Source organism: Klebsiella sp. JB_Kp004, from assembly GCF_040065795.1.
GTDB lineage: Bacteria > Pseudomonadota > Gammaproteobacteria > Enterobacterales > Enterobacteriaceae > Klebsiella > Klebsiella quasipneumoniae.
The window spans coordinates 1-56569 of record NZ_JBEAKW010000033.1 but is presented as its reverse complement, the minus strand read 5'-3'; the positions used below and the strand labels follow the sequence as shown (position 1 = coordinate 56569).

Annotated in this window: 53 protein-coding genes, 1 tRNA gene and 1 pseudogene (1 of these 55 cut by a window edge); 24 read left to right on the top strand and 31 right to left on the bottom strand. The window is 55.5% G+C overall.

Annotated features, from left to right (window positions below; translation table 11 throughout):
- Nucleotides 1-74: the final stretch of a sugar phosphate isomerase/epimerase gene (locus ABLX76_RS14615; protein WP_004152193.1), read on the top strand. 811 nt of this gene lie to the left of the window's left edge; 74 of the gene's 885 nt are visible here — the last part of the coding sequence; its start codon lies beyond the left edge, outside the window; the stop codon is at nt 72-74.
- 23 nt (nt 75-97) lie between these two features.
- A complete protein-coding gene (iolE, locus tag ABLX76_RS14610; RefSeq protein ID WP_002886970.1) occupies nt 98-997 on the top strand; it encodes a myo-inosose-2 dehydratase in 900 nt (299 codons plus the stop codon).
- A 165-nt stretch (nt 998-1162) separates the two neighbouring features.
- Here the strand turns inward: iolE and ABLX76_RS14605 are convergent, their stop codons facing one another.
- From ABLX76_RS14605 to ABLX76_RS14570, 8 genes are all read right to left on the bottom strand, one after another.
- Complete coding sequence (locus ABLX76_RS14605; protein WP_348874741.1) at nt 1163-2473, bottom strand: ABC transporter substrate-binding protein; 1311 nt, start codon at nt 2471-2473, stop codon at nt 1163-1165.
- Nucleotides 2466-3539, bottom strand: coding sequence for an ABC transporter ATP-binding protein (locus ABLX76_RS14600; RefSeq protein WP_255989757.1), 1074 nt, complete (start codon nt 3537-3539; stop codon nt 2466-2468). Before ABLX76_RS14600 ends, ABLX76_RS14605 begins: the two co-directional genes overlap by 8 nt.
- Nucleotides 3540-3544: 5 nt before the next feature.
- Nucleotides 3545-4369 (bottom strand): phosphodiesterase, encoded by an 825-nt coding sequence (locus ABLX76_RS14595; RefSeq protein WP_023291782.1) that lies wholly within the window; start codon nt 4367-4369, stop codon nt 3545-3547.
- A 10-nt stretch (nt 4370-4379) separates the two neighbouring features.
- Nucleotides 4380-5267: a carbohydrate ABC transporter permease gene (locus ABLX76_RS14590; protein WP_218810421.1), complete on the bottom strand. Its 888-nt coding sequence runs from the start codon at nt 5265-5267 to the stop codon at nt 4380-4382.
- Nucleotides 5257-6141, bottom strand: a complete 885-nt coding sequence (locus tag ABLX76_RS14585) for a sugar ABC transporter permease (protein WP_004146807.1) — start codon at nt 6139-6141, stop codon at nt 5257-5259. Before ABLX76_RS14585 ends, ABLX76_RS14590 begins: the two co-directional genes overlap by 11 nt.
- A gap of 130 nt (nt 6142-6271) precedes the next feature.
- Nucleotides 6272-7291, bottom strand: coding sequence for an NAD(P)-dependent alcohol dehydrogenase (locus tag ABLX76_RS14580; RefSeq protein WP_032454679.1), 1020 nt, complete (start codon nt 7289-7291; stop codon nt 6272-6274).
- 111 nt (nt 7292-7402) lie between these two features.
- On the bottom strand, nt 7403-8872 hold the full coding sequence (locus ABLX76_RS14575; protein ID WP_348874739.1) for a SulP family inorganic anion transporter: 1470 nt from the start codon (nt 8870-8872) through the stop codon (nt 7403-7405).
- Nucleotides 8869-9543, bottom strand: coding sequence for a carbonic anhydrase (locus tag ABLX76_RS14570; RefSeq protein ID WP_094916980.1), 675 nt, complete (start codon nt 9541-9543; stop codon nt 8869-8871). Before ABLX76_RS14570 ends, ABLX76_RS14575 begins: the two co-directional genes overlap by 4 nt.
- 612 nt (nt 9544-10155) lie before the next feature.
- On the opposite strand from ABLX76_RS14570, the gene ABLX76_RS14565 reads away from it, so the two are divergent.
- The 5 genes from ABLX76_RS14565 (at nt 10156) to ABLX76_RS14545 (ending at nt 12855) form a co-directional block, all read left to right on the top strand.
- Nucleotides 10156-10237: transfer RNA gene (locus tag ABLX76_RS14565), tRNA-Leu, on the top strand.
- A gap of 694 nt (nt 10238-10931) precedes the next feature.
- On the top strand, nt 10932-11084 hold the full coding sequence (locus ABLX76_RS14560) for a hypothetical protein (RefSeq protein WP_019704398.1): 153 nt from the start codon (nt 10932-10934) through the stop codon (nt 11082-11084).
- A gap of 199 nt (nt 11085-11283) precedes the next feature.
- Complete coding sequence (locus ABLX76_RS14555; protein ID WP_126065799.1) at nt 11284-11751, top strand: hypothetical protein; 468 nt, start codon at nt 11284-11286, stop codon at nt 11749-11751.
- 27 nt (nt 11752-11778) lie between these two features.
- Nucleotides 11779-12255, top strand: a complete 477-nt coding sequence (locus tag ABLX76_RS14550) for a DUF1643 domain-containing protein (protein ID WP_026005899.1) — start codon at nt 11779-11781, stop codon at nt 12253-12255.
- A gap of 27 nt (nt 12256-12282) precedes the next feature.
- Nucleotides 12283-12855, top strand: a complete 573-nt coding sequence (locus ABLX76_RS14545) for a hypothetical protein (RefSeq protein WP_110219690.1) — start codon at nt 12283-12285, stop codon at nt 12853-12855.
- Nucleotides 12856-12891: 36 nt separating this feature from the next.
- Here ABLX76_RS14545 and ABLX76_RS14540 read toward each other — a convergent pair whose 3' ends face one another.
- Nucleotides 12892-13677 (bottom strand): hypothetical protein, encoded by a 786-nt coding sequence (locus ABLX76_RS14540; RefSeq protein WP_023343343.1) that lies wholly within the window; start codon nt 13675-13677, stop codon nt 12892-12894.
- Between the two features lie 153 nt (nt 13678-13830).
- Nucleotides 13831-14418, bottom strand: coding sequence for a tyrosine-type recombinase/integrase (locus tag ABLX76_RS14535; protein ID WP_019704393.1), 588 nt, complete (start codon nt 14416-14418; stop codon nt 13831-13833).
- Nucleotides 14419-14671: 253 nt separating this feature from the next.
- Between ABLX76_RS14535 and ABLX76_RS14530 the strand changes: the two genes are divergently transcribed.
- The 8 genes from ABLX76_RS14530 to ABLX76_RS14495 all read left to right on the top strand — a co-directional run bounded on the left by ABLX76_RS14530 (nt 14672) and on the right by ABLX76_RS14495 (nt 21813).
- Nucleotides 14672-15010 carry a hypothetical protein gene (locus ABLX76_RS14530; RefSeq protein ID WP_050543448.1) on the top strand — a complete coding sequence of 113 codons (339 nt, stop codon included), beginning with the start codon at nt 14672-14674 and terminating at the stop codon, nt 15008-15010.
- Between the two features lie 1663 nt (nt 15011-16673).
- Nucleotides 16674-17120, top strand: coding sequence for a hypothetical protein (locus ABLX76_RS14525; protein WP_348874736.1), 447 nt, complete (start codon nt 16674-16676; stop codon nt 17118-17120).
- Between the two features lie 255 nt (nt 17121-17375).
- The gene (locus ABLX76_RS14520) at nt 17376-18317 is read left to right on the top strand and encodes a hypothetical protein (RefSeq protein WP_053090369.1); all 942 of its coding nucleotides are present in this window, start codon (nt 17376-17378) and stop codon (nt 18315-18317) included.
- Complete coding sequence (locus tag ABLX76_RS14515; protein WP_348874734.1) at nt 18314-18943, top strand: hypothetical protein; 630 nt, start codon at nt 18314-18316, stop codon at nt 18941-18943. Before ABLX76_RS14520 ends, ABLX76_RS14515 begins: the two co-directional genes overlap by 4 nt.
- Nucleotides 18944-19039: 96 nt before the next feature.
- Nucleotides 19040-19432 carry a hypothetical protein gene (locus ABLX76_RS14510; RefSeq protein ID WP_348874732.1) on the top strand — a complete coding sequence of 131 codons (393 nt, stop codon included), beginning with the start codon at nt 19040-19042 and terminating at the stop codon, nt 19430-19432.
- A 666-nt stretch (nt 19433-20098) separates the two neighbouring features.
- Nucleotides 20099-20443, top strand: a complete 345-nt coding sequence (locus ABLX76_RS14505) for a hypothetical protein (RefSeq protein ID WP_047665924.1) — start codon at nt 20099-20101, stop codon at nt 20441-20443.
- Nucleotides 20444-20467: 24 nt separating this feature from the next.
- Nucleotides 20468-21508 carry a major capsid protein gene (locus tag ABLX76_RS14500; protein WP_048979908.1) on the top strand — a complete coding sequence of 347 codons (1041 nt, stop codon included), beginning with the start codon at nt 20468-20470 and terminating at the stop codon, nt 21506-21508.
- A gap of 95 nt (nt 21509-21603) precedes the next feature.
- Nucleotides 21604-21813: a hypothetical protein gene (locus ABLX76_RS14495; RefSeq protein ID WP_348874729.1), complete on the top strand. Its 210-nt coding sequence runs from the start codon at nt 21604-21606 to the stop codon at nt 21811-21813.
- Between the two features lie 28 nt (nt 21814-21841).
- Here the strand turns inward: ABLX76_RS14495 and ABLX76_RS14490 are convergent, their stop codons facing one another.
- Together ABLX76_RS14490 and ABLX76_RS14485 are read right to left on the bottom strand one after the other, a co-directional pair.
- Nucleotides 21842-22243, bottom strand: a complete 402-nt coding sequence (locus ABLX76_RS14490) for a hypothetical protein (protein WP_348874727.1) — start codon at nt 22241-22243, stop codon at nt 21842-21844.
- Between the two features lie 88 nt (nt 22244-22331).
- Nucleotides 22332-23579 (bottom strand): site-specific integrase, encoded by a 1248-nt coding sequence (locus ABLX76_RS14485; protein WP_348874724.1) that lies wholly within the window; start codon nt 23577-23579, stop codon nt 22332-22334.
- A 351-nt stretch (nt 23580-23930) separates the two neighbouring features.
- Between ABLX76_RS14485 and ABLX76_RS14480 the strand changes: the two genes are divergently transcribed.
- The 3 genes from ABLX76_RS14480 (at nt 23931) to ABLX76_RS14470 (ending at nt 28622) form a co-directional block, all read left to right on the top strand.
- Nucleotides 23931-25181 carry an integrase arm-type DNA-binding domain-containing protein gene (locus ABLX76_RS14480; protein WP_348874723.1) on the top strand — a complete coding sequence of 417 codons (1251 nt, stop codon included), beginning with the start codon at nt 23931-23933 and terminating at the stop codon, nt 25179-25181.
- A gap of 510 nt (nt 25182-25691) precedes the next feature.
- Nucleotides 25692-26477: a hypothetical protein gene (locus ABLX76_RS14475; RefSeq protein ID WP_080070954.1), complete on the top strand. Its 786-nt coding sequence runs from the start codon at nt 25692-25694 to the stop codon at nt 26475-26477.
- Between the two features lie 21 nt (nt 26478-26498).
- Nucleotides 26499-28622, top strand: a complete 2124-nt coding sequence (locus ABLX76_RS14470; protein WP_180250112.1) for a DNA methyltransferase — start codon at nt 26499-26501, stop codon at nt 28620-28622.
- A gap of 635 nt (nt 28623-29257) precedes the next feature.
- Here the strand turns inward: ABLX76_RS14470 and ABLX76_RS14465 are convergent.
- Nucleotides 29258-30356 (bottom strand): IS3 family transposase gene (locus ABLX76_RS14465; protein WP_348874720.1). Its coding sequence is split into 2 segments (ribosomal slippage): nt 29258-30104 and nt 30103-30356, totalling 1101 coding nucleotides; the frame shifts between segments, so codons are not numbered across the junction.
- Nucleotides 30357-30430: 74 nt separating this feature from the next.
- Between ABLX76_RS14465 and ABLX76_RS14460 the strand changes: the two are divergent.
- Nucleotides 30431-30532 (top strand): annotated as a pseudogene (locus tag ABLX76_RS14460) (HNH endonuclease); the annotation flags it as partial.
- 82 nt (nt 30533-30614) lie between these two features.
- Here ABLX76_RS14460 and ABLX76_RS14455 read toward each other — a convergent pair.
- Together ABLX76_RS14455 and ABLX76_RS14450 are read right to left on the bottom strand one after the other, a co-directional pair.
- Nucleotides 30615-32294, bottom strand: a complete 1680-nt coding sequence (locus tag ABLX76_RS14455; protein ID WP_348874719.1) for a glycoside hydrolase family 43 protein — start codon at nt 32292-32294, stop codon at nt 30615-30617.
- A gap of 58 nt (nt 32295-32352) precedes the next feature.
- Entirely contained in the window at nt 32353-33792 is a 1440-nt protein-coding gene (locus ABLX76_RS14450) for an MFS transporter (RefSeq protein WP_072199169.1), read from the bottom strand.
- A 428-nt stretch (nt 33793-34220) separates the two neighbouring features.
- Here ABLX76_RS14450 and xylA point away from each other — a divergent pair, with 428 nt between their 5' ends.
- Both xylA and ABLX76_RS14440 read left to right on the top strand, forming a co-directional pair.
- On the top strand, nt 34221-35540 hold the full coding sequence (gene xylA / locus ABLX76_RS14445) for a xylose isomerase (protein WP_348874718.1): 1320 nt from the start codon (nt 34221-34223) through the stop codon (nt 35538-35540).
- Nucleotides 35541-35870: 330 nt separating this feature from the next.
- Complete coding sequence (locus ABLX76_RS14440; RefSeq protein WP_048296553.1) at nt 35871-37253, top strand: carbohydrate porin; 1383 nt, start codon at nt 35871-35873, stop codon at nt 37251-37253.
- A gap of 372 nt (nt 37254-37625) precedes the next feature.
- Here ABLX76_RS14440 and ABLX76_RS14435 read toward each other — a convergent pair whose 3' ends face one another.
- From ABLX76_RS14435 to ABLX76_RS14390, 10 genes are all read right to left on the bottom strand, one after another.
- A complete protein-coding gene (locus ABLX76_RS14435; RefSeq protein ID WP_101978658.1) occupies nt 37626-38585 on the bottom strand; it encodes a DUF523 and DUF1722 domain-containing protein in 960 nt (319 codons plus the stop codon).
- Nucleotides 38582-39133 carry a DUF3833 domain-containing protein gene (locus ABLX76_RS14430; protein WP_065884082.1) on the bottom strand — a complete coding sequence of 184 codons (552 nt, stop codon included), beginning with the start codon at nt 39131-39133 and terminating at the stop codon, nt 38582-38584. Before ABLX76_RS14430 ends, ABLX76_RS14435 begins: the two co-directional genes overlap by 4 nt.
- Nucleotides 39130-39654 carry a hypothetical protein gene (locus ABLX76_RS14425; RefSeq protein WP_101993193.1) on the bottom strand — a complete coding sequence of 175 codons (525 nt, stop codon included), beginning with the start codon at nt 39652-39654 and terminating at the stop codon, nt 39130-39132. Before ABLX76_RS14425 ends, ABLX76_RS14430 begins: the two co-directional genes overlap by 4 nt.
- Nucleotides 39651-40136, bottom strand: a complete 486-nt coding sequence (locus ABLX76_RS14420; protein WP_023291806.1) for a DUF2878 domain-containing protein — start codon at nt 40134-40136, stop codon at nt 39651-39653. Before ABLX76_RS14420 ends, ABLX76_RS14425 begins: the two co-directional genes overlap by 4 nt.
- Nucleotides 40133-41353: a cyclopropane-fatty-acyl-phospholipid synthase family protein gene (locus tag ABLX76_RS14415; protein WP_032454723.1), complete on the bottom strand. Its 1221-nt coding sequence runs from the start codon at nt 41351-41353 to the stop codon at nt 40133-40135. Before ABLX76_RS14415 ends, ABLX76_RS14420 begins: the two co-directional genes overlap by 4 nt.
- A complete protein-coding gene (locus tag ABLX76_RS14410; protein WP_004888758.1) occupies nt 41350-42072 on the bottom strand; it encodes a DUF1365 domain-containing protein in 723 nt (240 codons plus the stop codon). Before ABLX76_RS14410 ends, ABLX76_RS14415 begins: the two co-directional genes overlap by 4 nt.
- 1 nt (nt 42073) lies before the next feature.
- Entirely contained in the window at nt 42074-43333 is a 1260-nt protein-coding gene (locus ABLX76_RS14405; RefSeq protein ID WP_072422565.1) for an FAD-dependent oxidoreductase, read from the bottom strand.
- Entirely contained in the window at nt 43330-44049 is a 720-nt protein-coding gene (locus ABLX76_RS14400; RefSeq protein ID WP_049015237.1) for an SDR family NAD(P)-dependent oxidoreductase, read from the bottom strand. The genes ABLX76_RS14405 and ABLX76_RS14400 overlap by 4 nt, the downstream gene beginning before the upstream one ends.
- Entirely contained in the window at nt 44046-44480 is a 435-nt protein-coding gene (locus ABLX76_RS14395; protein ID WP_348874717.1) for a nuclear transport factor 2 family protein, read from the bottom strand. Before ABLX76_RS14395 ends, ABLX76_RS14400 begins: the two co-directional genes overlap by 4 nt.
- Before the next feature lie 230 nt (nt 44481-44710).
- Nucleotides 44711-45439 (bottom strand): MerR family transcriptional regulator, encoded by a 729-nt coding sequence (locus ABLX76_RS14390; RefSeq protein WP_002887258.1) that lies wholly within the window; start codon nt 45437-45439, stop codon nt 44711-44713.
- Nucleotides 45440-45555: 116 nt separating this feature from the next.
- Here ABLX76_RS14390 and ABLX76_RS14385 point away from each other — a divergent pair, with 116 nt between their 5' ends.
- Nucleotides 45556-46089: a lipocalin family protein gene (locus ABLX76_RS14385; RefSeq protein ID WP_348874714.1), complete on the top strand. Its 534-nt coding sequence runs from the start codon at nt 45556-45558 to the stop codon at nt 46087-46089.
- A gap of 9 nt (nt 46090-46098) precedes the next feature.
- On the opposite strand, the gene ABLX76_RS14380 is transcribed toward ABLX76_RS14385, so the two are convergent.
- From ABLX76_RS14380 to ABLX76_RS14360, 5 genes are all read right to left on the bottom strand, one after another.
- On the bottom strand, nt 46099-46446 hold the full coding sequence (locus tag ABLX76_RS14380) for a DUF1294 domain-containing protein (protein WP_243806852.1): 348 nt from the start codon (nt 46444-46446) through the stop codon (nt 46099-46101).
- 72 nt (nt 46447-46518) lie between these two features.
- Entirely contained in the window at nt 46519-49668 is a 3150-nt protein-coding gene (locus ABLX76_RS14375) for a CusA/CzcA family heavy metal efflux RND transporter (protein WP_348874711.1), read from the bottom strand.
- A gap of 11 nt (nt 49669-49679) precedes the next feature.
- Nucleotides 49680-50948, bottom strand: coding sequence for an efflux RND transporter periplasmic adaptor subunit (locus ABLX76_RS14370; protein ID WP_348874709.1), 1269 nt, complete (start codon nt 50946-50948; stop codon nt 49680-49682).
- A 44-nt stretch (nt 50949-50992) separates the two neighbouring features.
- Entirely contained in the window at nt 50993-51337 is a 345-nt protein-coding gene (gene cusF, locus ABLX76_RS14365; RefSeq protein WP_023291814.1) for a cation efflux system protein CusF, read from the bottom strand.
- Between the two features lie 17 nt (nt 51338-51354).
- Entirely contained in the window at nt 51355-52740 is a 1386-nt protein-coding gene (locus ABLX76_RS14360; RefSeq protein WP_060592628.1) for an efflux transporter outer membrane subunit, read from the bottom strand.
- 172 nt (nt 52741-52912) lie between these two features.
- Between ABLX76_RS14360 and cusR the strand changes: the two genes are divergently transcribed.
- Both cusR and ABLX76_RS14350 read left to right on the top strand, forming a co-directional pair.
- Nucleotides 52913-53596 (top strand): copper response regulator transcription factor CusR, encoded by a 684-nt coding sequence (gene cusR, locus ABLX76_RS14355; protein ID WP_004206716.1) that lies wholly within the window; start codon nt 52913-52915, stop codon nt 53594-53596.
- The gene (locus tag ABLX76_RS14350; protein ID WP_348874707.1) at nt 53586-55028 is read left to right on the top strand and encodes a Cu(+)/Ag(+) sensor histidine kinase; all 1443 of its coding nucleotides are present in this window, start codon (nt 53586-53588) and stop codon (nt 55026-55028) included. The genes cusR and ABLX76_RS14350 overlap by 11 nt, the downstream gene beginning before the upstream one ends.
- A 53-nt stretch (nt 55029-55081) precedes the next feature.
- On the opposite strand, the gene ABLX76_RS14345 is transcribed toward ABLX76_RS14350, so the two are convergent.
- Nucleotides 55082-56203, bottom strand: coding sequence for a cupin domain-containing protein (locus ABLX76_RS14345; protein ID WP_023291817.1), 1122 nt, complete (start codon nt 56201-56203; stop codon nt 55082-55084).
- Nucleotides 56204-56569 lie beyond the last annotated feature (366 nt).

Genomic DNA, 56569 nt, shown 5'->3' with positions numbered 1-56569 from the left:
GCTACCCGGAAAAAATGAAATACCAGGCAGTGGAAACCCGTGAACTTATTGAACGTGAATTGCTGCGCCGGTAAGGCGCAGCGGCAGGAGCCCTACTATGAACAAAGATAACGTCAAACTGGCTATCGCCCCGATCGGCTGGACTAACGATGATATGCCGGAGCTCGGCAGCGAAAACACTTTCCAGCAGATCGTCAGCGAAATGGCGCTGGCCGGCTTTACCGGCAGCGAAGTCGGCAGCAAATATCCGCGCGATCCGGCGGTTCTCAAGCCGATGCTGGACATCCGCGGCATTCAGATCTGCAACGCCTGGTTCAGCACCTTTTTCGCTAACGGCCAGCGGGAAAAAACCATTGATGAATTCGTCAATCACATGAACTTCCTCCATGCGATGGGCGCGAAGGTCATTGGCTGCTCCGAGCAGAGCGGCAGCATCCAGGGGCTGGATAAACCGATCCTCGGCGATGCGAAGCCGTGCTTCAGCGACGAAGAGTGGCAGCGGGTGGCGGAAGGCTACAACACCCTTGGTCGCCTGGCGGCGGAGAAGGGGATGCAGGTCTGTCTGCACCACCACATGGGCACCGGCATCCAGACCACTGCGGAAATCGACAAGTTTATGTCGCTGGTGGACGAGCGCGTCTTCCTGCTGTTCGACACCGGCCACGCCTGGTACTCCGAAGGCGGCGAAGCGCCGATGCTGGCGATCCTCAAAAAGTATCTGCCGCGCATCAACCACGTCCACCTGAAGGACGTCCGTCCGCCGGTGATCGACCAGGTGCGCCGCGACGGCCTGTCGTTCCTCGACGGCGTGAAAAAAGGCACCTTCACCGTCCCGGGCGACGGGGTGATCGATTTCCGTCCGGTGTTCAAGCTGCTGGACGACTTTGGCTATAAAGGCTGGATGGTGGTGGAAGCCGAGCAGGATCCTGCCCTGGCCAATCCTTTCGAATACGCCGTCAAAGCGCGCAAATATATCCGCGAAACGGCAGGGATCTAATCGTTGTGACATTTTCCGGCCATACCGGGTATGGCCTGCTTTTTTCCTTTCTCAATCCCTGTTCCCGCTTGCAAACCGCCTGACTGGATCTTAACCCCGGCGCCGGACTGTCCCCTTTCTCTCAGGGAGAGGGCCGGGGTGAGGGTGGCGATGACGGGTAAAGCGTCACTTCACTTCCGCCAGCGCGGTTTTATCCACATAAGGTTTCATCAGCGCGTCGGCTTCCTTCTGCGCCGCCTGAACCGCCGCTTCCGGCGTCACTTTGGCATCGTTAACCACCGCCGCCAGCTGGTTCTCCATCGCCTTACGCACCGCCACGGTCTCCCAGTTGGAGTACCACGGATGGGCGTACTTCAGCTGCTCAAGCGCGATCGCCGCCCGCGGATCCTGCTGCAGATAGGCCTTCATCTCCGGCGTATCGTATGACGCCTTGCGCGGCGAGAAGTAGCCGGTAAAGCGGCTCCACGCGCCGTTCACGTCGGGGCTCACCAGATAGGTCAGGAACTGATACGCCGCTTTCTTCTGCGCCTCGTTGATGCCTTTAAAGCTCACCAGGCTGGCGCCGCCGATCGGCACCGCGCGCTGCTCTTTGGCCGGCAGCATCGCCACCCCAAGCTCAAAGTCTTTGCTGTTCTCGCGCATAAAGCCCAGCGCGCCGGTGCTGAGCATCGCCATCCCGAGCTTGCCGGAGAAGAACGCAGCGCTGATCTGCTTCGAGTTCAGCACTCCGGACGGCATCACCTTGTCCTTGTAGATCAGATCCTGCCAGAAGCGCAGGGCGCCGATGGCGGTCGGCGAGTTGTAATAAACTTCGCCCGGATAGTCTTCGTTAAAGTATTTCCCGCCGTTGGCGCGCACCAGCGCCGAGAAGATCCAGCCGCCGTAGTCGTCGTTGGTCGACGGCAGCATGATCCCCCACTGGCCGTTGCTCTCGTCGGTCAGCTTTTTGGCATCGGCCAGCAGCTCGGCCCAGGTCTGCGGCGGCTGTTTGATCCCGGCCCGATCGAACATCGTCTTGTTGTAGTAGAGGATCGGCGTCGAGTTATGGAACGGGATCGCATAAGTGGTGCCCATCACCTGGGCGTTCTTATGCATCGCGGGCCAGAATTCCTTTTGCAGAAAATCGCCGGCCTGTTGATCGCCATATTTAAACAGCTCATCCATCGGCAGGATCTCATCCTTCAGCGCCAGATCGGTGGTGAAGTTGGCGGACATAATCACCAGCGCCGGCGGCTGGCCGGCCTTCTGCGCCGATTCGGCTTTGATCTTGGTGGTGTCGTAGTTGCCGGTGAAGATGCCGCGCACTTCCACATCCTGCTGCGAGTCGTTGAATTGCTTAATGACGCGGGTCATCTCCATGGTCAGCTTGCCGTCAACCGGCGCCGGGAACATGAAGTCTATTTTCTCTTTTGCCAGCGCCACGCCGCTCAGGGCAAGACTGAGGCCAACCGCGACTACCGTAAGAGGTTTAAACATGATCTGTCTCCATCAGTAAATTATGCTGGGTCTCAGCATGAAAAAGATGCACATCGGCAGGCGAAAAGCCGATCGGTAGCGACTCGCCTTTCTCCGGCACCGTGCCGCGGTGGCGGCGGCTAAAGCGCAGGGTGCCGATCGGGGTGCTGACGTGGAGCAGGTAGTCGGCCCCCATCAGTTCTCGTTGCAGAACGGTGGCCGGCAGGCGCAGATGGCCCTCCTCCACGCGGTCGGTAATATGTTCCGGGCGAATGCCCAGCCAGACGCGGGTCTGATCCCGGTGGCGCGGCGGCAGCGGATGGCGCTGTTCTCCCAACAGTACTTCACCGTTGGCGCAGGGCAGCGACAGCAGGTTCATCGCCGGCGAACCGATAAATCCGGCGACGAACAGGTTGGCCGGGTTGGCGTACAGATACTCCGGGCGCCCGACCTGCTGCACGTGGCCGCCGTTCATCACCACGATGCGGTCGGCCATCGACATCGCCTCGGTCTGGTCGTGGGTCACATAGATGGTGCTGGTTTTCAGCTGCTGATGGAGCGCCATAATGCTGTCGCGCACTTCGCTGCGCAGACGGGCGTCGAGGTTGGAGAGCGGCTCGTCCATCAGGAACAGCCGCGGATTACGCACAATCGCCCGGGCCATCGCCACCCGCTGGCGCTGGCCGCCGGAGAGCTTCGCCGGTTTGCGGTCGAGCAGCGCCTCCAGCTGCAGCATCTGCGCTACGTTGTCCACCCGCGGCTGCCAGCTGCTTTTCTCTTCCTTGCGCACCTTCATGCCGAAGGTGATGTTGTCGCGCACCGACAGATGCGGAAACAGGGCATAGTTCTGGAAGATCATCGCGAAGTTGCGCTCGCGCGGCGTGGTGGCGGTGATGTTCTCATCATGCAGCCAGATTTGGCCTTCGCTGACCGGCTCCAGGCCGGCGAGCAGGCGCAGCAGGGTGCTTTTCCCGCAGCCCGACGGGCCGACCAGCACCACGAATTCGCCTTCGTGAATATCCAGCGACAGGGCGCTGAGCGCCGGCTTGCCGTCGAAACGTTTACTGATGTTTTGCAGACTGAGCATGGCGGTTAGCGCTCTTCCGTTGGGCAACTGATGTTTTCGTCGTACAGCCACGGCCCGGCGTAGTGGGCCAGCGAGTGCTGGTAGCTCACCCACTGCTCGCCGACCTGGCGGTGCATCAGACACGAGGCCGGAGAGAGGTCGTAATAGGGCCGGGTGTCTTCGTGGCAGTACGGCACCTGATGGACGGTGCCGGGGATAGTGGAGATCAGCGCCTGGCGATACTGGGTCATGGTCAGGCTGTGATTATGGCCGCAGAAGATGCGCGTCAGCGACGGGAAACGCTCCACCAGCGCCAGCAGACGGTGGCCGTTTTCGCAGGCGATCGGGTCCATCTGCGCATTGCCCAGCGGCAGCGGCGGGTGGTGCATAAACACCGTTGCCGGTTTGTCGCCGCCCTCGAACAGCTGGGCTTCCAGCCAGCCGATGGTCTCGTCGGTCAGCCAGCCCTTCGAGGTGCCGGCGCGGCTGGAATCGATAAACAGCAGGCGGGTGGCGAAGTCATCCACCGCATAGCGCATATTTTGCGCATCGTTGCCCAGCTGCGGGCACAGCGGGTGGAGATGCTCCAGAAAATGGGCTTTGTCGTCGTGGTTGCCGGGGATCAGATACAGCGGATAGTTCAGGCTGCCGAGGATCTGGCGGGCCACCTGATACTCCGCCGGGCGGCCGCAGTTGACGATATCCCCGCTCACCACCACCGCGTCCGGGCGCTCGCGCAGCGCGTTAAGCTGGGAGACCACGTCGGCGTTGGCGGCATTGACGTCGATAAAGCCGTACAGCTTTTCGCCGCGGCTGCGGAAATGGGTATCGGAAATGTGCGCTAACAGCATGAATCACTCCTTATTTGATCCCGGAGAAGCCGAAGCTCCGCAGGAACTGTTTCTGAAAAAGGATGAACGCCAGCATCAGCGGCAGACAGACCATCAGCGTGCCGGCGCCGATGGTGCCCCACTGGCCGCCGGATTCGGCGCCCATGGCGAAGGAGACCAGCCCGACGGTCAGCACCTGCTTATCGGGATCGTTGAGCATCATCAGCGGCCACAGGTACTCGTTCCAGTGGTAGGTAATGCTGACGGTGGCGAAGGCCAGCACCGACGGCCAGGACATCGGCAGCAGCACGCGGAACAGCACCTGCCACCAGCGGCAGCCCTCCATCAGCGCCGCCTCCTCCAGCTCTTTCGGAATGGCGAGGAACGCCTGACGCATCAGGAACACGCCGAACGCCGAGGTGAAGTAGGGCATCATCACCCCGGTGAGGGTGTTGAGCAGGCCGAAGGTTTTCAGGGTCAGCATGTTCGGCACCATCATCACTACCGGCATGATCATCAGCTGCACCAGGAACAGAAGAAACAGCGTCTGCTTGCCGCGAAACTCGTGGCAGGCGAAGACGTACCCGGCGGTGGTGATGGTCAACAGCTGCACGCAGAAGGTGCCGAAGGTGAAGATAATGGTGTTGGCGTACAGGCTCAGCCAGTCGGCGCTGTTCCAGGCGTCGCGGAAGTTATCGAGGGTCAGCGGCAGGCGCGGCAGCAGCGAGGCCATATCTTCCCCGAAGGTGGTGGCGCTGAACGAGGTGGCCAGCATCCAGATAAACGGGCTGACCCACAGCAGCGCCAGGCAGCACATTAATACCGTCAGGGTAAAGGGCGACGAGCGGCGCAGGCGCAGCCACAGCGGACGGGCGGCGGCGGGCGTGCGGACCAGCAGCGGCGAGATGTCAGCGCTCATAGTGGGCTCCTTTCTCCAGCAGTTTCAGGTTAATCAGCGAGAAGGCGAACAGCCCGGCCAGGGTCAGGAAGGTGGCGGCGGAGGCTTTACCGAGGTCATGGGTATCCCAGGCGAGATTCTGGATGTAATAGAGCAGCACGGTGGTGGCGTTGTCCGGCCCGCCGCGGGTCATCACCGCCACGTGGTCGATCTGGGTGATGGAGTAGATCAGCGCGGTGGTGATCACAAAGCTCAGGGTCGGGCGCAGCAGCGGTAGCGTGACCTTAAAAAAGACCTGCGTGCGGGTAGCCCCTTCCATCAGCGCCGCTTCCCGCGTCGAGGCCGGAATGCTCTGCAGCCCGGCGAGGAAAAACAGCATGTAGTAGCCGGCGAACTTCCACACGCCGATCAGCGCCAGGGCCAGCAGCGCGCTGTTGCTGCGTCCCAGCCAGTTGTTGTTCATCGGCCCGAACAGCTTCGCCAGATAGTGGTCGAGCAGGCCGAGGCCGGGCATAAAGATAAACAGCCACAGCGCGGCGGCGCTGACCATCGGGATAATCATCGGGAAGAAAAAGGCGGTGCGCAGCCAGCGGTTGACGCGATGGTTCTCGCTCAGGGCGACTGCCAGCAGCAGGGCGAGGGTCACCCCGGGCACCACCGTCAGCAGGATATAGAGCAGGTTATTGCCCAGCGACTGCCAGAAGACGTTATCGGCAAACAGGCGGGCGAAATTATCCAGCCCGACGTACTGCGCGCCGTCGCTGGCCATGCGGGTATCAAACAGGCTGTCATACACCGAACGCCCCAGCGGGAACCAGGTAAACAGCAGTAAAAACAGCAAGGAAGGCGACAGGATCAGCCAGGGAAGCCAGGTCTTTCTCATGGTGACGCGCATCTCGTTCAGCCATTTATCGAAGCCCGGATTGTGGGAAGCAATGACTACAGAGGCATGGCGGGGAGATGACGGTTTGATGAAGCGACGGGAAAAACGCCGGGCGAGCGGGCCGCCCGGCGGGAGAGAACCATCAGAAGTCGGCTTTCAGCACCGCGCGGTAGCGGGCTTTGCCTTCGCGAACGTGTTTCAGCGCTTCGTTAATCTGCGACATCGGGAACAGCTCGGTGGTCGGGGCCACCTTGCTGCGGCCGGCGAACTTCATCAGCGTGCGCAGTTCGGACGGGTTACCGGTCGCCGAGCCGGAGATGCTGCGGTCGCCGCCGATAAGGGTAAAGGCCGGCACCGGGAACGGCTTCATTACCGCGCCGACGGTGTGGAAGTTGCCGCCGTACGCCAGGGCTTCAAAGTACGGCTGCCAGTCGAGGTCGACGGCGACGGTGTTGATAATCAGGTCGAACTGGCCGGCCAGCGCTTTTAAGGCTTCAGGATCGCGGCTGTTGACCACGCGATCGGCGCCCATCGCCCGCACTTCCTGCTCTTTGGCCGGGTTGGAGCTGAAGGCGGTTACTTCCGCGCCCATCGCCCGCAGCAGCTTAATGGCGATATGGCCGAGACCGCCGATGCCGATCACCCCGACGCGGCTGGTGGCGGTGACGTGGTGGGTCAGCAGCGGTTTAAAGACGGTGATGCCGCCGCACAGCATCGGGCCGGCGGACGCCAGATCGATGCTCTCCGGCAGGGGGATCACCCACTGCCAGTCGGCGCGCAGCTTATTGGCGAAGCCGCCGCGGTTGAGAATGGTCGGCACCGAGCCTTCCAGGCAGTTGATCTGGTTGCCGCTGATGCAGGCGTCGCAATGGCCGCAGCTGCGCGCCGTCCAGCCGATGCCGACCTTCTGGCCAATCTTCAGCCCTTTATCCTGCGCCGCGCTGCCCAGCGCCGCTACCCGGCCAATCACCTCGTGACCGGCCACCAGCGGGTAGCTCGACATCCCCCATTCGTTGTCGATCATCGACAGATCCGAATGGCAGATCCCGCAGTATTCCACCTCAACTTCGACATCTTCCGGCTGCAGCTCGCCGGCATCGTATTCCCACAGCGACAGATCGGCGCCCGCTTCTTTGGCGGCGTAGCTTTTAATGATGCTCATATTTGTTTCCTTGGGGTTGGCGTGATAACCCAGAAAGTGTAGAGCATGGTATTCCCCGGCGCTTGGCAATCGGAGGGGTAGCGAAGCGGGCGGACCAGCCGCCCGTTAAGGTCAGCGGCTGGCCAGCGGCCACTGATTAAGGCGGATGCCGCGCTGCGGGGCGTTCTCGGCAAAATCATCCAGCACCGCCTGCACGTCCGGGTCGAGATAGCCGACGCTGTCGTGCTCGACGATCACCACGCTCTTTTCCGGAATTTTCGCCAGCAGGGCCAGCAGATGCGGATTGTGCATAAAGGTCAGATTCTGCTGGATGCGCAGCACGTAGTGGTCATCGTAGCGCGCCAGCTGCAGCGAGTGGCGATGGCTGCGCCAGAGGCTGAACGCCATCTGGGTGGCAAGACCAATCCCGATCCCCGCCAGCATGCCGAAGGCAATAATCCCGCCGATGGTGGCGAGGAACGGGACGTACTGCGCCGCCCCCTGGCGGAACTGCTCGATGAACAGCCGCGGCGTCGCCAGCTTATAGCCGGTATAGAGCAGCACGGCGGCAAGGCTGGCGAGCGGGATTAAGGTCAGCAGACCGCTAAACCACAGGCCGCAGATCAACAGCAGCACACCGTGGATAAAGATCGACAGTTTGCTCTGCGCGCCGTTGCTGACGTTCACCGAGCTGCGGACGATCACCGCGGTGATCGGCATCGCCCCCAGCACGCCGGAGAGCAGGTTGCCGACGCCCTGGGCGACCATTTCGCGGTTCGGCGAAGGGGGCGGATTTTGCGGGCGCAGCTTTTTCAGCGCCTCCTGGCTGAGCAGGGTTTCGAGGCTGGCGACCAGCGCCAGGGTCACCGCCACCATCCACACCGACGGATTGCGCCATGCGCTCCACGCCGGAGACTCCAGCTCGCCCAGCAGGTCGCCGAGGCTGCCGAACGCTGGCAGGGTAATACGCGGCAGGGCGGCCAGCTGCTGCGGCGCAAAATGGGTCAGCAGCAGGGTGGTCATGCAGCCGAGCAGGACGGCGATCAGCGGCCCGGGGATCCAGCGCAGGCTCTTCACCCGGCGGATAAGCGGCGAGCCCCAGAGCCAGAGCACCAGCAGGCCGCCCGCGGCGACGGCAATCGCAGTGACGGAGAAAGCGGCATTGCCCTGAAGCACATCGGCAAGCCTGGTCTCTTCCGCCGTGCCGAGCGCGACGGGGATCTGCTGCATAATCAGCAGGATGCCGATCGCCGCCAGCATGCCTTTGATGACGCTGGCGGGAACCAGCGAGATAAAACGCCCGGCCCGCAGAATGCCGAACAGCAGCTGCAGCACGCCGGCCAGCACCAGCGCCATCAGGAAGACGGAGAAGGAACCCAGGGATTCGATGGCGGCGACGACGATGGTGACCAGTCCGGCGGCGGGGCCGCTGACGGCGAAGCGGGAGGGGCTGAGGGCGGTGACGACCAGGCCGCCGATGATGCCGGTCAGCAGGCCAACGAAGGGCGGTAAGCCGCTGGCCTGGGCGATGCCGAGGCACAGCGGCAGGGCGACAAGGAAGACGACGATGCCGGCGAGGGAGTCCTGACGAAGTGTGTTCATGGGGCGTGCTCCTGCGGTGAGAGGTGTTCGACGAGGGTGGTTAAATGGCCGGAAGCCAGATCGTAGACGCAGCCGTGCAGGCTGAGCGGCCGCCCGCTGGCGAGCACCGTCTGCACTGGCTCACTCTCCAGCAGACGGGCGAACTGGGCGCGAACGTTGGCTTCCACCAGGGCGTCCAGCGCATGGCGAGAGCGCTCCGCGTCGGTGCTGGCGCTGGCGCCGGAGGAGGCCGCAACACCACATCCATCGGCGATCTGCGCAATTTCGTGATGCAGGGTGTGGCGCAGCTGGCCGATGCGGCGAGCCAGCGCCGAGGATTCCTGCGCCAGCGGCAGGGTGGGCAGAGAGAGCGCCGCCTGCACGCCGCCGCAGCCGTAGTGGCCGCAGAGCACCACCCGCTCCACCTCAAGGTAGTGGAGGGCATACTGCAGGACGCTCATGACGTTGTCGTCGGCGGGATCGAGCATGTTGGCGATATTGCGGTGGACAAAGAGCTCGCCGGGCTGGCTGCCGGTGAGCACCTCGGCGGGAACGCGGCTGTCGGAGCAGCCGATCCACAGCGAGTGGGGCCGCTGCCCGTCGACCCATTTTTCGAAATAGTCCGGGTCATGCTGACACTTCTGCAGCGCCCAGCTGCGGTTGCGGGCCAGCAAAGGTTTTAACGTCGTCACAAGTATTCTCCTGAGTTAATTCATCGAGTGAATATGTCCATCAAGACTCGTACAGCGACTAGTAAAAATAGTGTTTACCGGAACCCTTCACGCCTGAGGAAAATCCTGGAATAAACGGCAAAAAGAAAACTTTTCATTAATGTAAAGTTATAAAAATATTGATGAAATTAATATTTGACTGCGGAGCGAGTGAATAACAAAAAGGCATTGGATAAAACTTTCTGGAATATATAGGAATGGCGTTGGGTGGGGTTAGGGGGAATATTGAGGGATTGGATATTGGGGATGGATGGGGAACGTTGGGTTGTGTTGGGTTGTGTTGAGTTGGGTTGAGTGATTCGGGTGAGAATGGTGTGAGAAAAAATAGAGATGACTTTGAGTGAAGTTTGGGGGGACAAGGGGAAAGGGGAGTGGCTGGCAGGTGGTGCTGGGGTTGCGGGGGTTGTGAGAGGAGGGTTGCTGATGGCAGTCGCGCTATGGAACGGCAGCAAAAGGTGACGCCGCGCAGGATAGCGCTGTTTTTTTCGACACTTAGCGCAATGACGACACGCTGTCGCTTGCATGGCCGCCGCCGACAGGTATAATCCAGAACGTTTCCGCATCCCCTTCAGTGCCGAAGTGGCGAAATCGGTAGACGCAGTTGATTCAAAATCAACCGTAGAAATACGTGCCGGTTCGAGTCCGGCCTTCGGCATTCAACACAAAGTTTTCATATAAAACAGAGGGTTAGAGTAAAAACTCTGCCTTTCTTGCCTGTGTTTTTTGCTTGAATAATGTCACCAACGATTGCCGCTGTGTTTGGTAGTGGCTTTTGGGATATTATCACGCAGCGGCAGGTAGTTTCCAGGCTCAACCCTGTACAAAACGTGAACGGTCAGCACTGACGGCTTAATTTTTTGTCGCTGGTCTATTCGTTGCGCTTTTCCTTTGAAGCCGGAAGACGCCGCCAGCGTCTCTAATCCTTTTCCCAAAACCCTTGTCAATGTGGCTCGCGCTTCGTGCGGCGCTCCATGATGCAACACGTCGAGATGACGTTGCAGCGAATAAACAGGCGTAATGTTGGGAAGACTAACCGGATCGGGAAAGAATCCGGCTCTGCCACGGTTTCAGCCACCGGATCACAACGGCTACCTGATAAGAGGCCATGACAAGGCATCATCATTCCCGCGAGGGGATCACATATGGCTCGTTCTTACCTGTGAAGGGAAAAGAGCTAACTGCGGATGTCGCTTCGCTCCGCCTCTCCTTATGTGCCCAACACGGCACGTAAAGGTCACTTATTGCCTTCGACACCATTTGGTAGGGTATTTTTGCATCTGGATTTGTCACTGCGATTTTCTGTAGCCTGCCTTTGTGGCCCCAGTGTGAGGGCAGATCTGGAGGTAATCATGGCGAAGAATGCAGCAGCAACCAAACGCAACAACCGTAAAATTCACGCTCGTAAGTTTCTGGCGACACCAGAGGGCAAAGCATGGCTCGAACAGAAGAAGGCAGAAGAGGCCGAGTTGAAAATGGTCGCTGATGCCAGGAAATTTATCTGATTATAGGTACTAACAATGAGGCCAATTCGGCCCTATGCTTGCCATCAAGACATCCGATGGGGCCGACAGGTGAATGCCTTTATCAAGATAGCTAACCTACCTACTTTAGCTGACTGAAATTTGCTCATGCTTGTTTACTTTTATTTCAGGATAACAGATTCTTACATTGTTCAAGATAATTCCTAATATGGTCACCATAATGATAAAAAAAGCAGCAGTTTTGTCTTTAGGCATGGTATTGGTCGGGTGTGCAGTGCAGAAGCAACAAATGCCTTTGGATGTCTATCAGAAACTTGCCATCCGCGAAGCTCTGGCTGATAAGTGTGTCTCGCTGGGTTTCATGGATTTCCAAACAGCAGCCTCTGCTAAAAATTTCGATGCTCGCGATTTGAATAGCTGGGCTTATGATCCAGCTCTTTACCAGACTTATTTTTCCAAAACCTCAGAGGCTATGCAGTCCACACCAGTGGATAAGTCAATATGTGATCGCTACAGTGTGAGCATTGCTCAGCGACAGCAGCAGGAACAAACGGCGTACCAGCAGCAGCAGTTAGCAGCGCAACAGCAACAAGCGTACAGTCAGACAATGCAAGCTATTCAGAATGCTGCGCCGAAAACGACATATTGCAACAAGATCGGCTGGCAGACCGTGTGCAACACGTATTAATCATCAACAGTTAACGGAGCCAATGAAATGATTCGAGATGCTATATTTTCACCCTGTGGGAGGTACCGCTATTCTTTGTCTCGTGTATGGGAACCGACCAAGCCTTATGTACTGTTCATCGGTTTAAATCCATCATACGCAGATGCTGAACAAGATGACCGGACTTTGACCCGCTGTATATCGTTTGCCAAAAGCTGGGGATATGGAGGTGTTTACATGGCAAATTTGTTCGCTTATGTACATACAGACCGTTTCGAAATGTTGAAGGCTGATGATCCCATCGGGACCGATAATGACAGATATCTTGTTGAACTCATTTCCAACGCCGGAGTAGTGATTGCCGCTTGGGGCAATGAAGGACGATATTTAGGTAGGTCTATAGCTGTTGGCAAGATGTTACCAGAAAATACTAAGTGCTTGGCCTTGAATGCCACGGGTGAGCCAAAACACCCATTATATGTGCATAGCAATACGGCCTTGATACAATTCCCCCTCAGCGCTTGACTGACTTTCATTTTAATATGGGTCTCTATGATTTTAGATAATGAAAAATTATTAAGGATAGAAAACGCATTAATGTGCCTGGAGATATTCTCACGGGATATTCATACGTTTTTCGCAATGGCAAACTATCTAAATATATTAGATAAAGATCCTTATATCTACTCACCGTTCAGAAATATATGCAATGCCTTGCTTGGTGATGCCACTGTGCGATGGTGCCAGGTTTTTGGTACGTATAGTGAAGATAACCATTGGAAGAAGATAATTAATGATCATGAAGCATTTATGTCTAAACTTTTAAACAATATTGGTATGGATACTCTATCTTATGAAGAATACAATAAAGAAATGAGAGAGTTTAGAAATAAAGCGATTGCACATTTCGAACCACAATACATGAATGCGGAAAACATTGTTCCGACATTTAGCATCGCAATGAAAACATCATCCTATCTTCATGGATATATGCGAAATTCATTGCCTGTGCAGATGAAAAATAATCACCCTGATGATTTGATGCGATTTGGTGAAATAACGGCTCAATGCGTGCTAAATAAATTTGGTGATGATTTTTTTTATCACCTTGATTATACAAAGTAACTTTTTAAATTCATGGGGGTAGTATTAAGATCAATATTAAAACTCATTGTTTTTCCATTTCTTATACCAACTCGAAGCGGTGTTGTAAGAGCATCTCATTATGTATGATACAGCTAACGGTGTTGCTTGAAAATCAAAAAGTGTACAGACACATCTGATACCATGGGGGCTAAGTGTTCCATTTTTTTTGTAGTTATCTGGGTTGTTTGGATGAGTTGCTTCCAATGCTGATTTAGGTATGGATTTTATAAATTTATTTATTTCACTTATCTCCTTGTTAAGCTCCAATATACCTTTGTTGATTTTCTTTTTAAGCCTGTCTATTTCTTTTCGATACACGGTTTCCGCAGCATCAAAAGCAAGGGTATTAAAGCTCATGGCTAAAATGAACTTTCTTCCCATTCCGTTGATAACTTTACTTCTTAGTTCCTGAGCACGTTTTACCGCAGTGTAATCATATTGAGGAATAATATCCAAGTCGGAGTAGGCACCCACATCAACGGTCAATTGGTATACTCGGTGTCCGATATGATTTCGGTAATCTACAAGTTTTTTAATCTCGTCGCTTTCTTCTTGGTTAATTATTTTTTCTGAAACGAGTAAAGCTCGAGCTTTTTCAAATGGCTTGTCCTTACTATCTTTATCTATCATATTTAACAGATCTGTCTTTCTAAACTCACTCGTTGAACTTATTGACTTGAGAACAAATTCTTTTAAATCTTCCATATAGAAAAGAATAAGGATCATTTCAAGAGCACGGGCTTTGAGTTCATTTGACTCTAATGTTGTAGGTAATCTACCGTGTGGTCTGTGTGGTTTCATTTTATCCCGTTGAAAATTATGCACATTGTAATGTAATCAATTGGGATACTCACATGATTTAAATATTTTTGCAACATAGACGGTTTGATTTTATACGAAGACTGATAATCCAGAAAAGGACTAACACACTGTTAGTGAACAGTATTTCCATCATTACCACTCCTCCCCCAGGGAAAATTCTTCCGCTAGTGTGTCCGCAGTCTCCTGCGTGAACCCGATGTAAAACAGGGTTGAAGCCGGGTTGGCCTGGCCCAACAACTTTGTGATGTGCTCCAGCGGTGCGCCGTTCTCAAAGAGGATGCGGCCTTTGCTTTTGCGTGGTGTATGGCTTCCCACATCCAGGAAGCCCGCACGGCGCCCGCACTTCCCGTACTCAGTCAGAACCGCGTTATGGCTAACTGGCTGGCCCTTCGACCTCAGATCAGAAAGGCTGAATATGTAGTCACCGAATTTTGGGCGGTCTGCTGCTTCTTCCCGGCGAGCTTGGACTATGGAGCGCATAGCCGGGGTAATAGCGACCTTGTGAAGTTTCCCGGTCTTCTCTTGCTTGATAGACAGATGCGTCTTGCCATCAGCGAACTGATCCCAGGTCAGTTTTACGGCATCACCGAAGCGGAGAGCGCTCTCGAACTGCATCGCCCACAAACAGCGGAACAGGTTGGTTTTTGTATTCCGTGCCAGCTCCGCGCTGACGGCCTTCACTTCTTCGGCGGTCTTCAAAGCGATCATTGCATTACCCATAATTTTCTCCCTACAGCCGTGCGGCTTTTTTATCTTTCAGTTGATATATTTTTGATCAAAAACAGTGTGTTGGAAAGTGATTTAGTTTAATTGAAGCACAAAATGATCAAGAAATGAGTAAGTATTTTTGTTCCTGAACGGGCTTTAGGGCGCAGCCAAGTGAAGAGGAGCCGTGATCAGTGGATTGCTCCTGGTAAAGGATTAATCTATCGTGACGGGATGTAACGAATACTTGCAGCGGTTTGGATCACTTATGCTTAATACGCCAGAACTGATAGCCCCAATCATTGGATTTTGCTCTTTCAGTTGCGGGGTTACCTCTTATCTCGCATGTAAAGGACAAGGATTAAGTAAACTTGGCTGGGTACTTGTTATATGCAATGTTGCGGCATTCCTATACTTGAATAACCTTCTTTTCATCGATCTGATTCAAAGGGTTGCAGATACCGAAGATGGTTATGTGAATATTTTTGATGATGAATTCGTCTCGGATGTTTCTCGAAATACGATACAGGTAATCATCACTTACGTAGCGGCGGCTGCAATTGGTGGTTATCAGGGAGCAAAAAGAAAATTCAAAATAAATAGGTAACTTGATGGTGGTTAAACGTTTCCCCGCTGGAAAGGGTCTAAAGTGACTGCCCTCCTTTTATGTCCTGCCCAGAAAAATATCCTGCCTTCACACTCAGAGATCTGCCTGACGTAAACTCACACCCCACGAAAAAAGTCAACAGAAATTTCAAAATATCTTAGCGGCTGAGTCATCGAGTACCGCCCGAGTCCCGAGCATCAGTCCAACGAAGTGAATAAACCTTGCCTGATCCTGCATAAACGATGCATAGGAAGGCCGTCTGACGGCGTTATCAGGCTCATATACCTATTATCAATCACTTGGAGAGTGGAGACTGTTAGTCTTCACTTTCACGACTTCGCTTTTCCCTCTGCCCTACGGGCCAGGTTTCCCCACCAACAAGAGGCCAGGCGCTGGCGATATGGCCCGACCTCCGGCCCTGGTCGTTGTCTTATCCCACAACAGTTCCGGCCTCAACCCTTCCACCATCCGGCAACCCTTACCACGCTTCACCAGAAACCCTTAGCGGCGTTTGCCGTCACGATCTGAATCACGATAACCGCAATCACAGCGCCCTCCAGAGCGCGTCCCGTGAGCCTGAAAATCGGGCTGAAAAGCGAGGCGATTCTCATCGTTTCTGGTTTTTTGGCGAAGAATTATTTTTTGCAGAGAATGGGGCGTAGTGGGTGAATCTGGTTTAGCCAAGCAATGAACAGGCAAGCCACGATATCGGCAGACAGAATTGACGAACCCGTGCCAGCCGTGGCGCTCAGGTCATACCGTTGTATGATTTCCACCATAGCGAAGGTCGCGACATGCTCGCTTCTACGCGCGGGATTAGCACAGATTCGCCCGGACGGGTCAAGAAAGGGCAGCTTTTCGGGTCATTTGATTGCTATTTGATGGCATTTATTTTGAGAAAAGATCCGGTGATGCCCAAGTGCCTATGGGGACATCATGTTGTCTCATGTGCGTTCGTTGACGACCCCAGAACAGGCATTAGCAAAGTTTGTACATGGCTTTTAGCAAAGTTTGTACACTAATCAGTAACAAGTTAAATCAAGAACAAGATCTAAAACCCAGTCATGTACAAAATTTGTACCTTAATCATATAAAGAGGAAACCTTCCTTTTGTGCCTGGCTGTAGCCAGTTGTGTTGGTCTCTCTATTCAGTCGCAGACGCTCCACGCTTCGCGATATCCATCGCCCATGCGGTGACTCGTTATCCTGTTCTGACCGAACAGGCTCGCCACCTTTTGGGCAGCAAGGGCGACAGCCCGCGCAGTAATTTGGAAACACTGTCACGAGGAGTGTAACCCGCAGAGTCAATGGGGGGCGGGGTCTGCTAATCATCACTTAAGCACACTCCATGTCAGTTATGCTTCACGTCCTGCGAAATCCTCAACGAAAGGGGCCTACGCGGGGCTGTAATGCCTCGGGCGATACGATGGTAGCTGGTATGATTCAGAGGCCCGCAGAATCGCTTACGGCGCGTTTAAAAGACCTTGACATTGAATTCTCAGTTATGGCATAGTAAGATAGGGAAAGCAATTTTATCTTGACAAATGCTTGCATTGCTGATAACATGGCTTTCAACAATTAAGGTCATCACCGCCCGGTGAGAGTCCTGACTAAATGGGTACAGAATGACCCTCCGATAATTTTAATCCTACGGAGGAACCCAATGAACAAACCAAGATCCCAACGCATCACCCCTGCCACCATGACTGGCGAGCATATCGCAGACGCGATCCTTTATGGCACGTACACCAAAACCGCGCTTTGGTCTTTCATCTCCAGAAATGGTGGAGCGGATGCGGCACATGCTAAGTACCCGCAACTGGCCGTTGCACTTCATATCCTGAAACAGGAAAAGAAGAAGGCAAAGAGCGCTCGTGCGGTCAAGACGATCCTGAAACTCCTTTCCCGCCAGTATGCTGACGGTCAGTCGTTGACTGAGATCCTTAACCCTGTGCTCCAGAGCTATCGCCGTCTATACCGTGAAAAACTCAACCTCGATATGACGCCCGAGCAGGTGATCATGTTCCTGGTTGCCACCCACGGTGTGGAGAACCTTGAGCAACACGGTTATAGCGTCGCGGGCGACTTCCTGACAGTTACGACAGCGTGATTCTATCCGGCGCAATGCCGAATTAACCAGATCGCCTCACACAGGGCAGACCAAATATAAACGCAGGCCGTCGAATCCTGATCGCTCACCCGCGATAGCAGGGGCAAATCTGCATGTCTGACAAACAGGAGACTTTAATCATGAATATCTCATTCCCGGATGAGACGTACCGAACGTTGCTGAGAGAAGCGAACCGCCGCGACATGCCAATGGCGAAAATGTGCAGTGAATTGCTTCAAACAGCAGCAAAGATCATTGAAAAGACAGATTCGGATAACCAAACAGATAACCAGCGAGGGAATAGTGACCACAGAGACAGAAAAATACATCACGGTTTTTAAACGCCTCCAGTATGCAACACACGTTGTGCGCCGTGATACCGGGGAGGAGATAAAAAACCGCATCGAAGTCGCCAGCTTCTACGGCTACATGCGCGATCAGTACACGAGCTACTCCGCAAAGGACTTGGAGTTCTTCGAGTCGATGGAGAGCATGGGACTGAAATTTCAGAATACTGATCGCCGGACAGTTAAAAAATGGCTGGATGTGTTAAACGCTATCGGGCTGGTTATTTCAGACAAGAGGGGGAAGGATGAGCGCGGCTATGATCGCTATTACCACACAGTGATTCCCCTGGAGGAGATCGCGGACAACCTACTTTTCTACGGTTCAGCATCAATCAGCGGTGGGCTACTGGCTGAGGGAATGTTGATCCGCTCGTTGGAGAAGAAGAAGCCACGCGGGAAACCGAAACAAAAATCCGAGGATAAACAGGTGGATGGAAGTGGTCATGAAGAGTGCGCAACGCAGGCAGAGCAGGCAGCAACCGCTGACCCGAGTATTAACCTGGCCCCTGAGCCTGCCCGGGATGATTCTGAACAGCGATCTGGCATGGAATCTGACACTGAGCGCGGTAGCGATGCTGGCACCGATGGTAATCATGCAATGAGCCAGGAAGCGCAGGACGATGAGCCAACGTTTCCACCCGAGAAACCAGAGCTACAGGAAACCGCAGGCCGGGTTATAGCCCCACTCGATGATCTTCGCTACTGGTCAGATATTGGCTACGAAGGCATGGACGACTACGGCGTAATGTGGGGTGTATCAGGCGATGACCTTGATAATCTGATTCGTGAACACCTCAAAATAAGAGAAGCGGAAGCAGAAAAAAACTTTAAATCGCAGAGGGCACATTGATTGAGAAAGTCACGGCGCTGACCGCCACCCAGAACGAACCAGAAAAGATTGACCCAGAAGAACAACTCCCAGACCTACCCGGCCCAGAATTACCTGACCTCACCCGCCTATATAAACGTCGATGTCGTGATGGCAACGTTATGCAGAGATGCAAACACATGCTCATTGCGGGATATTCTCCAGGACGCGTGGCATTGCTGCTGAGGCTACCGCTAGAAAAGGTTAAAGAACTCCACCAGGCGAGTTACAACCCGCGATGTAGGCGCTTTGCGAACCCGAACAACGGGAAATTAATAATAACGATGTGGCACGAGGGCGCAACGCTCGTGGAGGTCTGCCAGACGCTGGGCTTGCCGTTGTTCACTGTGGTGATGTCACTTCGGCAGAATGGCGTTACCAATGCCGCAATGGCTCCACGGATGCCAGAGTACGATGATCCGCTGTATGTTGAATATCGGCAGGTTGTGGCCCGAAAAGCTACGAGCAAATCGCGGCCTATTCAGATAAATCCTGTTCGCCGCGTTAGTCCAGCGTCACGAGGTGACGTTAGCGAAGCTAACCCGCAAAGTGGGCTGCATAAGAAAAGCCAACAAACCACAACAGCGAGCCAGACCGCGACGGCCTGACCTTGAATCTCATAGACCTTTTACCATACCTGCCCGTTGCATGGCTGGCGTATCGCTGCGCCCGTGACGGGCTGGCCCTGTACAGGAACCACCACAATGAAAACAACATTGCAAAAAGTCAGAGACAGCATTGCCGCCGCGCTTCTGGGGAAAACTCCAGAGCAACTGGAGGAAGAACAGCGGCTGGACGCTGTAAAAAGTGCGATTGATGACTATCTGATCCGCCATCCAGACTGGAAACCAACAACAGCGCCCGCCGTTGCGCCAGTAACCAGCAAAAAACAAAAAGCCAAACGTATCATGAAGACGCTGGGCGCTGGGGCAGGTGTCTTTACTCCCCCTGTTGTGGACGAAGCGGCGTTAGCTCGTACTCGCTCCAAATGCCGGGAGATCGTTGCCGCCGATCCGGCTGCGTACTCCTACGTGCTCCCGTCAGAGCCACTGCCTGACCAAGATAAACCGGGCGGGGCGGGTACAATACAGGGCTAATGATAAAGGGGGCAGGGAAACCTTCCTTCTTTGTATTCACAGATGAACTTAGAAGTCAACAAATTTAACGTGAATTCTGATTGCACTTTAAATAATAACGTGTTAAAATTATATATAAGGTGATTAATAGATTCGAAAGAGTCTACTGCGAACTACAGCCAATTGAACGTAATTTAATCTCCTCTCAGGCGCTGGCTCCTTGATACCTCGCACGGGCCATCTTTGCTTTCCAGCGCCGCTTATTCCCCTGCCGTGGTATTAGCCTTCCGCGATGGGGTTTGCCAGCGGTCTAACAACCGCAATAAGTCCCGGCTCTCCTCGGGCTGTCTGCCGGACATAAAACGGCATCGAGCGCACGGCGTAGGGATTCAGAGGTCTCCCGCCGTTGTCGCTCCCTTATTCCAGCCCGGTAAAGCCGGGTTAGCAGAGCTAACGCCCGTAGAGGGCGCTGCACATTCCCATCTCTCAGAAAAATAACGATAAAGATCCTCGTTGCTCCTCAGGGGCGGTATCTTCGCCGCCCGCCTTTTTTCTGATGCAGAAACAAATAAAGGAAGGTCGCCACTGGCGACCTCTTTTGTACTCGCACGCCGTCAATTCTGACGATACGGCCCGAAAGGCCAAAGCCTACAGGCCAGCAAACAACAACTTTATGGAGTGACTTTTATGAAAATGGGCGAATCCCAACGCACCTTTAATGATGTCGTGACCTATCAGGCCGACGCTAATTTTGCAGTGAAAACAATCAACATCCCAAACCTGGCCGTCGAAGTGCAGCCCGGTTCGGTCATTAAAGCCGACGGCACCGCATTTACCTCCGGCAATGATGCGTTACTGGTTCTGAGTCATCACCGCGCTGGTACAGATGCAAACATCATTGTTGCTGACCGTGGCGTCTACATCCGCCCGGAAACCGTCATCGCCGTTATGGGCGCGACTGTAGGCGCTGCTGCAATTGCTGCTCTGACTGCATCCGGCAACATCCGCGTAGCTCAGGCTGACGCTCAATAATTTTACCGATAAGGACATCACAACATGGCTCTTACAAAAGATTTTTCATACGTCGATTACAGTTCGACCTTTGCGAACGTTCCGGCTCGAAACCGTATCTTAACCAACCTGAACATTTTCCAGCGTGACGTTACTGACCAGTTTAAAACCAGTCTGGACATCCTGAACGCTCAGGCTGACACCATCGCCCCGGCAGCAAATCGATTTTCCAGCGAATGGGGAAGCACACCGAAGCCAAAAGCAGCTAATCATCTGATCGAGCTTCCTCTGTTCCCCACGCAGGATGTGATCACTGCTGCTGATGTGCAGCCATTCCGTAAGATCGGCTCTTCGCTACAGGCCAACGTCCTGGACGCTGTGACAGCTAAAAGCCTGGCTCACTATGAACGCTTCGCTGCGACTCGTGAACGCATGTTTGCTGAAAGCCTGTTCCGCCATCGTGTCACCGATATGCAGTATACCGCTGACGGGTCGGAAATCCTGGATTGGTCAGAGGAGTTTGGTTACGACCAAAGCACCGGAACCATCTACACGGGGGTTGCTGCTGATCCGTTAGAATCCCTGTCCGATGAGGTCAGCGCCATGAAGCGCCGCATGGGTGGCCTTGCTTCCCTGCTAAAAGGCATCTACCTGTTCGCGGGTTCCAACCTGTTCAAGAAGTTGCGCTTTAACCCATCGGTTCGCCAGCTTGTGCAGTATGGTGTGCTTGATCCTGATGGCCTGGTGTTCAATAAAGAGATCAACCCGGCATTCAGCTATTTCGTTCTGGATAACGTGACTGTAGTCGAGATGTCCGATACCGATTTTTACGGCATCGGGGCAGATCAAGGCTTCATGGTTCCGGTCTTCGAGAAGCCGTTAAGCGCTGATCAGGCATCACCATTTACCAACCTTGTCGGGCCTACATCACGAAATCTCGATTTGGCCTTTGCTGACGTAGTGGATTTCCGCATCTATAGCAGCACCGATGCGTATAAGAACATTACGCTTTCCAGTGAGTTCAGCCTGCTGCCGATTTGCTACCGCCCGGATCTGGTAACCGCCATCACCAACGATGCTTCGTAATCAGGCGAGGTAACAGCCCAACGGGATAAAACCCCAGGGGCTAACGGTTTTGGGGCGGTGATTGCCGCCCTCCGCTATTATGGAGAGGTAAAAATATGCAATTGAAGATTCTGGGCGTTGGAAACTCGCCGCTGCTGTCGATCAAGTTCAGCAAGTTGGCCGATGCCAACTTGCTGAACTTGTCAGCGCTCGCCAGAAAGTTGGGTGTACACCGCAGCACCTTTTTATCACGCGTGGCGACACATGGTCTTGAAGCCGCGATCTTGTACTACGCCACTGAACAGAAATTGAAAAATGTGGGCTAATGCCGGACGGGAAACCGCCCGGTTTTTTTTATTTCGTATGGCAACCGAACTGTTTAACCAGAACCTGTTTCACTATCTCGTAGGCATCCTGTGTGAGCAATTCTTGCCGCGTATGCTGTTTCATATATTCATCAACTGAAAATAAAAAAAGTGGAAGCTGATCTTCGTTTGCTGGGCAGATCGAACCAGCGCGAATTAACCCATCGGCAACACCGCCAATGAAACCAACATAAAATCCGTTATTCATAGCATCATTTGGTGTTATGCGCTTCTGTACTTCTTTAGGATCTCTGTTGTACTTTTCGTTTTGAGCTACCACCTCGGCTCTGGATTCACCCCACAATGAAAGCTGAAACCCTGAAAATGTTCTTGCCTGTACGGATGTACAAGTAAGCAGGAAAATGCACATGCAGAGCAGCCGAATATACATAAAAAATCCCCCAATGAGTTAATATGCTGCATGTTATCTGATGAACGTAATTTCTTTCTAAGAATTTTGCAGGTTCAATGGCAAATTTTCATGTCTCAATATCGTAACTGACCAACTCGACATATTTTGATAGCTCCACTGGTGACGCCGCATTTTTTGAGTACGTCTTGAAGGTCTCCGTTTTCCCGCGTTCATGGCCCATTAGAAGGGCTATCCTGTCCTCTGGAACCTGGTTCCGGTCTAACTGCTGGGCTACCTCGTGGCGCAGGCTGTGGAACACCTTTCGTTCTGTTCCAACTTCACCCAGCGCCAGCCGTTTAGCCCGTGTAAAACGCTGCGTATGCCACGTTGAGCGCTTGCCGTCTGCACGGTCAATGATTGACGCACGGTAGAAAAGGAAGCCGTTATGTGGCTTCTGGAGAAGGGACTCCACCAGATCAATAATACGGCTGTGAACCGGGATGATACGCGCTGCTGATTTGGTTTTTCCCTCCGTGACTTCGAAGCAAAGGACGCCCTCAATCTCGCGGATGTTTCCAACACACAAAGAGCAAATTTCATTCAGCCTCATGCCGCTGTACATGCCGATCAGCGTAACCGCTTGCATCTCTTCGTCACCCTCCAGGGCAGTGAAGACCTTCGCCAGTTCCACATGGGTGAAAACCTCATAGCTTACCTTGCTACTTTTCGCTTCCAGGCCATGACCACGCCAGGGGTTATCCTGTGGTGCGTCGTGATATCGGTTACGGGCTAAGTCCCAGATTTGAGCAAGGGCGCTGATGTAGTTTTGAATAGTCTGGGGCGCTCTCTCGCATTTCAGTTTATCCAGCCAGCCAGTAACTATGGTTCGGTTGATATCTTTCAATGGAATATCGCGCTTGCGAAGGTGGGACAATAAGACCTCGACGGCCTTGTTCGTCTTTGACAGGGTGGTCAGTTTACGTTTCTCACTGAATTGCAGAATGTACTGATCCCGCATCGCCAGAAGAGAAGGGCAAGCCTGCACTTGAGCGGGGAAGTTCAATTGTGTGGGCGGTGTGTCCTTTGCTTGTTTGCCAATACCTCGAAGTTCATCAAGGATCTGCTCAACCCGTGAACCTGAACGTACTGGTTTAAGCTGATCGCGCAGCTTGTACCATTCCAACGCTATGGCATCCCTGAATAGACGCGCCTGACGAATGTCGCGAGTCGCTGTTGACCTCATGAAGTATGTCTTATTGCCGAAGTGTGCCGCCATGTACGCCGGGACAGCTATGCGTACCATGTACACACCACACGGATCGAGAATCAGATAACGATCGCGTTTGTCCTTCGGCTTTGCCCTCTTGTGATCCATGTAAACCCCTGCTATTTTGCTGGGGCAATCTGTTGGCGAAATTGCCTGTACGAACCGTAGGTGCGTAACAAGTTAGTGATGATAATCAATGACTTGTTAGACGCAGTTGATTCAAAATCAACCGTAGAAATACGTGCCGGTTCGAGTCCGGCCTTCGGCACCAATCAAGTCTTTTTTTTCGTCTACTAAAGTCTATTTACGTATACAAAATCAATAAGTTAGATGTCCTGCCTCTTGTTTCAGGTCTATTAAAGTCTACTGTCGTATATCAACATCTACCAACAAATGATGGTATAACTGTTGGTAGCTTCGGTTCGATTGAAATTGATACCAACACGGAGAGGGGGATCTATGGCTCTTACTGATATCAAAGTCAGAACAGTTAAGCCTGCAGACAAACCTTTCAAACTTACCGATGGTGAGGGGATGCACCTGTTGGTTAACCCCAATGGCTCAAAATACTGGCGTCTTCAATATCGTTTTAGTGGCAAACAGAAGATGCTGGCGTTAGGGGTTTATCCAATGGTTTCATTGGCAGAGGCCCGTAAGAGGCGCGATGCCGCGAAGAAACTGGTTTCTGATGGTATCGATCCCTCTCAAAAGAAAAAAGAGGACAAGATTGAAGAAAGCGGAGCACTAACCTTTGAGGCTGTAGCAAGAGATTGGCATGCATCCTGTAGCAAAAAATGGTCGGAGTCCCATAGTGAGCGGGTGCTTAAAAGCTTAGTGGATAATCTTTTCTCTGCGTTAGGTAAACGTAAGATTTCGGAACTGAAAACTCGGGATCTGCTCGCTCCAATTAAGGTAGTCGAGGCTAGTGGGCGATATGAAGTAGCTTCGCGTCTTCAACAGCGAACGACCGCAATCCTACGTTTTGCCGTACAAAATGGTCTACTTGATTATAATCCAGCTCAAGATATGGCTGGCGCAATAGCTGTAGCTAAACGAGTGCACCGCCCACCGCTTGATTTCGAACGCCTTCCCGAATTGCTTGATCGTATCGAATGCTTTAAAGGTCGAAAGTTGACTAAATTGGCAGTAAAACTAACACTGTTGGTGTTCATACGTTCAAGTGAACTGCGTTTTGCAAGATGGGAAGAAATCGATTTTAAAAATGCGCTTTGGACGATACCTGCAGAACGAGAACCTCTGAAGGGCGTAAAGCACTCACATCGTGGTTCTAAGATGCGTAGCCCTCACCTCGTGCCTCTAAGCCGTCAGGCACTGGAAGTGTTAAAAGATATAAAACAAATCAGTGGGGATTACGAGTTGGTCTTCATCGGCGATCATCAGCAGGATAGGCCGATGAGCGAGAATACTGTTAACAAGGCTCTTCGCTCAATGGGCTATGACACTAAAACGGAAGTTTGCGGACACGGGTTTAGGGCGATGGCCTGTAGTGCCTTGATCGAATCCGGCTTATGGTCAAAAGATGCTGTTGAACGTCAAATGAGCCATCAGGAGCGTAATAACGTTCGCGCCGCTTACATCCATCTTGCTGAACATCTTGATGAGCGAAGGCTAATGCTACAGTGGTGGGCTGATTATCTTGATGCTAATCGGAACAGTATGGTTAGACCGTTTAAGTTTGCAACAATATAAAATGCAAGCTAATCAGTTGATAAGTCGTCATATATCTACTTATAAATCATTATGTTGAACGATATTTGGTTAGCCATAGATGGTTGATGGCTACATAATCATATCGTAGAATGTTTGCTAATTTTGCAACTGTCGGTCAGTGAAACCAGAACGTTGATTGGTTTAAAGTTAGCTGACGTAAAGGGAATAAATTCGATATAAATCAGTAGATTGCTTATTGTCCGTTTCCAAAAAAGAAGAAATCTATTGATGCACAACCCGGTCACAAGATGCGACTGGTGCGGTAGCTATGGAGAAATCAATTTGCATGTTCAATGCTAACCATATGATATTACTATATATATGATTTTATGACTCATGAGCTTTTCGAAAGTTATTAACACTTTTAGCCCGGCACTGAACCTCCTTAAGGTTAAAATCCTCCCATTTCCTGCTCCGTAAAGATTGGACAAATTTTAGTCCTCTCCGCGATATTTAGATTTAATCTTAACTAAATAAGGATATACACTAATGTTTGAGAAGAGTTGTTATAAAACATCCTGCTTTGATGTTTATAAAAATTGTGTAGATGCAATAAACGATGGAGAACTTATTACAGCCGTTAGTGCTGGGGATAAAGAATTTCATTTTCAAAACTGGGTAGAAAATAGGATAAAAGACCTTGGTTATCACGTCGAGGGAGGAGGAAGAAATACATATCCTGATTTTTCTTTAGTAGAAATGACGGAAGGATATGAGGTTAAGGGTTTAGCATGGCCGGGCAGAGAAAGAGATTATGATTCAAATAGCCAGGTGCCTACAGGATTACATAATGGCAGGCAGATTTTCTACATTTTTGGTCGATACCCTGCCGATCTAAAAGATTTTTCGGCAAATGATAGAGGAAACAAGCAATATCCTGTTGTAGATTTAGTAATCTGTCATGGCGATTTCTTGAATTCAGATCATACATATATTCATAAAAATAAGAGTGTTAAAGGATTTGGTACTTATGGCGATATTATGATTCGCGATAGAAAGATGTATGTTGCACCAACTCCTTTCGCTTTAGCTGAAGGAACGACTGGTCTTCAAACACTCATAGTACCGGCAGATTTTCCAACAGATAATAGATTTCAAGAGGTTGGTCGTTTAGTGAGAATCGAGGCTGAAGAGGTTGTCATAGGTTATCACTTTGATTTGCGAACAAATGAGTTAAGTGCTGATAAAATCCCTAATCCAAAATCTGGACAGCAACATGAATTCATTGCTTATAGATTAAAAAGTCAGACATCACGTTGCGTATCATTAAGTTAAAATTGATTTGGAGTTATATAAATGCACTTGGCTAAAAATAACAGTTTAATCATGCCATCCCAGAAAAATTCGGCTCTTGAATGTTCTTTCCCAGCACAAAAAATAAGCCAGGTTGCAGAGCAAGAAAGTTGGCGCAAAGAAATCAATCGCCCCATATATCATATTCATAAGTGGTGGGCCACTAGACTGGGAAGTGTTTTTCGTGCTATCACTTTATCCGCATTGAGTAATTCTAATGCTGATATATGGGACGATTTTTATAAAAAACATAACTTTAAAAATAAAATAGTATTAGACCCATTTATGGGAAGTGGTACGACTTTAGGGGAGGCGGTAAAATTAGGAGCTAAGGCTATTGGATGTGATATTAATCCTATCAGTTCATTTCAAGTAAAACAGGCATTCACAAGAGTTCCAGAAGAAACTCTTAGAAGAGTATTTGTTGAATTAGAAAATTCAGTGTCTGAGGATATAAAAAGTTATTATAAAACACTTAATCCTTTAACAGGAAATTATATTCCCGTTTTGTATTTTTTTTGGGTTAAGTTAGTCAAGACTCCAGAAGGTGAAGAAATACCATTATTTTCTAAATTTGTTTTTTCGCAAGATGCCTATCCAAAAAAGAAACCGAAGGCACAAATATTATGTCCCGAGTGTTGGAGTGTGATAGAAGGAAATTATGATTGTACAGAATTAACTTGTAATACATGCCTACATAAATTTAACCCACAAAAAGGACCTGTTGTTGGGCAGTATGTTTTATCTAAAAATGGTACTAAATATAAAATAAAAGATTTGGTCCCATCTGATGGCTCATTGCTAAAAGAAAAGATGTATGCTTCATTAGCACTTAATGAGGATGGAGAAAAAGTATATCTTCCAATTACTGAAGATGATATAAAAATTTTAAAAACTGCGAAAGACAGATTAGAGCAAGAAAATCTAATATTACCAGATATGGTTGTTCGGGCTGGGCACAACACCAATCAGGCTCTTGGATACAACTACACTAATTGGCGAAATTTCTTTAACTCAAGGCAATTGTTATGTTTAGGTATATTACTTAAAAAAATCCTAGAAATAGAAGATACCAATATTCAAGAACAATTTTTATGCCTTTTTTCTGGCACTCTTGAGTTTAATAACCTTTTCTGCAGTTACAAGGGGGAAGGTACCGGTGCAGTTAGACATATGTTTTCAAATCACATATTAAAGCCGGAAAGAACGCCATTAGAAAACTCAGTTTGGGGAAACAAAAAAAGTAGTGGTACCTTTTCAACATTATTCGAAACTAGATTAATTAAGGCAAAACGTTATCTGGATGAACCATTCGAAATAAAACTAGCAGATAAGTCAGATGACAATAAACATACGACCTCGAAATGCATTTCAAGTGAACCTATAAATACTCAAATAGTTGACAATTGGGATGCTTTATTTAACTCCACTAATTCCATGATGATTTTAAATGGGAATAGTGCGAATTTAGATATCCCGCCAAATAGTGTTGATGCTGTGATTACAGATCCGCCATATTTTGATTTTGTTCATTATAGTGAATTAAGTGATTTTTTCTATGCTTGGCTATCACCTGTGCTTCAAGAACGTTATACTTATTTTCAAAAAAATAATTCATATGATGCTGGAGAGGTTCAACAGAAAGACCCAGAAACGTTTTCCAAACAGCTCACTGAGGTGTTTAAAGAATGTCATCGAGTCTTGAAAGAGAATGGGACATTAACATTTAGCTTCCATCATTCGAAACCAGAAGGATGGGCAGCAATATATAAATCAATAATAAACTCTGGCTTTCATATTGTAGCGGTACATCCTGTGCATGCAGAATCTCGCTCATCTAGCCCCAAATCACAAGCCAAGTCACCAATAAGCCTTGATGCTATACTGGTATGTAAAAAAACATCAGAAGATCTATCCAGCTTATCAAAAAACATACCTAATGATATAGAAAGAATAACGAGATCACTTGAAGAATCGGGAATGAAACTATCAAAAGGTGATTTGTTCGTTATTGGCGCATCTATTGTTTTGATGTCTGAGTCTTTTAATAATCTTTCGTATGATGAAATAAAATCAAAGATTACTGTAATTTATGATGAAGTAGTTAAGGATGATTTAAGCAAATAATTGTCATATTAGTCATTCTAAAAAGGGCCTTTCGGCCCTTTCTTTTTCCCGCTAAGGGAACTCTCCATTGGAGAGAATATATAACCCCATGCTTGGGGCGACGCAATCAGCCCATTGGACTGTAAACAACTCCCCATATGTGGGGCAATCAGACACTTCGTTGAAGTGAATATTCACAAGGAACACTTATTAAATACGATATTAAATATCAATTGTCAAATTTATTTCTCTAAAACTTTCAGATTTAAAAACAATATATAATTATATAGCACAACTATGAACAACACACTACAACATAAAATGCATTGTCCATAGTGGTCCGTATAGTATTTAACGCAACTCTTTGTCTTCGTACACTGGCAATGAGTCAATAGCAGCAATTTTCTTTAGTTGAGCTAAATAATCTGGATTATTATCTACCAACCAATTTAATACAGAATAATTAGAAAGTAGTTTTTTATGTGTCCAATAATCACGGCTAACTTTAAATTATTTGTTCCATATATATTCTCGAGTTGTTTAGTCTCTATTTCCATAGCAGCCATTTCTCGTTCCATTCTGGCAAAATTTTTTGCTATGTCTTGTTGCTTTAGTTTCGAATCTTGACCCTGGCCCAAAATCAGTACAGTGCTAAATCAGAGATCTTCGTCTTTCCGGAGACTTCGGATGAATTCAGCCGGAGTCATGTCATTTAATGATGAATGCGTTCTTTCATGATTATATTCCCTGCGCCAGTTGTCGAGTTTGTCCTGCGCATCTTCCAGCGAGAGAAACCAGTGAATGTTCAGGCATTCATCCCGCAGACTGCCGTTAAATGATTCAATAAACGGGTTATTCGTTGGTTTTCCGGGGCGGGAGAAGTCCATTGTGACCCCGTGCTCATACGCCCATTTATCCAGACTTTTCGAAATAAACTCGCTGCCGTTATCTGTCTGAATACGTACCGGCAGGCGCTTGCCCAGCACCCGCAACCTTTCCATCACACCGACCACATCCTCACCTTTCAGCGACTTTCCGGCATGGATCGCCACACACTCCCGACTAAAATTATCCACTACAGTCAGCGCCCGGAAACGTCGTCCGTTAAACAGGTTATCCGACACGAAATCCATACTCCAGCACTGATCTACTCCGGTCAGGACCGGACGTTGCTGACGATGTGCTGCACTGACATGCCTGCGGGGGCGCTTTCTGCGCAGGTTGATGCCTTCCAGACAGTAAATCCGGTGTGTTTTCTTGTGGTTAACAGGCCAGCCTTCCCGCCGCAGCTGAATATGAATACGCGGGCAACCGTAGCGGATCCGGGTTTCCGCTATTTCCCGGATACGCAGGGTTATCGCCCGATCATCCCGTCGGCTCTGCCAGTGGTAAACGGTTCTGCTCTGCATCAGCAGTCCGCATCCCCGTCGGACACTGATACGGTAAGCCTGCCGCAGAAAATGCACCGCCTGACGCTTCTGAGCCGGCCTCAGAACTTTTTTTGATAACTTCCTGCAGCATCTCCTTGTCCAGACTTAAATCGGCCACCAGACGTTTCAGACGCTGATTCTCTTCCTCAAGCTGGCGCAGGCGGCGCAGCTCTGTCACGCCCATGCCGCCAAACTTTTTCTTCCAGTTGTAAAATGTGGCTTCAGAAATGCCCATCTTTCTGCAGACTTCCTCCACCCGAGTGCCGGTTTCGGCCTGTTTCAGCGCAAATGCTATCTGTTCTTCGGTATAGCGGGTCTTTTTCATGGCGATGTGCCTCTCTGTGAGATGGAAGAAAGACCGGAGACTTCAGTTTAGCCTGGCACTGTTTTCAGGGAGGAGATCTGATCCCGGTATGTCCCAACTGCCATGCGATGCTGCACCGGCGAGATCCGCCGTTTACTCCCGAAGAGTTGAAGGCCCGGCTGTGCCCTGCAGACTGACATCCTACAGCGCTCGCTTTCATTACATCAAACACACCACAAACCTCACGCTACCTCACCGGTAGCGTGGGCCCGCTCTCCCTTACTTATCCCGCGTCTCGCCAGCCTCCCAGCTGTAGCTGCCATCGGCCGCTAACCTATCGCCCAGTTCCTGATACTCGAACTGATAAAACTCAGCCTGGGTGCCGTACCCGGCGTAGTCTACCGCCGCCAGGCCGACGAACGCCCCGGTAAAGAACCCGCCATAGCTCTGCAACACATAGTCATCGGACAGCACTGCGGCATCCAGCTGGACCGGGATCTCGGTGAAGGTCACGCCATCGAAGCTGTATTCATAGCTGTAGGTCTGCTTGCGGACTTTGGTCCGGAACCAGACGTATTCCACGCCGTCCGGCACCTTGATGGCGTTATCTTTCAGGTACGATGTGTATTTCCCGCGGTTATTTTCGCCGACTTCGATGACCTTGCCGTTAATTTCATTCCAGGTCAGGAAGACAAAGCTCCAGTGGCGGTCGTTATAGTAATTCGTTAACCCGGCCATCTGCTGATAGCTGAAGGGCTCGAATTTCACCTTCACCGCGGCGTCAAAATAGAAGGCCTGCCAGCGGCGGGCAATCAGCGACAGGTCATGGGTATTGGCTAACGAACCCTGGCCGATTAAGGTTAATTTGCCGTTGCCGGTGGTGCCCATTTTGGCCGTAAACGGCACCCGCAGGGTATTCCAGTTCGGATCGAGCGCTGGCGACGTAAAGTCATCCTGCTGGCTATTATCGCTGGCGCTTTCGGTGAAGATGGCGTCTTTCGGCCCTTCGACGAAGGTTTTCCCGCCGTGACCGCCTTCAATACGCGGCCAGCCCTCATCGTCCCAGTACACTTTCTGGATCGAGGTTTCCCGGCCGAGGGTTGACCAGCCGCGCGGGTCGTAGATGGATTCCCCCGGGCGATTCCACGGCCGGGCGCAGAGCGAGGCGTAATACCATTCGCCTTCCGGAGTGGAGACCAGCGCGCCATGGCCCTGTTTCTGGATGTAGCTGTCCGGGGTGTCGACGTTGGTTAAGAACACGTCGCCCGGCTCGGTTTCGAAGCTGTCGGCCTCGAGGGTTGTCGACCGCGCCACCACCTCCTGGTGGGTAAACACGGTGCCGCCCTGGGCGGCAAACAGATAGTAATAACCGTTCAGTTTATAGAGGTGCGGCCCCTCGACCAGCGCCACGGCGGTGCCGCGGTAGATGGTGCGCGCGGTTTCCGGCATTAACTTCAGCGTGTTGGTATCCAGCTCCGTTAAGGTAATGCCATCGAAGGGGTGATGGTACTCCCGGTGATCCCAGGTTTGCTGGACGATATATTTCCGGCCATCGTCGTCATGGAACAGCGAGGCGTCAAACCCGACGCCGTTCAGCTTGATCGGGTCGCTCCACGGCCCCCGAATATCCTTCGCGGTGGTCAGGTAGTTGGTCATGTCTTTGAAGGCGCCTTCGGTGACCTTCACATCGGTATACACCAACCAGAATTGCCCGTCGGCCCAGGAGAGCGCCGGCGCCCAAATGCCGCCGGAGGAGGGGTTGCCCTTCATGTCCAGCAGGGTGGTGGTGGAGAGCGGCGAAGGCAGCAGGTTCCAGTTTTTCAGGTCTTTCGACTCATGTAAACGCACGCCCGGGAACCACTCAAACGTCGAGTTGGCAATATAGTACGTATCCTCGACGCGAATAATACTGGGGTCGGCATTAAAGCCGCGTAATATCGGGTTTTGAATAAGTGACATTTCATTACACCTTTTAAAATGGAAAGTGACGAATCGGTCTGATTTATAATTTTTTTAACTACACGCGGATCTCATCCAGCTGACGGTTGATGTCGGTAACATGTTTATCGGAGATCGGATAAACTTGGATAATCACCATCGAAATAGCGGCCAGCGCGATCGGGATCCACACCGCGGTCATAATGATCCCGTCGATGGCGCTGGCGCTCTGCACGGCGCCGCTTTCATTAAATCCATACACCGCCAGCAGCCACAGCGGGATCGCGCCGCCGATGGTGAAGCCGATCTTGAAGAAGAGTCCCATAATGGCATTGATAATGGCGGCATTGCGTTTGCCAGATTTTAATTCGCCGTACGCGATGACTTCCGGTACCAGCGCCCACATAAAGCCGGTGGCGGAAGTTAAGCCCCACTGTTTAATAAAGGTGGCGATGTAGGCCAGCCACAGCGCGTCGTGCATCCCTTCGCGGGACCAGACGTAGGTCAGCAGTTCGCCGACGATGAACATGGCGAGGAACAGATGGAAGAAGCCTTTTTTACCAAAGATTTTTTTCAGTTTCGGCCAGAAAATCGGGAAGGCGATGCCGGGAATAGACGCGACGAGACCCACCGCGCCCATCCATTCGGAGTGGCCGACGACGTACTGGTTGAAGAAGCCGTTAACGGTGTTCATGAAGAACATGAAGGTAAAGGCCAGCATAAAGAACATACCCAGAATAACCAGCGGGCGGTTATGTCGGAGCTCGTGGAAAAGGTCGGTGGTTTTGACGTTGGCGGTCTGCTCGGCGGTCGCGACAACGCGTTCTTTGGTGAATTTATAACAGATAAACAGAGCCACCGCGCCGATGATCATATAGATGGCGTACACGCCAAACCAGGCGTAATTTGCCGACGGATCGGCATAATTCCCCAGATTCAGCTCAAGGCCAAAAAAGCCGGTGTCTTTCAGGCTGCGATCTTTCGGCGCCGCCATCTGCACAAACATCGGGAACAGGGTATAGACCAGCAGGTTGGCGCTGTTGGCCAGCATCATGCGGGTACTGGTGAGCTTATCGATCGATTCCGGGTCGCGGGTCAGCGACGCATTCAGCGAGCCATAGGGAATATTGACTAAGGAATAAACCAGGTCCAGCGCCAGATAAATAATAAAGGCGAAAGCCACCGAACCTTTCACTCCGGGGATGGGCGCGAACAGTAATGCCGACAGGATCACCAGCGGCACGCCGGCTCGTAACAGCCACGGACGATATTTCCCTGCTTTCGAGGTTCTTTTATCCACGTAGGTGCCGACCATCGGATCCCAAAACACATTAATGATGCGGACAAAAAGAAAAATAAAGCCTGCCGTTGCCGTGCTGATGGTATTTACCGTCAGCATATGCAAAGCCAGAAAACCCCCAATTGTGCCGAAAACCAGGTTTTGCGCAAAGTCGCCCATGCCATAACCAATTCGTTCTCCGCGGGTTAATTTATGATATTCATCATGCCGACTGTGCATTATGTTTTTACTCATTCTAAGCAGACTCCGGTTTGTTTTGTGTAGGTGAAACACTTTCTGACACAGTTGACATGGAAGAATCTATTACGTTTTTAAATTAATTAATTATGTTTTTTTACTTCTGTGATCCTCGAAGCAAAGGCCTGTATCACCTGCGTTGAGCCGCCATCCGCCGCTAATTTTTTTTGGCAGACAGGCAATGTGACAAAACCAGCATTTTAATTCGCTATGCCCACCTGAATTCCCCAGGAAGTGTACTCTATACGCGCGCGAAGCGAGATATTTAAAATAGTTTTATTTGCGAGATGGCTCACATTTGAGCATTTTCTCAATCGCTGAGTGAAATAACGTAATTGAGCAACCGACGATGAGAATACACGATGTGTCACAGTTGTTAATTTTCGACTTCCTCAATTTCGGAGTTCATCATGCAAACTTATTTTGACCAGCTCGAACGCGTTCTATTTGCCGGACCTAAAACCGATAATCCTCTGGCGTTTCGCCACTATAATCCGGATGAAATCGTGCTGGGAAAACGCATGGCAGATCATCTGCGTTTTGCCGCCTGTTATTGGCATAACTTCTGCTGGAATGGCGCGGATATGTTTGGCGCCGGCTCGTTTGAGCGTCCCTGGCAGGCCGCGGGCGATGCGCTGGAAATGGCCAAACGCAAAGCGGACGTGGCGTTTGAATTTTTCTACAAGCTCAACGTGCCGTATTACTGCTTCCACGATGTCGACGTCTCGCCAGAAGGCGCGTCGCTGAAAGAATATCTGCACAATTTCGCCGTGATGACCGAGGTGCTGGCGGAGAAACAGCAGCAAACCGGCGTGAAACTGCTGTGGGGCACCGCCAACTGCTTTACCCACCCGCGCTACGGCGCCGGGGCGGCGACCAACCCCGATCCGGAGGTGTTTGCCTGGGCGGCCACGCAGGTGGTGACCGCCATGAACGCCACCCACCAGCTCGGCGGCGAAAACTATGTTCTTTGGGGCGGTCGCGAAGGTTACGAGTCCCTGCTGAATACCGACCTGCGTCAGGAGCGCGAGCAGATTGGCCGCTTCCTGCAGATGGTGGTGGAGCACAAGCATAAGATTGGCTTTGGCGGCACGCTGCTTATCGAGCCGAAACCGCAGGAGCCCACCAAGCATCAGTACGATTACGATGTCGCGACGGTGTATGGCTTCCTGAAGCAGTTTGGTCTGGAAAATGAGATCAAGGTGAACATTGAAGCCAACCACGCCACCCTGGCGGGGCACTCTTTCCACCATGAAATCGCCAGCGCCATCGCGCTGGGGATCTTCGGCTCCGTTGATGCCAACCGCGGCGATGCGCAGCTCGGCTGGGATACCGATCAGTTCCCGAACAGCGTGGAAGAAAATACCCTGGTGATGTACGAGATCCTCAGAGCCGGGGGATTCACCACCGGCGGCCTGAACTTTGACGCCAAAGTTCGCCGGCAGAGCACCGACAAATACGACATGTTCTATGGCCATATTGGCGCCATGGACGTGATGGCGCTGTCTCTCAAGCTGGCCGCGCGGATGATTGAGGATGGCAAGCTCGATCGGGCTCTGGCAAAACGCTATGCCGGCTGGCAGGGCGAACTGGGGCAGCAAATTATGGCCGGCCGTATGTCGCTGGATAATATTGCCCGGTACGCTGAGCAGCATAATCTGAATCCGCAGCATCAGAGCGGGCGTCAGGAATTACTCGAAAATCTCGTCAATACCTATATCTTTGGTTAAATTTGGCTGACATGCCCCTGCGGGGGCATGTATTCCGCTGTCTGCCCGCTGCCGGGAAATAGCGTTTATTTGTTCGTGTTGTATTTATGCTGTCTGTGCCGAAAGGCTATCTGTTTGACTGTCTATAGAGGAACAATCCGCCGCGCGGATGGTTCTGCCATTGTGCCACCTGTTTAATATCAGTGAGGGAGGGCGAGTAGCGATAATTGTGTAATACCTCTGTGACCGTACAAAATAAAAAATAACTTGTTCTGATGATAGCGACATATTCTGTCAGCTCAGAATAGGCTGGTTATTGTCTGAATAAAATTAACCTATATTGAGAAACTCATGACAATGATAAAAAAACTTCCATTAACCATGGCGGTTATCGCCGCGTTTTTTCCGCTTACCTCTGTAATGGCGCAAGAATTTACTCAGGAACAGATCGACGCCATCGTCGCCAAAGCCGTTGATAAAGCGCTGGCCGACCGCCAGGCTAAAATAGACGCCGCGGCCGACAAAAAGGTCGACGTCATTACCAACCCGCAGACCACCGCCGCCTCGCCGGATATGGCCATTCCGTTCGGCCTCAAGTTCAGCGGCTATGCCCGCTATGGCGCCCACTTCCAGACCGGCGACCAGAAATATGTCGGCGTCGACGGCTCCTATAACGGCGCCTCGGCGATCGGCCGCCTGGGCAACGAAAGCAACGGTGGCGAATTCCAGATCAGCAAGGCCTTCAAAAGCGCGCAGGGGGCTATCTGGGATCTTAACGTGATGTTCGACCACTGGAGCGACGAGGTTAACCTGAAGAAGGCCTACGTCGGCGTCACCAACGTGCTGGAATCCAACCCCAACGCCTATATCTGGGCCGGCCGCGACTTCCACCAGCGTCCGCAACAGGGGATCAACGACTACTTCTGGATGAACCACGACGGCCAGGGCGCCGGGGTGAAGAACTTTGATATCGGCGGCGTGCAGTTCGACGTGGCGGCGGTGTCGCAGGTGAAATCCTGTAGCCCGGAAGTGATGGCCGACGAGACCAACCCGTCGCGTATCACCTGTACCGGCAGCTCCGACACCGGGGACAACGGCCACTACGCGCTGACCACCAAAACCCACAACATCAAGGCCGGGCCGATCGACGTCGAGGTGTACGCCAACTACGGCTTTGACTCGAAGGCAGTGGACAGCGACGCGCGTCTCGAAGCCTGGCAGGGCGGCCTGGTGCTGAGCCACACCAACGACAGCGGGGTGAACAAGGTGATCCTGCGCTACTCCGACAACTCGGATAACAGCGTCTACAACAAAACCGACGACCTGACCACGGTCTACGCCAGCTTCGAGGGCAGCCATAAGTTCACCCAGCAGGCGCAGGTGGAATATCTGCTGGCCTTCCACGACTATGACAACGGCAAAGATAATACCGACAACCGCAAAAACTACGGCGCCATCGTGCGGCCGATGTACTTCTGGAACGACGTGCACTCCACCTGGCTGGAAGCGGGCTACCAGCGCGTGGACTACGACCAGGGCGGGGATAACCACGGCTGGAAGCTGACGCTGTCGCAGAACATCGCCATCGGCATGGGGCCGGAGTTCCGTCCGATGCTGCGCTTCTACGTGACCGGCGGTCAGGTGGACAACGAGCATACCGCGAAGGTCAACGGCACCAAAGACCAGCAGCTGGATTCGCTGAACGTCGGCGGGATGTTTGAGGCGTGGTTCTGATGCGATAGCGTTGTCGAAGGAGCGTTCCCGGCTGGCGCTACGCTTAGCCGGGCTACGACTGAGGAGGCCTGCGGGATCCCCCCCAGGCCCGCGCAAGCGCAGCGCCGCCGGGCGGTCAGGCGCCGTACCGGCGGTAGTGCCGGATGGCGGCATAAATGCCTTATCCGGCCTACGTTTCTGAGGAGGCCTGCGGGATACCCCCCGTAGGCCCGGCAAGCGCAGCGCCGCCGGGCGGTCAGGTACCGTACCCGCGGTAGTGCCGGATGACGGCATAAATGCCTCATCCGGCCTACGTTCCTGAGGAGACCTGCGGGATACCCCCCCGTAGGCCCACGCAAGCGCAGCGCCGCCGGGCAGCTGGCCCAGGTTCCCTCAGTTCACCGTCAGGCGCAGGGCAAGATCCTGCGGGTAGGGGTCAAAATAGTTCTGCGCCTGCAGGTAGCGATCCGGATACTCGGCCAGATAGTGCTTAAGCAGCGTCAGCGGCGCGAGGATCGGCAGCAGCCCGGCGCGATAGTTGAGGATCACCTCCCGCAGCTCGCCGCGCTGGCGGCTGTTCAGCTGGTCGCGGAAATAACCCTGAATATGCATCAGCACGTTGGTGTGGTTTTTCCGCGAGGCGGGCCGCTTGAGGATCGCCATCAGCTTCTCGCGGTAGACCTCGAAGAAAGCCTCCAGATCTTCCCATTCATGCAGCGAGGCGACGAACGGGCCGATCTCGCGGTAGCCCGCCTGGTGGTGCGCCAGCAGCTGCAGCTTGTAGCGGCTATGAAAGGCCAGCAGGCCGTGGCGGGTCAGGCCGCGGGCGCGCAGGGCGTTGAGTTCATGCAGGGCGAAGACGCGCTCGACAAAATTCTCCCGCAGCAGCGGATCGTGCAGCCGGCCATCCTCTTCCACCGGCAGCCACGGGTAGCGCGCCATCAGGGCGCCGGTAAACAGTCCCACGCCTTCCTTACGCCCGCGATTGCCTTTTTCATCATACAGCCGCACGCGCTCCATCCCGCAGCTCGGCGATTTGGCGCAGACGATAAAGCCCGACAGCTCGCCCAGGGTTGCCAGATGGGCGTTGGCGAAATCGGCCATCTTCTCCGTCACATCCTCGTGCGGGGCGTGGCTGAAGCGCATGCGGATCTCCCCGACCGGGGTCTGCACCAGCCGGAGCGCTGGGCGGGGAACGGGCAGGCCGATCGCCATCTCCGGGCAGACGGGCTTAAACACCACCCACTGCGCGAGCTCATCCATCACAAAGCCCATACGCTTATGCCCGCCGTCGAATCGCACGGCTGAGCCGGTTAAACATCCGCTGATCCCAATGACAGGTTGCGTGTTCATGGCGCTGTCCTCTCTTCTGCTGTGGTTCGGGTAAAGAAAAGGGTCACGGTGGCCACCGTAATGCCGAATTTCTTCATCTCGGTTTTGTTAAACAAATGGCTGCCGTCCTGCAGGAACATCCAGTCGTCAAAGTGCAGCAGCCACCGGCTGCCGCTGGCCTCGACGTTCATGCTGTAGCGCCAGTGAAAGGCATTGCCTGCCGCCTGGCCGCTGGCCACGCCTTCGATATCCCCGGCGGTGCCCTGATAACGGTTATCGCCAGTGCGGCGAATGCGCCACACCCGCTGCTGTTTCTCGCCATCGTCATAGACAAAGCGCTCATGGAGCGTCAGGGTGTCGCCGACGACGTCGCCATCGATCGCTACATGGAAGCGGCGCAGCTGTTTGCCGCGGCGATCCTGCACCATCCCCCACGCCTCGGTTTGGCCCTGAAAATAGTGGAAGATGTCGAGGGCGGGCTGCTGCTGCCGGTACTCGGTGACCTCGGTGCTGCAGCCGGCGAGCATCAGCATCAGCAGCGCCAGGCCACGGGTCAGAATGCGTTTCATGGTGTACCTCCGATCAACTGCTGACGCAGTTCGGGATAAGTGGTGCGCGGATCGAGCCAGATGGCGAGAAAGCGGGTGCTGAACGCCGCCGACTGGCGCGGGCCGAGCGGGGTAAAGGCGGTCTGCGCGGCGCTGGCGCGGTACCAGAACTGCCCCTCGCCGCCGCTGACCACGAACGCCAGCTGGCTGCCCGGCGCGACGTCTGGCCAGATCCCCTGCAGCATGCGCAGCCAGGCTTCGCTGCGCGGCTCCTGCTGCAGAATGCCCTGCGCCTGCCACTGGTCGCGGGTGGCCTCCACCAGCGCCTCGCGATCGATGTCGCGCCGGTAGGTGATGATCAGCGCCCGATCCTGCTGCGGGCCGGCATACCGGCCATTGGGCGTGCGCAGCTGTGAGTGATAGACAGTGAACGGCCCCCAGGTGAGGGTCGCCTCGCCGACGCGGCGCCACGTCAGCCAGTCGGCGGCGTGGACCGCCGGGGCGAGGGCGCTCAGCCACAGCAGTAACAGGGCGAATCTCATTTTTGCCTCCCCATCCCCAGATGGAACAACAGCATGAGCACCAGCCAGCCGCAGGCCATGGCGGCCACGGCAAGCGCCGTCGGTACCAGCAGGGTCATGGCTCCGAGGCGAGCGCCGATCAGGTAGGCCACCGGGCCGCCGACGGTGGCCGCCGCGGCCAGCACCCAGCCGGGAAGCGTCGTGGTGCGGGTCAGCCGGGTCCAGACGACGGCGAACATCAGCCACAGGGCCACCATCCACAGGGGCAGCAGGCTGTCGCCGGGAAAATCAATCAGTCCCGCCAGCGCCCAGCAGGCGTCCAGCCCGCAGCCCGCCGCAGCCAACAGCAGAGCGGGCGGACGACTGGCCGCCGGCAACCGCAGCCAGGCGAACAGCGCCAGCGTCAGCCAGATCAGCAGGCCGCGCTCGCGCAACATCACCACCAGCGTCCAGTAAACATCGAACGCGAGGGCCATCAGCAGGTGCTGCGCCGGGCGTGTCATACCCGCTCCGCGGTGAGCTGCACCACGCTGATGGTGCGGGCGTTAAATCCGGCTTCGCAGTAGCCGAAGTAGTAGAGCCACATCCGGCGGAAGCGCTCATCAAAGCCGAGCTTTTCAATATCCTGCCAGGCGTGGGTAAAACGCTGCCGCCAGTGCGCCAGGGTGCGGGCATAGTCCGGGCCCATGTCGAACAGGTTGCGCACCACAAAATCGGTATGGCGGGTCATCAGCTCGCTCATTGCCGTGATGCTGGGCAAAAAGCCGCCCGGGAAGATGTAGCGCTGGATAAAATCGACGCTTTTGCTGTAGTCGCGATAGCGCTGATCCTGGATGGTGATCGCCTGCAGGGCCATTTTGCCGCCCGGGCGCAGGCGCGCCTGACAGGTGCGGAAAAAGGCCGGCAGGTAGCGCTGGCCCACCGCCTCAATCATCTCCACCGACACCAGTTTGTCGTACTCGCCGCGCAGATCGCGGTAGTCGCAGAGCAGCACCTCGACGCGATCCTGCAGCCCGGCGCGGGCCATGCGCTCGGTAGCCCAGCGGTGCTGCTCCCGGGAGAGGGTGGTGGTGGTGACCCGGCAGCCGTAATGGCGGGCGGCGTACTCGGCCAGCGCCCCCCAGCCGGTGCCAATCTCCAGCAGATGATCGCCGGGAGTGAGCGCCAGCTGGTCGCACAGGCGCGCCATCTTGGCCCGCTGGGCCTGGGTCAGATCCTGCTGGTCGTCGGCAAACAGCGCGCTGGAGTAGAGCAGGTCGTCATCCAGAAAGTGGGCATAAAATTCGTTGCCGAGGTCGTAATGGGCGGCGATGTTCTCCCGCGCCTGAGCGCGGGTGTTGCGGCGGGTCCAGTGGCGCAGGCGGGCGACGGGCTTGCCCAGCAGACGAAAGCCGCGCTCCAGACGCCCCAGCACCTCGCCGTTGCGCGCAAGGATCTGCAGCAGCGCCGTCAGCTGGTGGCTCTCCCAGTCGCCGTCCATCCAGGCCTCGGCCGCCGCCAGGCTGCCGCCGGTCAGCAGACGCCAGTACACCTCCGGCGTGCAGACCCGCGCCTCGGCGCGCAGCGCGGCGGCGGGGTCGCCAAAATGAAAAGTCTGCGCCCCTTCGCGCACGGTGAGCGAGCCTTCGCGGAGGCCGCTCAATAGACGAAAGAGCAGCCAGCGCGCGAGCCGCACGTTGCGCGGCACATCGGGTTCAAGCGCAAAGACGGGATCGGTCATGAGCGTTCACTCCTGCTGACAGGATGGTTGTACAGCGGCACGCGCTTCAGCCACAGCCGCAGCGCCTGCCAGTAGATGGCGAGGACGGTTTTCAGGGTCATCATCGGCAGACGCAGCAGCAGCCCGCGCAGGTTGGCGCGGGTTAACGGCACGCGGCTCAGGGCCAGCGTGGCGTCGAACACCTTGCTGGCCTGATGGTTTTCAATGTGCATGTGCAGCGTTTTGCCGGGCGCGTTGAAGCGCCAGTGATAGACCATGTCCATCGGGTTAAACGGCGAAACGTGAAAGGCTTTCTCCAGCGGGCGCGCCTGCTGGCCGTCCACCGCGTAGTAATGACGCTCATTCCACGGCGTGTTGCGCACTTCGGCCAGCACCCAGCGCAGGGTGTCGGCCTCGTCATAGCAGTAGTAAAAGTTGACCGGATTAAAATGGAAGCCGAAGTAGCGCAGCTGGGTCAGGAGCATCACGCGTCCCGCCGGGCGGCAGCCGGTCAGGCTCTCCAGCCGGTTCAGCGCCTGAGCCTTCAGCGGCGCGCCCAGCGGATAATCGGCGTCGTACCAGGCGGCGGCGGCCAGGCGGTTGCGGCGGATGCCCGCCTCAGGCAGCCTGTCCAGTTCGTCGAGGTCAAGCCAGGCCATAAACAGGCGGTAGACGAAGTGGTGCGCCTTCGGCTGCAGGCGACGGTGGCGCAGGACGCCCTGATAGAGGCAGCTGTTCATTTCAGTTGCCCTCCGCCGCGGCGATGCCCTGCACCACATCGAGCGCGCTGCGCACCCCGTCCTCATGAAAGCCGTTGTACCAGTAAGCCCCGCAGTACCAGCTCCGCCGCTGGCCGTTAATCTCGTCGCGCCGCAGCTGGGCCGACCAGCTTTGCGGGTTAAACAGCGGATGCTCATAGACGAAGCGCTGCCAGACGTAGCGCTCGTCCACCGGCGCGTCCGGGTTCAGGGTGACGCAGAACAGCGGCGCGCCCGCGGGCAGCCCCTGGAGAATATTCATGTTGTAGGTGACGCAGGCCCGTGCCCGATCCCCGTCGCTCAGGCGATAGTTCCAGCTGGCCCAGGCGCGCTGACGCGCCGGCAGCCAGCGCGGATCGCTGTGCAGCACCACCTCGTTGCGCTGCCAGCCGATATCCCCCAGCACCTCACGCTCGGCGTCGGTGGGCGCCGCCAGCATCGCCAGCGCCTGCGCGGAGTGGCAGGCGAAGATCACCTGGTCAAAATGCGCCTCCCCGGACGCCAGCCGCAGGGTAACCCCTGTCGGGTGGCGCTCCACCTGCTGCACCGGCGCGTTGAGCCGCAGGTCCAGGCGGTCGCCGAGCCTGGCGAGCAGGGCGCGAACGTATTCCCGGGAACCGCCGGGCACTACGTACCACTGCGGGCGATCGCGAATGTCCAGCAGGCCGTGGTGTTCAAAGAAGCGCAAAAACAGCGGCAGCGGGAAGCGGCGCATCTCCTGCAGCGACGACGACCAGATGGCCGCCCCCATCGGCAGGATATAGTGGCGGGCGAAGAAGGGGCTGAAGCGGTGGCGGGCGAGGAAGCTCTCCAGCGTCGCCCCCGGATCCAGCGCCTCGGTCAGCGCCAGTTTCGCCAGCCGGTTGAAGCGGACGATCTCGCTCAGCAGCCCCCAGAAGGCCGGCTTCAGCAGATTGCGTCGCTGGGCGAAGAGCGAGGTCAGGCTGTGGCCGTTGTACTCCAGGCCGCTGGCCGGGTTGTGGACCGAGAAGCTCATCTGTGTTTTTTGCCCGTCGATCCCCAGCTCGCTAAGCAGGCCCATAAAGCGCGGATAGGTGCGATCGTTGTAGACAATAAATCCGGTATCGATGGCCCAGGTGCCCTGCGGCGTGGCGACATCCACGGTGGCGGTGTGGCCGCCCGGCGCGGCGCCCGCTTCGAACAGCGTCACCTGATGGTGTCCGGCCAGCCGCCAGGCGCAGGTCAGCCCGGCGATGCCGCTGCCGATGATGGCGATGTTCATGAGCGCACCATCCTGCGCAACAGCAGGCGCTGTATACCTGACGGCAGGCTGGCCAGCAGCCGCAGGATCAGGCTGAAGCCGGTGGGGAAGGCGATGTGGTTTTTGCCCTTCGCCAGGCCGTGGCGGATCGCCGCCACCGCCCGATCCACGCTCACCCGGCCGGGCATGGCAAAGTCGTTTTTGCGCGTCAGCGGGGTGTCGACGAAGCCTGGTGAGACCACCGTGACGGCGACCCCTTTCGGCTCCCAGTCCAGACGCAGGCTATTGGCAAACCAGGTCAGCGCCGCCTTGGAGGCGCCATAGGCTTCCGCGCGCGGGAAGGGCAGCCAGTGCGCCATGGAGCTGACCAGCACCACCCGATCGCCTGCCTCCAGCTGCGTCTGCAGCGCCGCCAGGCAGTTTACCGGCCCGAGGAAGTTGGTGGCCATCACCCGCTCCACGAGGGCGGCATCCACCTGTCCGTGGTCGAGATATTCGCAGGTGCCGGCGCAGAGAATGATCAGGTCGGCAAAACAGCCCGTCAGCGCCTGGCGACAGGCGTCCCTGTCTGTCATATCGAACAAGCGCGCGCTGATGTTGGGGCTGAACTGCTGCAGCGCCGTCAGGCGCGAAGCATCGCGCCCGCAGGCGATGACCAGGTGGCCATCCGCCGCGTAGGATTTCGCCAGGCCGGCGCCGATCCCGGAGCTGGCGCCGGTGATAAGCACCGTCATCATGAGCGCACCCTCCGTTTCACGCCGCGTACCGCCCAACCCAGCAGGGGAAGGTGCTCGTAGATCATCTCCCCGGCGTCGTAGTAGTCGCGCTGGTGGAGAACCTGCTCCCCGGCAATGTCCACCACCGAGCAGCCCGGCAGGGCCAGGGTTTCTCCGTCGGCAATACGCGGATGCGACCAGTGCATGGTCCAGGTTACGGCGAACCGCTGACCGTCGCAGAGCGGCGCGTCGATGGTGAACCGGCACTGCTCCACGTTGGCCAGCAGATGGGTAAAGTAGCGCTGGATGGCAAACAGTCCCTGGTGCTGACCAAAAGGATCGCTCAGCGTCGCGTCCGGATGGTACAGCGCGGCCAGCGCCGTGGGCGGCTGCGCATCCAGCCCGGCGTAGTACTCAACGAAACGACGAATGACGGACGGCGTGGTGCTCATGGATCACATCCTGGCTAAACACGGTGGCGTAATGGCATACTTAAAACTTACACAAATAAAATTATTTGTCCAAGTTTGTGGAAAAGTATATTTTATTTATGTTTAAAATCATGTTGTTATGATTAGTGTTTTAAAGGGTGAAAATCGCGGGTTGCACGAAGGGCAAACGTGCGCCCGCCGCGCCGCCGGGCGCAGGCGGAACAGAGAGTGGGGTAAGTGAAAACCGGGGGTTAGAGCGGGATCACCTCGAGGGAGACGACCTGCTGCTGCCAGAGTTCGACCTGCCTCTGACGAGCGGCGGAGAGTTTGCCGCTGGTGACCAGCAGCCAGTTGCGCTGGGGGAAAATCTCCGGCGCCAGCGCGGCGGGAGGCACCGGCAGGACGTCGATGCGATGGCCCTGGCCGGTGCGTTTGAGCGCTTCAAGCCAGATTTCGCAGGCGTCGGTCAGGTGCCAGCCGGTGATCAGAAAGTTGTCCCCGGGCGCCTTCTTGTCGCCTTCGAGGCAAAACGAGGTGTAGGCGATGATGATGCCGTCGAGGATTTCGCGCAGGGTCATGATGGCCGGCACGTTGGCGGAGACCTGGCTGCGCAGCGGACGCAGCACCTCGGTCACCAGCTCCTGGCGCGGATATTCGCGGCCGGCATCGTAGATCAGCTGGCGCAGGGACTCGATTTTTCCCTCTTTCAGCCGCTGCAGCATGGTCTCCTGCAGCGTCAGCCAGTTGTTGGTGCGCCGCGCGCCGGGGCGCGACAGCAGGGGCTTCACCTGGCTGACCGGCACCCCTTTTTTCACCCAGTCGAGGATTTTAAGCGCCTGCTGGACGTCGTCATCGCTGTACAGACGGTGTCCACCATCGGTGCGCAGCGGCTTGAGCAGGCCATAGCGGCGCTGCCAGGCGCGAAGCGTGGTCGCATTTATCCCGCAAAGTCGGGCAAATTCGCCGATGGAGTAAGGCATGGAGGCCACCTGTTAACAAAGAATATTCTCAATATACTACGAATCACGTCGGCTGGCGTGAAGTGTAGCGGCTTTGCACTACACTTTTCCCAACCGCGTAAATGAAAGGAGTTCTCATGAAGCTATGGCCTGTTGTCACTGGCGTCGCTATCGCGTTGACCCTGGTGGCCTGCAAATCGCCCACCCCGCCGAAGGGCGTTCAGCCGATTAGCGGGTTTGACGCCAGCCGTTACCTCGGGAAATGGTATGAGGTCGCCCGCCTGGAGAATCGCTTCGAGCGAGGCCTGGAGCAGGTGACCGCCACCTACGGCGCCCGCAGCGACGGGGGGATCAGCGTCGTCAATCGCGGTTATGACCCGGTCAAAAAACGCTGGAATGAGAGCGACGGGAAAGCCTATTTCACCGGCGCCCCCACCACCGCGGCGCTGAAGGTGTCGTTCTTCGGGCCATTCTACGGCGGCTATAACGTGATCCGTCTGGACGACGACTACCAGTATGCGCTGGTCAGCGGCCCCAACCGCGACTATCTGTGGATCCTGTCGCGTACCCCCACCATTCCGGCGGCGGTGAAGCAGGATTACCTGAATACCGCGCGCGAACTGGGCTTTGACGTCGAGCGACTGGTGTGGATCCGCCAGACGCCGCGCTAGCCTCGCCCCTTAGCGACTGAGCATGCCAGAGTAAACCGCATACAGCCCGGCCAGCGCCGCCACGTTCAGCGCCACGCTGATGAAAAACCACGTCCGGAAGGGCTGCTTTTGCGTTTTATGGCGAAAACACTGCTGACCGAGGATCGCCCCCGGCCAGCCTCCCGCCAGGCCGAGCACCAGCAGCGTGGTTTCCGGCACCCGTCGCCAGGCTTTGCGCGCCGCCAGCTTGTCGGCGCCATAGATAAGCCATGTCAGAAGGCTGCTCAGTAAAAACCACATCGCCAGCGGGTAGGGGAGCAGGGCGCTGCCCACAGCGGTGAGCAGCAGCAGGAAATAACATACCAGGTTCAGATTCATAGGGACGTTCACGCCGGCCAGAAGAATGGCGCCACTATAGCCAATTTCCCGGACCGGCGTAAACGCGGTGGGCTAGCGGCCGCGCTTGCCCCGATGCCGGGACAGCCACATCAGCTTATACGCCGCCGGAATAATAAACAGCGACAGCAGCGGGGCGGTGATCATTCCGCCAATCATCGGCGCGGCGATGCGGCTCATCACCTCCGACCCGGCGCCGGTGCCCCACAAAATCGGCAGCAGGCCGGCGATAATCACCGCCACGGTCATCGCCTTCGGCCGCACGCGCAGTACTGCCCCCTGATACAGCGCCTCGTCGAGCTTCCCGGCGCTGAAGGTCTGCGGGTTCTCCAGCGCCGGCTCCGCCTCGATGGCGTGGCGCAGGTACATCAGCATCACCACGCCAAACTCCGCGGCCACGCCGGCCAGGGCGATAAAGCCGGTGCCGGTGGCCACCGACAGATGGAAGCCCATCCAGTAGAGGAACCAGATCCCGCCCACAAGGGCGAACGGCACGCTGGCGATGATCAGCAGCGCCTCGCCGACGCGGCGGAACGCCAGGTACAGCAGCACAAAGATAATCATCAGCGTCATCGGCACCATCAGCTTCAGCTTCTGATTGGCGCGTTCCAGCAGCTCAAACTGCCCGGAATACGACACGCTGATGCCCGGCTTCAGCTTCACCTCCTTGCCGATGGCCTGCTGCAGATCGTGCACCACTGACACCATGTCACGGTCGCGGGCGTCGATGTAGATCCAGCTGGTGGGGCGGGCGTTCTCGGTCTTCAGCATCGATGGCCCGCTGAACACCTTCACCTCGGCGACGTCGCCGAGGACGATCTGCTGCTTCAGCGGGGTGAGGATCGGCAGCTGGCGCAGGGTCTGCGGGCTGTCGCGGTAGCTCTGTGGATAGCGGATGTTGATCGGATAGCGCTCGACGCCCTCCACCGTTTCGCCGACCATCGCCCCGCCGATAGCGGACGAGACGAACAGCTGCACGTCGCCGACGGTCATCCCGTAGCGGGCCGCCTTCTCACGCTGAATATCAATGTCGAGGTAGCGCCCGCCCACCAGCCGCTCGGCTAACGCCGAGGTCACGCCCGGCACGCTGCGCGCCACCCCCTCAATTTGCCCGGCGATGGCGTCGATATCGGCCAGGTTAGTGCCGGAAACTTTAATGCCGATCGGGCTCTTGATGCCGGTGGAGAGCATGTCGATGCGGTTGCGGATCGGCGGCACCCACAGGTTCGCCAGCCCCGGCAGGCGCACGGTCTTGTCCAGTTCGTCGACGATCTTCTCCATGGTCATCCCCGGCCGCCATTGATCCTGCGGTTTGAGCTGAATGGTGGTCTCCACCATCTCCAGAGGCGCTGAGTCGGTAGCGGTGTCTGCCTTACCCGTTTTGCCGAACACCCGCGCCACCTCCGGCACTGTCATGATCAGCTTGTCGGTCTTCTGCAGCATATCCGCCGCCTGCGAGGCGGAGATCCCGGGCAGCGTTGACGGCATATACAGCAGATCGCCCTCGTTGATCTGCGGCAGAAACTCGCCGCCGACCCGGTTAAGCGGCCAGACAACCGTCAGGATCGACAGGAGCGCGATCAGCAGGGTGGTCTTCGGCCAGTGCAGGACCTTCAGCAGCAGCGGATGGTAAATGCGGATCAAAAAGCGGTTCAGCGGGTTGCTGCTCTCCGCCGGGATCCTGCCGCGGATCCAGAAGCCCATCAGGATCGGGATCACCATGATCGCCAGCAGCGCCGCTCCGGCCATCGACCAGGTTTTGGTGAAGGCCAGCGGGCCGAACAGTTTGCCCTCCTGGCCTTCGAGGGTGAAAATGGGGATAAACGACAGGGTGATGATCAGCAGGCTGATAAACAGCGCCGGGCCAACCTCCACCGAGGCATCGGTAATGATTTTCCAGCGCCTGTCGTTGCCGAGCTTCTCTCCCGGATGCTGATGCGTCCACTCCTCCAGCCGCTTGTGGGCGTTCTCAATCATCACGATGGCGGCATCGACCATCGCCCCCACCGCAATGGCGATCCCGCCCAGCGACATGATGTTGGCGTTGAGCCCCTGGAAATGCATCATGATAAAGGCGAAGCACAGGCCGAGCGGCAGGGAGATAATCGCCACCAGCGCCGAGCGCACGTGCCACAGGAACAGGGCGCAGACCAGGGCGACGACGATAAACTCTTCCAGCAGCTTGTGGCTGAGGTTATCAATGGCGCGGTCGATAAGCTGGCTGCGGTCGTAGGTGGTGACCACTTCAACCCCTTCCGGCAGGCTGCTTTGCAGCGACGCCAGTTTTTCTTTGACCGCCGAGATCGCTTCCCGGGCGTTCTTGCCGGAGCGCAGGATCACCACGCCGCCGGCCACTTCGCCTTCGCCGTTCAGTTCGGCAATGCCGCGGCGCATCTCCGGGCCGACCTGCACCCGCGCGACGTCGCCGAGATAGACCGGCACGCCGTTATCGCCGGTTTTCAGTACAATGTTTTTGAAGTCGTCGAGGGTCTGCAGATAGCCGCTGGCGCGCACCATATATTCGGCTTCCGCCAGTTCGACCGAAGAGCCGCCCGCCTCCTGGTTAGAGGCGTCCAGCGCCGATTTCACCTCGCCGAGGCTGATGCCGTACTGGGTCAGCTTCATCGGGTCGACAACTATCTGGTACTCCTTGACCACGCCGCCCACCGACGCCACTTCCGAGACGTTAGGAATGGTTTTCAGGTCATATTTTAAGAACCAGTCCTGCAGGGAGCGTAGTTCGGCGAGATCGTGCTTGCCGCTGCGGTCGACCAGCGCGTACTCGAAGACCCAGCCGACGCCGGTGGCGTCCGGGCCCATTTCGGCGCTGACCCCGGCGGGCAGTTTGCCCTGCACCTGGTTGAGATACTCCAGCACCCGCGAGCGCGCCCAGTAAGGGTCGGTGCCGTCTTCAAAAATCACATACACATAAGAGTCGCCAAACTGCGAGAAGCCGCGCACCGTTCTGGCGCCGGGCACCGACAGCATGGTGGTGGTTAGCGGCCAGGTGACCTGGTTTTCGACAATCTGCGGCGCCTGACCCGGATAGCTGGTTTTGACGATCACCTGTACGTCGGAGAGATCCGGCAGGGCGTCCACCGGGGTGTGGACGATGGTCCAGGTCCCCCAGAGGCTGAGAAACAGCGCGCCCATCATCACCAGGAAGCGGTTGGCCACCGAGCGGCGGATAATCCATTCAATCATTGTTCCGTTCCTCAGTGCGCGTGGGCGGCAGCGGCAGCGGCATCAGGGGCCTGCGCGCGCATGCGCTCCAGCGCGCCGGCGATATTGGCTTCCGAGTCGATCAGGAACAGGCCGCTGGCGACCACCTTCTCGCCCTCCTGCAGACCGCTGCGAATGGCCGTGACGCCATTGGATTCATGGAACACCTGGACCCGCTTCGGCACGAAGCGGCCCTCGTTATCCATGGTGATCACCCGCTGCTCGCTGCCGCTGTCGATCAGCGCTTTGGAGGGGATCAGCAGCATCGGTTCGCTGTCACTGGTCAGCTGCAGATAGGCGTTCATCCCTGGCTTCAGCGCTTCATCCGGGTTGTTCACCTGCAGGCGTAGCTGCAGGGTGCGGGTGGCGCTATCGACGCTGGGGAGAATCGTCCATTTGCTGATGCGGAAGGTTTTGTCCGGCCAGGCGGGAACCTGAATGCGGAACTGCGAGGCGTCTTTAATCAGCCAGGCGATGGACTCGGGGACCGCCACGCTGACCCACACCGGGTCCATGCCCTGAATTTTCGCCACCACGTTATCTTTGGCGATGTTCATTCCGGCGCGCAGATCGAAGGCGGTGATCACCCCGTCGATGGGCGCCTTGAGGGTGAAGCGGGTCTGGATCTTGCGCGTGGCTTTCAGGCGGCGGATATCCTCGTCCGGCATTCCGGCGAGACGCAGCCGCTCGAGGATCCCCTCGACCTGGGTGGCGGTGCCGCCGGTCTCCTGCAATAGCAGGTATTCGCTCTGCGCTTCCACCCAGTCCGGGATGGTCAGTTCCAGCAGCGGCGTACCTTGTTGCACTTTGTCGCCGACGGTCAGGGGATAGACTTTATTGATAAAGCCCGCCGCCCGCGCCTGCATAATCACGTACTGGTACTCGTTGTAGCTGATGTTGGCCGGGAAGGTCTGGGCGTAGCGCAGCGGCCCGCGGGTGACGGCGGCGGTTTTCACCCCGAGATTCTGGGTCTGCGTCGGGTCGATACGCACCCCCGGCGCACCGGCGGCGGCACTCTCCTCATCGGCGTATTTCGGCACCAGGTCCATATCCATAAACGGCGATTTACCCGGTTTATCAAAGCGAGTGTTCGGGTACATCGGGTCGTACCAGAACAGCACTTTTCGCTGCTGCTCGGCCGCCGGGGCGGCGGCAGCGTCGAGGGGCGGCGCCATCCGGGTATACAGCGCTGCGGTGAGCGCGCCGCCGATCGCCATGCTGCCGAGGATCAGCGCCGTGTTTTTCAGTGTCAGGGATGCCATGTGTCGTCCATTCAGTTGTTGAGGAGCCTACCGTCGCCGGGCCATTAGTGGGCGCGGATATCCTGTAACAGCGACAGATTGCCCTGCTGAACGAAGGTGAAGTCCACGCTGTCGCCGTCCTTCACATTGTTGAGCTGGGTCTGCGGGGTGATGGTGAAACGCATGGTCATCGGCGGCCAGTTCACCGCCGGGATGGCTTCGTGGGCAATGGTGATTTTTTTGCTATCCATATCAATGGCTTTAATGACCCCTTTGCCGCTGATGCTTTGCGTCTGCGCGGCGGCGGGCTGTTCGTGCATCGCCATGCCGGCGTGCGGGTCGGCGGCCTGGGCGGCGAACACCGCGCCAGAAATCAGAGTGAACAGGGCGACTTTAGACAGTGAATTCATAATCAAGACTCCTCGGGTTATTCCATCCAGCCGCCGCCGAGGGCGGTGAACAGGGTGATTTCATTTGCCTGACGGGAATAGTTGAGTTCCAGCAGGGTTTGTCGGGTGGTGAAAATGTCGCGCTGGGCGCTCAGCACTTCGATGTAGCTGACCGCGCCGTGGCGATAGAGCGCGGTGGCGCGCTGCAGGGTGATATTGAGTGAAGCGAGATAGCGCTCCTGGGCGGCGATCTGATCGGCCAGGCTTTGGCGCAGGGCCAGCGCGTCGGCCACTTCCTTAAAAGCGGACTGAATTTTTTGCTCGTAGTTGACCACCTGCTGCTGCTGGCGGATCTCCGCCAGATCGAGGTTGGCCTGATTGCGCCCGGCGTTGAAAATCGGTATGTCGATTTTGGGGATGAAGTTCCACATCGCGCTGCCGGCGTTAAACAGGCTGGCGAGCTCGCTGCTGCTGCCGGAGAGCGAGCTGGTCAGGGTGATCGACGGGAAGAAGGCCGCCCGCGCGGCGCCGATGTTAGCGTTGGCCGCCCGCAGGCTGTGTTCGGCCTCTAAAATATCCGGCCGCTGCAGCAGGATCGCTGAAGAGAGCGACGGCGGCAGGGTTACGCCTTGCAGGTCGACGGCGCTGCTGGCGCTATCGTCCGGCAGATGTTGATAACTACCGAGCAACAGCTGCAGAGCGTTATTAGCCTGCGCCAGCTGGCCCTGCCGCCTGGCGATCTCGGCGCGGGTGCTCTCGATCATCCCCCGCGCCTGCTCCAGCGCCAGCACGGTGGTGCTGCCGGTCAGCAGCTGTTTTTCAACGAACGCGTAAGACTGCTGATAGTTTTGCAGGGTGTCGTTGGCCACCTGCAGCTGCGCTGCCGCCAGCCGCTGGTTGAAGTAGCTTTGTGAAACGTTAGCAATCAGCAGGATATGCACTGCGCGCCGTGCCTCTTCGCTGGCGAAGAAGTTCTCCCGGTCGGCCTCGCTGAGGTTTTTCAGCCGGCCAAAGAAGTCGAGGTCATAGTTGAGATTCAGCCCGGCGGCGTAATCGCTGTTGGTGGTGGTGTCGCCTTTAAGCTTGCCGCCGTAGGTGGTGCTGCCGTCACCGTTCAATTGCGGGTAGCGGTCGGCATCGGTCACCCGATACTGGGCGCGGGCTTCCTGCACTTTCAGCGTCGCCATCCGCAGATCGCGGTTGTTGGTCAGCGCGGTGCCTATCAGGCTTTTCACCTGCGGGTCGACGAAAAAGGTTCGCCAGCCGGTCTCCTGATAGCTCGCGGTTGCGGGAACCAGCTTGTTCTGGCTGAGAGAGAACTGCTGCGGTACCGGCGCGGCGGGGCGCTGGTAGTCCGGAGCGAGCGAGACACAGCCGGTTAAGGCGAGTATCACGCTGAGGGTAAGAAGCGTTATTGGGCGCATGGCGGCAGACGTTTTCGACGATTTATCCATGGCGGCTACTTTACGTAGCGGCCTCTGTTCAGGACGTGACAGGAAAATGACAAAGCTGTCATTTTCCTGATATTTCATTGCTATCCGGAGGCGCTCCTCTAAAATTGAATACCCGCACAGAACGCGCGTGAAGGAGCCGGCGGTGAAGATATTGATTGTCGAAGATGAGAAGAAAACCGGGGAGTACCTGACCAAAGGGCTCACCGAGGCTGGCTTCGTCGTCGACCTGGCCGATAACGGCCTTAACGGCTATCACCTGGCGATGACCGGCGACTATGATCTGCTGATCCTCGACATCATGCTGCCGGACGTGAACGGCTGGGATATCGTGCGCATGCTGCGCGCCGCCGGGAAAGGCATGCCGATCCTGCTGCTTACCGCGTTAGGCACCATTGAGCATCGGGTGAAGGGGCTGGAGCTGGGCGCCGACGACTATCTGGTGAAGCCGTTCGCCTTTGCGGAACTGCTGGCGCGGGTGCGGACGCTGCTGCGTCGCGGGGCGGCGGTCATTGTCGAAAGCCAGTTTCAGGCGGCGGATCTCAGCGTCGATCTGGTCAGCCGTAAGGTGACGCGCGGCGCCACCCGCATCACCCTGACCAGCAAGGAGTTCACTCTGCTGGAGTTCTTCCTGCGCCATCAGGGCGAAGTGCTGCCGCGTTCGCTGATTGCCTCGCAGGTGTGGGATATGAATTTCGACAGCGATACCAACGCGATAGATGTGGCGGTGAAGCGGCTGCGCGCCAAAATCGATAACGACTTCGAGCCGAAGCTGATCCAGACTGTGCGCGGCGTCGGCTATATGCTTGAGGTGCCGGATGGTCGCTAAGCGCCCCTTTTCCCTGGCCACCCGGCTGAGTTTCTTTATTAGCCTCGCCACCATCATCGCCTTCTTTGCCTTCACCTGGATCATGATCCATTCGGTGAAGGCGCATTTTGAAGAGCGCGACGTTCACGATCTCAGGCAGCTCAGCACCACCCTGGAGACGGTCCTCGACCACGCTGACTACCCGCCGGCGCGGCGGCTGGAGATCGTGAAGAATATCATTGCGGGCTACGCCAACGTCTTTATCTGCCTGGACGATGGACAGGGCAATATTCTGTTCCAGTCGCCCAACGGACCGGATCTCAGCCATATGCTGAGTACGCCAGGCCTGGCGATGCAGCTGCGCGACGGGAATGTGATTTCATGGACCGACCCGCAGCCGCGGGCAATGGCGCACGATAATCATCAAATGGAGACCCGTGCCTGGCGGCTGATCATGCTGCCGCTGGGCAAGCAGGCGGATGGCAAGCCGGCGTACCATCTGCTGATGGCCTTATCCATCGATTTTCACCTGCACTATATTAATGAGCTGAAAGCGAAGCTGATTTCCGCCGCGTCGATAATCAGCCTGCTGATTATCGCCATCGTGCTGTTTGTGGTCTATCAGGGGCATAAGCCTATCCGCCAGATCAGCCGGCAGATCCAGAATATTACCTCGCGGGATCTCGACGTGCGCCTCGACCCGCAGGCGGTGCCTATCGAACTGGAGCGGCTGGCGCTGTCCTTTAACCATATGCTGGAGCGAATGGAGGATGTTTTTACCCGCCAGTCGAACTTCTCCGCCGATATCGCCCATGAGATCCGCACGCCGATCACCAACCTGGTGACGCAAACCGAAATCGCCTTAAGCCAGAGCCGCAGCCAGCCGGAGCTGGAAGAGGTGCTCTACTCCAATCTTGAAGAGTTCTCGCGCATGTCGCGGATGGTCAGCGATATGCTGTTCCTCGCCCAGGCCGATAACAACCAGCTGATCCCCGAACAGCGGGAACTGGATCTGGCTGAGGAAGTGCATAAGGTGTTTGAGTTTTTCGAGGCGTGGGCGGAAGAGAAGGCGGTAGCGCTGCGCTTTGACGGCAGCCCCTGCCAGGTGACGGGCGATCCGTTGATGCTGCGGCGGGCGATCAGCAACTTGCTGTCGAACGCGATCCGCTACACCCCGGCTGGCCAGGCGGTGACGATCGCGCTGAGCGAAAGCGCGGAGACGATCCGCCTGGTGGTGGAGAACCCCGGTACGCCGATTGCCGCCGAACATCTGCCGCGGCTGTTTGACCGTTTCTATCGCGTCGACCCCTCGCGCCAGCGCAAAGGGGAGGGCAGCGGCATCGGCCTGGCGATTGTGAAATCCATCGTCAGCGCCCACCACGGCAGCGTGGCGGCGCAGTCCGATCTGCGCTCGACGCGGTTTATTGTGGTGCTGCCGAAACAGGCGCAATAACGGCTGATAGCCAGCGGGCAGCGCCAGGCGGCTGCCCGTAATCGTACCGCGGCTTACTCTTCGAAGTACCAGTAGCCCTGATTAATCAGGCGCGTCAGTTCGCTCACAAAAGCCGGGTTTTGCAGGCCGCTGCCGAGCTCCTCCTGGCCTAATGAGGTATAGCGGCACAATGCATCCAGCGCTTCGGCATCGGTGGTGTCCAGCTGTTCGCTATGCACGAAGAAGCTATCGCCGATATGCAGAACGCGCAGGCCGCTCAGGCGAGAAAGTTTTTCGCCGCCCAGCAGCGCATCGACGACTTCCTCTTCTTCATACGGTGGTTCCGCCGGCGCAATATCCAGCTCGTGACGCGGGGTGGTGACGAAACTGCCGAACCACTGCTTGAAGTCTTCCGGCTGGCGAATCATGTCGATCATCATGCCGCGCAGACGTTCGAGTTCATACTCTTCAACCCGGCCCGGATGCTCGCGGCAGGTGAGGTCCGGATCGCTATAGTGCTCGCCGCCGAGATCGTTCTCCAGCACATAGTCGGCGAAGCTGCTGATCAGGTCGCGCCCGTTTGGCCCGCGGAAACCCACGGAGTAGTTCAGCGCGGTTTCGTGGGTGATACCATCGTGCGGGAATCCCGGCGGAATATAGAGGATATCGCCCGGCTGCAGATCCTCATCAATAATCGGCGGGAACGGGTCGACGTGCAGCAGCGCGGGATGCGGGCAGAACTGACGCATCGGCAGCTTATCGCCCACGCGCCAGCGGCGGCTGCCCATGCCCTGAATAATAAAGACGTCATACTGATCGATATGGGGGCCGACGCCGCCGCCGGGGACGGAGAAGGAGATCATCAGGTCGTCCAGACGCCAGTCCGGCAGTACGCGGAACGGTCGCACCAGCTCGGCGGCCGGCATATGCCAGTGGTTTACCGCCTGGGCCAGCAGCGACCAGCCGGTCTCGCCCAGGCCATCGAAATGTTCAAAAGGTCCATTGCTGGCCTGCCATTTACCGTTGGCCAGACTGACCAGCCGGCTGTCGACTTCCGGCTCCATGGCTAACCCGGCCAGCTCGTCCGGGGTAATCGGGTCGACGAAGTCCGGAAACGCGTTTTTTAAAACCACCGGCTGCTTTTGCCAGTATTTCTCTAAAAACTCGGGCCAGTTAATGTTGAGTTGATAAGCCATCGATTATTACCAGTAAGAAGAAACGGGCCTGATTATAGAAACGGGGGCTGGGCGGGCGCTTTGTCGTGGGTCAAGAGTGGCGCTTAATTCACCATCGGCGCGATAATGGCGTTGGGTAAGAGAGAAAAATCACATTTTTGCCAAAAACCAATTTTCGAGTTAGCTACGCTGCAGGCCGCATGAACACTGGGATGGCGGCTTTAATGGTAGGAAGAGGAATAAGCGAAAAGTTCAAATAATGAGCGGTCGATAAGATTTTTCTATTTTAACCCTTGCTACTTCCGGCGAACTCCCTATAATGCGCTCCCACTGACACGGCAGATGTGAATCACTTCACACAAACAGCCGGTTCGGTTGAAGAGAAAA

Excerpts from the sequence above, each read along its gene's own strand:
- iolE (WP_002886970.1), top strand. The coding sequence starts at position 98 with ATGAACAAAGATAACGTCAAACTGGCTATCGCCCCGATCGGCTGGACT.
- ABLX76_RS14605 (WP_348874741.1), bottom strand. The coding sequence starts at position 2,473 with ATGTTTAAACCTCTTACGGTAGTCGCGGTTGGCCTCAGTCTTGCCCTG.
- ABLX76_RS14600 (WP_255989757.1), bottom strand. The coding sequence starts at position 3,539 with ATGCTCAGTCTGCAAAACATCAGTAAACGTTTCGACGGCAAGCCGGCG.
- ABLX76_RS14595 (WP_023291782.1), bottom strand. The coding sequence starts at position 4,369 with ATGCTGTTAGCGCACATTTCCGATACCCATTTCCGCAGCCGCGGCGAA.
- ABLX76_RS14590 (WP_218810421.1), bottom strand. The coding sequence starts at position 5,267 with ATGAGCGCTGACATCTCGCCGCTGCTGGTCCGCACGCCCGCCGCCGCC.
- ABLX76_RS14585 (WP_004146807.1), bottom strand. The coding sequence starts at position 6,141 with ATGCGCGTCACCATGAGAAAGACCTGGCTTCCCTGGCTGATCCTGTCG.
- ABLX76_RS14580 (WP_032454679.1), bottom strand. The coding sequence starts at position 7,291 with ATGAGCATCATTAAAAGCTACGCCGCCAAAGAAGCGGGCGCCGATCTG.
- ABLX76_RS14575 (WP_348874739.1), bottom strand. The coding sequence starts at position 8,872 with ATGAACACACTTCGTCAGGACTCCCTCGCCGGCATCGTCGTCTTCCTT.
- ABLX76_RS14560 (WP_019704398.1), top strand. The coding sequence starts at position 10,932 with ATGGCGAAGAATGCAGCAGCAACCAAACGCAACAACCGTAAAATTCAC.
- ABLX76_RS14555 (WP_126065799.1), top strand. The coding sequence starts at position 11,284 with ATGATAAAAAAAGCAGCAGTTTTGTCTTTAGGCATGGTATTGGTCGGG.
- ABLX76_RS14550 (WP_026005899.1), top strand. The coding sequence starts at position 11,779 with ATGATTCGAGATGCTATATTTTCACCCTGTGGGAGGTACCGCTATTCT.
- ABLX76_RS14545 (WP_110219690.1), top strand. The coding sequence starts at position 12,283 with ATGATTTTAGATAATGAAAAATTATTAAGGATAGAAAACGCATTAATG.
- ABLX76_RS14540 (WP_023343343.1), bottom strand. The coding sequence starts at position 13,677 with ATGAAACCACACAGACCACACGGTAGATTACCTACAACATTAGAGTCA.
- ABLX76_RS14535 (WP_019704393.1), bottom strand. The coding sequence starts at position 14,418 with ATGGGTAATGCAATGATCGCTTTGAAGACCGCCGAAGAAGTGAAGGCC.
- ABLX76_RS14530 (WP_050543448.1), top strand. The coding sequence starts at position 14,672 with ATGCTTAATACGCCAGAACTGATAGCCCCAATCATTGGATTTTGCTCT.
- ABLX76_RS14525 (WP_348874736.1), top strand. The coding sequence starts at position 16,674 with ATGAACAAACCAAGATCCCAACGCATCACCCCTGCCACCATGACTGGC.
- ABLX76_RS14510 (WP_348874732.1), top strand. The coding sequence starts at position 19,040 with ATGAAAACAACATTGCAAAAAGTCAGAGACAGCATTGCCGCCGCGCTT.
- ABLX76_RS14505 (WP_047665924.1), top strand. The coding sequence starts at position 20,099 with ATGAAAATGGGCGAATCCCAACGCACCTTTAATGATGTCGTGACCTAT.
- ABLX76_RS14500 (WP_048979908.1), top strand. The coding sequence starts at position 20,468 with ATGGCTCTTACAAAAGATTTTTCATACGTCGATTACAGTTCGACCTTT.
- ABLX76_RS14495 (WP_348874729.1), top strand. The coding sequence starts at position 21,604 with ATGCAATTGAAGATTCTGGGCGTTGGAAACTCGCCGCTGCTGTCGATC.
- ABLX76_RS14490 (WP_348874727.1), bottom strand. The coding sequence starts at position 22,243 with ATGTATATTCGGCTGCTCTGCATGTGCATTTTCCTGCTTACTTGTACA.
- ABLX76_RS14485 (WP_348874724.1), bottom strand. The coding sequence starts at position 23,579 with ATGGATCACAAGAGGGCAAAGCCGAAGGACAAACGCGATCGTTATCTG.
- ABLX76_RS14480 (WP_348874723.1), top strand. The coding sequence starts at position 23,931 with ATGGCTCTTACTGATATCAAAGTCAGAACAGTTAAGCCTGCAGACAAA.
- ABLX76_RS14475 (WP_080070954.1), top strand. The coding sequence starts at position 25,692 with ATGTTTGAGAAGAGTTGTTATAAAACATCCTGCTTTGATGTTTATAAA.
- ABLX76_RS14470 (WP_180250112.1), top strand. The coding sequence starts at position 26,499 with ATGCACTTGGCTAAAAATAACAGTTTAATCATGCCATCCCAGAAAAAT.
- ABLX76_RS14455 (WP_348874719.1), bottom strand. The coding sequence starts at position 32,294 with ATGTCACTTATTCAAAACCCGATATTACGCGGCTTTAATGCCGACCCC.
- ABLX76_RS14450 (WP_072199169.1), bottom strand. The coding sequence starts at position 33,792 with ATGCACAGTCGGCATGATGAATATCATAAATTAACCCGCGGAGAACGA.
- xylA (WP_348874718.1), top strand. The coding sequence starts at position 34,221 with ATGCAAACTTATTTTGACCAGCTCGAACGCGTTCTATTTGCCGGACCT.
- ABLX76_RS14440 (WP_048296553.1), top strand. The coding sequence starts at position 35,871 with ATGACAATGATAAAAAAACTTCCATTAACCATGGCGGTTATCGCCGCG.
- ABLX76_RS14435 (WP_101978658.1), bottom strand. The coding sequence starts at position 38,585 with ATGAACACGCAACCTGTCATTGGGATCAGCGGATGTTTAACCGGCTCA.
- ABLX76_RS14430 (WP_065884082.1), bottom strand. The coding sequence starts at position 39,133 with ATGAAACGCATTCTGACCCGTGGCCTGGCGCTGCTGATGCTGATGCTC.
- ABLX76_RS14425 (WP_101993193.1), bottom strand. The coding sequence starts at position 39,654 with ATGAGATTCGCCCTGTTACTGCTGTGGCTGAGCGCCCTCGCCCCGGCG.
- ABLX76_RS14420 (WP_023291806.1), bottom strand. The coding sequence starts at position 40,136 with ATGACACGCCCGGCGCAGCACCTGCTGATGGCCCTCGCGTTCGATGTT.
- ABLX76_RS14415 (WP_032454723.1), bottom strand. The coding sequence starts at position 41,353 with ATGACCGATCCCGTCTTTGCGCTTGAACCCGATGTGCCGCGCAACGTG.
- ABLX76_RS14410 (WP_004888758.1), bottom strand. The coding sequence starts at position 42,072 with ATGAACAGCTGCCTCTATCAGGGCGTCCTGCGCCACCGTCGCCTGCAG.
- ABLX76_RS14405 (WP_072422565.1), bottom strand. The coding sequence starts at position 43,333 with ATGAACATCGCCATCATCGGCAGCGGCATCGCCGGGCTGACCTGCGCC.
- ABLX76_RS14400 (WP_049015237.1), bottom strand. The coding sequence starts at position 44,049 with ATGATGACGGTGCTTATCACCGGCGCCAGCTCCGGGATCGGCGCCGGC.
- ABLX76_RS14395 (WP_348874717.1), bottom strand. The coding sequence starts at position 44,480 with ATGAGCACCACGCCGTCCGTCATTCGTCGTTTCGTTGAGTACTACGCC.
- ABLX76_RS14390 (WP_002887258.1), bottom strand. The coding sequence starts at position 45,439 with ATGCCTTACTCCATCGGCGAATTTGCCCGACTTTGCGGGATAAATGCG.
- ABLX76_RS14385 (WP_348874714.1), top strand. The coding sequence starts at position 45,556 with ATGAAGCTATGGCCTGTTGTCACTGGCGTCGCTATCGCGTTGACCCTG.
- ABLX76_RS14380 (WP_243806852.1), bottom strand. The coding sequence starts at position 46,446 with ATGAATCTGAACCTGGTATGTTATTTCCTGCTGCTGCTCACCGCTGTG.
- ABLX76_RS14375 (WP_348874711.1), bottom strand. The coding sequence starts at position 49,668 with ATGATTGAATGGATTATCCGCCGCTCGGTGGCCAACCGCTTCCTGGTG.
- ABLX76_RS14370 (WP_348874709.1), bottom strand. The coding sequence starts at position 50,948 with ATGGCATCCCTGACACTGAAAAACACGGCGCTGATCCTCGGCAGCATG.
- cusF (WP_023291814.1), bottom strand. The coding sequence starts at position 51,337 with ATGAATTCACTGTCTAAAGTCGCCCTGTTCACTCTGATTTCTGGCGCG.
- ABLX76_RS14360 (WP_060592628.1), bottom strand. The coding sequence starts at position 52,740 with ATGCGCCCAATAACGCTTCTTACCCTCAGCGTGATACTCGCCTTAACC.
- ABLX76_RS14350 (WP_348874707.1), top strand. The coding sequence starts at position 53,586 with ATGGTCGCTAAGCGCCCCTTTTCCCTGGCCACCCGGCTGAGTTTCTTT.
- ABLX76_RS14345 (WP_023291817.1), bottom strand. The coding sequence starts at position 56,203 with ATGGCTTATCAACTCAACATTAACTGGCCCGAGTTTTTAGAGAAATAC.